The 55,832-nt window shown below is 31.2% G+C and carries 70 protein-coding genes and 1 tRNA gene (1 of these 71 only partly in view); 32 read left to right on the top strand and 39 right to left on the bottom strand.

All coding sequences use genetic code 11. The annotated features are described in order from the left end of the window. Positions 1-16 precede the first annotated feature (16 nt). A complete protein-coding gene (locus O5637_RS02170; RefSeq protein WP_269605721.1) occupies positions 17-253 on the bottom strand; it encodes a hypothetical protein in 237 nt (78 codons plus the stop codon). A gap of 160 nt (positions 254-413) precedes the next feature. Between O5637_RS02170 and O5637_RS02165 the strand changes: the two genes are divergently transcribed. From O5637_RS02165 to O5637_RS02155, 3 genes are all read left to right on the top strand, one after another. Next, on the top strand, positions 414-629 hold the full coding sequence (locus tag O5637_RS02165; protein ID WP_269605719.1) for a Nif11-like leader peptide family natural product precursor: 216 nt from the start codon (positions 414-416) through the stop codon (positions 627-629). A gap of 327 nt (positions 630-956) precedes the next feature. After that, entirely contained in the window at positions 957-1,289 is a 333-nt protein-coding gene (locus O5637_RS02160) for a hypothetical protein (protein ID WP_269605718.1), read from the top strand. 60 nt (positions 1,290-1,349) lie between these two features. Next, positions 1,350-1,523, top strand: coding sequence for a hypothetical protein (locus O5637_RS02155; RefSeq protein ID WP_269605716.1), 174 nt, complete (start codon positions 1,350-1,352; stop codon positions 1,521-1,523). A 24-nt stretch (positions 1,524-1,547) separates the two neighbouring features. On the opposite strand, the gene O5637_RS02150 is transcribed toward O5637_RS02155, so the two are convergent. Then, on the bottom strand, positions 1,548-2,288 hold the full coding sequence (locus O5637_RS02150) for an MBL fold metallo-hydrolase (protein ID WP_269605714.1): 741 nt from the start codon (positions 2,286-2,288) through the stop codon (positions 1,548-1,550). A 308-nt stretch (positions 2,289-2,596) separates the two neighbouring features. Between O5637_RS02150 and O5637_RS02145 the strand changes: the two genes are divergently transcribed. Both O5637_RS02145 and O5637_RS02140 read left to right on the top strand, forming a co-directional pair. Next, positions 2,597-3,316, top strand: a complete 720-nt coding sequence (locus tag O5637_RS02145; protein ID WP_269605713.1) for an SDR family NAD(P)-dependent oxidoreductase — start codon at positions 2,597-2,599, stop codon at positions 3,314-3,316. 104 nt (positions 3,317-3,420) lie between these two features. Then, positions 3,421-4,113: a peptidase E gene (locus O5637_RS02140; protein ID WP_269605711.1), complete on the top strand. Its 693-nt coding sequence runs from the start codon at positions 3,421-3,423 to the stop codon at positions 4,111-4,113. 67 nt (positions 4,114-4,180) lie between these two features. Here O5637_RS02140 and O5637_RS02135 read toward each other — a convergent pair whose 3' ends face one another. Then, positions 4,181-4,417 carry a hypothetical protein gene (locus tag O5637_RS02135; protein ID WP_269605709.1) on the bottom strand — a complete coding sequence of 79 codons (237 nt, stop codon included), beginning with the start codon at positions 4,415-4,417 and terminating at the stop codon, positions 4,181-4,183. Between the two features lie 180 nt (positions 4,418-4,597). Here O5637_RS02135 and O5637_RS02130 point away from each other — a divergent pair, with 180 nt between their 5' ends. Together O5637_RS02130 and O5637_RS02125 are read left to right on the top strand one after the other, a co-directional pair. Next, positions 4,598-5,812: a fatty acid desaturase gene (locus O5637_RS02130; RefSeq protein WP_269605707.1), complete on the top strand. Its 1,215-nt coding sequence runs from the start codon at positions 4,598-4,600 to the stop codon at positions 5,810-5,812. Between the two features lie 106 nt (positions 5,813-5,918). Beyond that, the gene (locus O5637_RS02125) at positions 5,919-6,101 is read left to right on the top strand and encodes a Nif11 family protein (RefSeq protein ID WP_269605705.1); all 183 of its coding nucleotides are present in this window, start codon (positions 5,919-5,921) and stop codon (positions 6,099-6,101) included. A gap of 22 nt (positions 6,102-6,123) precedes the next feature. Here the strand turns inward: O5637_RS02125 and O5637_RS02120 are convergent, their stop codons facing one another. From O5637_RS02120 to O5637_RS02110, 3 genes are all read right to left on the bottom strand, one after another. Further along, complete coding sequence (locus tag O5637_RS02120; protein WP_269605703.1) at positions 6,124-6,327, bottom strand: hypothetical protein; 204 nt, start codon at positions 6,325-6,327, stop codon at positions 6,124-6,126. A 195-nt stretch (positions 6,328-6,522) separates the two neighbouring features. Beyond that, a complete protein-coding gene (locus tag O5637_RS02115; protein ID WP_269605702.1) occupies positions 6,523-6,681 on the bottom strand; it encodes a hypothetical protein in 159 nt (52 codons plus the stop codon). Between the two features lie 98 nt (positions 6,682-6,779). Continuing rightward, complete coding sequence (locus O5637_RS02110) at positions 6,780-6,950, bottom strand: hypothetical protein (protein WP_269605700.1); 171 nt, start codon at positions 6,948-6,950, stop codon at positions 6,780-6,782. A gap of 284 nt (positions 6,951-7,234) precedes the next feature. Between O5637_RS02110 and O5637_RS02105 the strand changes: the two genes are divergently transcribed. Together O5637_RS02105 and O5637_RS02100 are read left to right on the top strand one after the other, a co-directional pair. Then, complete coding sequence (locus tag O5637_RS02105) at positions 7,235-7,471, top strand: hypothetical protein (RefSeq protein ID WP_269605698.1); 237 nt, start codon at positions 7,235-7,237, stop codon at positions 7,469-7,471. Positions 7,472-7,492: 21 nt separating this feature from the next. Continuing rightward, a complete protein-coding gene (locus O5637_RS02100; RefSeq protein WP_269605697.1) occupies positions 7,493-7,663 on the top strand; it encodes a hypothetical protein in 171 nt (56 codons plus the stop codon). A gap of 26 nt (positions 7,664-7,689) precedes the next feature. On the opposite strand, the gene O5637_RS02095 is transcribed toward O5637_RS02100, so the two are convergent. Next, entirely contained in the window at positions 7,690-8,730 is a 1,041-nt protein-coding gene (locus O5637_RS02095) for an NmrA/HSCARG family protein (RefSeq protein WP_269605695.1), read from the bottom strand. Positions 8,731-8,954: 224 nt separating this feature from the next. Here O5637_RS02095 and O5637_RS02090 point away from each other — a divergent pair, with 224 nt between their 5' ends. Continuing rightward, positions 8,955-9,155, top strand: a complete 201-nt coding sequence (locus O5637_RS02090; RefSeq protein WP_269605693.1) for a hypothetical protein — start codon at positions 8,955-8,957, stop codon at positions 9,153-9,155. Positions 9,156-9,175: 20 nt separating this feature from the next. On the opposite strand, the gene O5637_RS02085 is transcribed toward O5637_RS02090, so the two are convergent. Then, positions 9,176-9,577 (bottom strand): hypothetical protein, encoded by a 402-nt coding sequence (locus O5637_RS02085; RefSeq protein ID WP_269605691.1) that lies wholly within the window; start codon positions 9,575-9,577, stop codon positions 9,176-9,178. Between the two features lie 243 nt (positions 9,578-9,820). Here O5637_RS02085 and O5637_RS02080 point away from each other — a divergent pair, with 243 nt between their 5' ends. Further along, the gene (locus tag O5637_RS02080; protein WP_269605689.1) at positions 9,821-10,042 is read left to right on the top strand and encodes a hypothetical protein; all 222 of its coding nucleotides are present in this window, start codon (positions 9,821-9,823) and stop codon (positions 10,040-10,042) included. 291 nt (positions 10,043-10,333) lie between these two features. Further along, positions 10,334-10,483 (top strand): hypothetical protein, encoded by a 150-nt coding sequence (locus O5637_RS02075; protein WP_011823748.1) that lies wholly within the window; start codon positions 10,334-10,336, stop codon positions 10,481-10,483. Positions 10,484-10,549: 66 nt separating this feature from the next. Here O5637_RS02075 and O5637_RS02070 read toward each other — a convergent pair whose 3' ends face one another. The 5 genes from O5637_RS02070 to O5637_RS02050 all read right to left on the bottom strand — a co-directional run bounded on the left by O5637_RS02070 (position 10,550) and on the right by O5637_RS02050 (position 14,213). After that, positions 10,550-11,161, bottom strand: a complete 612-nt coding sequence (locus O5637_RS02070; protein ID WP_269605686.1) for a uridine kinase family protein — start codon at positions 11,159-11,161, stop codon at positions 10,550-10,552. A gap of 300 nt (positions 11,162-11,461) precedes the next feature. Beyond that, positions 11,462-11,689 carry a DUF2862 domain-containing protein gene (locus O5637_RS02065; RefSeq protein WP_269605683.1) on the bottom strand — a complete coding sequence of 76 codons (228 nt, stop codon included), beginning with the start codon at positions 11,687-11,689 and terminating at the stop codon, positions 11,462-11,464. Positions 11,690-11,729: 40 nt separating this feature from the next. Beyond that, the gene (locus O5637_RS02060) at positions 11,730-12,020 is read right to left on the bottom strand and encodes a DUF1330 domain-containing protein (protein WP_269605681.1); all 291 of its coding nucleotides are present in this window, start codon (positions 12,018-12,020) and stop codon (positions 11,730-11,732) included. Between the two features lie 175 nt (positions 12,021-12,195). Further along, the gene (locus tag O5637_RS02055; RefSeq protein ID WP_269605679.1) at positions 12,196-12,432 is read right to left on the bottom strand and encodes a DUF6447 family protein; all 237 of its coding nucleotides are present in this window, start codon (positions 12,430-12,432) and stop codon (positions 12,196-12,198) included. 44 nt (positions 12,433-12,476) lie between these two features. Beyond that, on the bottom strand, positions 12,477-14,213 hold the full coding sequence (locus O5637_RS02050; protein ID WP_269605678.1) for an ABC transporter ATP-binding protein: 1,737 nt from the start codon (positions 14,211-14,213) through the stop codon (positions 12,477-12,479). 37 nt (positions 14,214-14,250) lie between these two features. Here O5637_RS02050 and O5637_RS02045 point away from each other — a divergent pair, with 37 nt between their 5' ends. Genes O5637_RS02045 through folP form a run of 3 tightly spaced genes read left to right on the top strand, consistent with a single transcriptional unit; the run spans position 14,251 to position 16,039 of the window. Continuing rightward, positions 14,251-14,469, top strand: a complete 219-nt coding sequence (locus O5637_RS02045) for an RNA-binding S4 domain-containing protein (protein WP_269605676.1) — start codon at positions 14,251-14,253, stop codon at positions 14,467-14,469. A 9-nt stretch (positions 14,470-14,478) separates the two neighbouring features. Beyond that, positions 14,479-15,219 carry a triose-phosphate isomerase gene (gene tpiA / locus O5637_RS02040; protein ID WP_269605674.1) on the top strand — a complete coding sequence of 247 codons (741 nt, stop codon included), beginning with the start codon at positions 14,479-14,481 and terminating at the stop codon, positions 15,217-15,219. Further along, positions 15,197-16,039 (top strand): dihydropteroate synthase, encoded by an 843-nt coding sequence (gene folP, locus O5637_RS02035; RefSeq protein ID WP_420063723.1) that lies wholly within the window; start codon positions 15,197-15,199, stop codon positions 16,037-16,039. Before tpiA ends, folP begins: the two co-directional genes overlap by 23 nt. Positions 16,040-16,046: 7 nt before the next feature. Here folP and O5637_RS02030 read toward each other — a convergent pair whose 3' ends face one another. Continuing rightward, complete coding sequence (locus O5637_RS02030) at positions 16,047-20,060, bottom strand: magnesium chelatase subunit H (RefSeq protein WP_269605672.1); 4,014 nt, start codon at positions 20,058-20,060, stop codon at positions 16,047-16,049. 113 nt (positions 20,061-20,173) lie between these two features. Here O5637_RS02030 and dapB point away from each other — a divergent pair, with 113 nt between their 5' ends. Genes dapB through O5637_RS02010 form a run of 4 tightly spaced genes read left to right on the top strand, consistent with a single transcriptional unit; the run spans position 20,174 to position 23,053 of the window. Further along, on the top strand, positions 20,174-21,022 hold the full coding sequence (gene dapB, locus O5637_RS02025) for a 4-hydroxy-tetrahydrodipicolinate reductase (protein ID WP_269605670.1): 849 nt from the start codon (positions 20,174-20,176) through the stop codon (positions 21,020-21,022). 12 nt (positions 21,023-21,034) lie between these two features. After that, the gene (locus tag O5637_RS02020; protein ID WP_269605668.1) at positions 21,035-21,676 is read left to right on the top strand and encodes a hypothetical protein; all 642 of its coding nucleotides are present in this window, start codon (positions 21,035-21,037) and stop codon (positions 21,674-21,676) included. Between the two features lie 38 nt (positions 21,677-21,714). Further along, positions 21,715-22,827 (top strand): FAD-dependent monooxygenase, encoded by a 1,113-nt coding sequence (locus O5637_RS02015; RefSeq protein ID WP_269605666.1) that lies wholly within the window; start codon positions 21,715-21,717, stop codon positions 22,825-22,827. A gap of 16 nt (positions 22,828-22,843) precedes the next feature. Beyond that, complete coding sequence (locus tag O5637_RS02010) at positions 22,844-23,053, top strand: DUF2949 domain-containing protein (protein ID WP_269605665.1); 210 nt, start codon at positions 22,844-22,846, stop codon at positions 23,051-23,053. Here O5637_RS02010 and O5637_RS02005 read toward each other — a convergent pair. Further along, positions 23,050-23,568 carry an adenine phosphoribosyltransferase gene (locus tag O5637_RS02005; protein ID WP_269605663.1) on the bottom strand — a complete coding sequence of 173 codons (519 nt, stop codon included), beginning with the start codon at positions 23,566-23,568 and terminating at the stop codon, positions 23,050-23,052. The two genes, O5637_RS02010 and O5637_RS02005, sit on opposite strands and share 4 nt — an antisense overlap. Positions 23,569-23,649: 81 nt before the next feature. Here O5637_RS02005 and O5637_RS02000 point away from each other — a divergent pair, with 81 nt between their 5' ends. The 4 genes from O5637_RS02000 (at position 23,650) to O5637_RS01985 (ending at position 26,056) form a co-directional block, all read left to right on the top strand. Further along, entirely contained in the window at positions 23,650-24,246 is a 597-nt protein-coding gene (locus tag O5637_RS02000; RefSeq protein ID WP_269605660.1) for a DUF3038 domain-containing protein, read from the top strand. Between the two features lie 9 nt (positions 24,247-24,255). After that, positions 24,256-24,849 (top strand): DUF4335 domain-containing protein, encoded by a 594-nt coding sequence (locus O5637_RS01995; RefSeq protein WP_269605658.1) that lies wholly within the window; start codon positions 24,256-24,258, stop codon positions 24,847-24,849. 195 nt (positions 24,850-25,044) lie between these two features. After that, the gene (locus tag O5637_RS01990; RefSeq protein WP_269605655.1) at positions 25,045-25,695 is read left to right on the top strand and encodes an SAM-dependent methyltransferase; all 651 of its coding nucleotides are present in this window, start codon (positions 25,045-25,047) and stop codon (positions 25,693-25,695) included. Between the two features lie 52 nt (positions 25,696-25,747). Next, on the top strand, positions 25,748-26,056 hold the full coding sequence (locus tag O5637_RS01985; RefSeq protein ID WP_269605654.1) for a TlpA family protein disulfide reductase: 309 nt from the start codon (positions 25,748-25,750) through the stop codon (positions 26,054-26,056). A 7-nt stretch (positions 26,057-26,063) separates the two neighbouring features. Here the strand turns inward: O5637_RS01985 and O5637_RS01980 are convergent, their stop codons facing one another. From O5637_RS01980 to O5637_RS01970, 3 genes are all read right to left on the bottom strand, one after another. Then, positions 26,064-26,246 carry a hypothetical protein gene (locus tag O5637_RS01980; RefSeq protein ID WP_269605652.1) on the bottom strand — a complete coding sequence of 61 codons (183 nt, stop codon included), beginning with the start codon at positions 26,244-26,246 and terminating at the stop codon, positions 26,064-26,066. Positions 26,247-26,332: 86 nt separating this feature from the next. Next, positions 26,333-29,839 (bottom strand): transcription-repair coupling factor, encoded by a 3,507-nt coding sequence (gene mfd / locus O5637_RS01975; protein WP_269605651.1) that lies wholly within the window; start codon positions 29,837-29,839, stop codon positions 26,333-26,335. A gap of 72 nt (positions 29,840-29,911) precedes the next feature. Beyond that, a complete protein-coding gene (locus tag O5637_RS01970; protein WP_269605649.1) occupies positions 29,912-30,562 on the bottom strand; it encodes a hypothetical protein in 651 nt (216 codons plus the stop codon). Positions 30,563-30,647: 85 nt separating this feature from the next. Between O5637_RS01970 and O5637_RS01965 the strand changes: the two genes are divergently transcribed. After that, a complete protein-coding gene (locus O5637_RS01965) occupies positions 30,648-31,367 on the top strand; it encodes a TerC family protein (RefSeq protein ID WP_269605647.1) in 720 nt (239 codons plus the stop codon). Here the strand turns inward: O5637_RS01965 and fmt are convergent. The 9 genes from fmt to O5637_RS01920 form a co-directional block, all read right to left on the bottom strand. Beyond that, positions 31,364-32,374 carry a methionyl-tRNA formyltransferase gene (gene fmt / locus O5637_RS01960; RefSeq protein WP_269605645.1) on the bottom strand — a complete coding sequence of 337 codons (1,011 nt, stop codon included), beginning with the start codon at positions 32,372-32,374 and terminating at the stop codon, positions 31,364-31,366. The two genes, O5637_RS01965 and fmt, sit on opposite strands and share 4 nt — an antisense overlap. After that, complete coding sequence (locus O5637_RS01955) at positions 32,371-33,759, bottom strand: TldD/PmbA family protein (protein ID WP_269605643.1); 1,389 nt, start codon at positions 33,757-33,759, stop codon at positions 32,371-32,373. The genes fmt and O5637_RS01955 overlap by 4 nt, the downstream gene beginning before the upstream one ends. A gap of 1 nt (position 33,760) precedes the next feature. Beyond that, on the bottom strand, positions 33,761-35,167 hold the full coding sequence (locus tag O5637_RS01950; RefSeq protein ID WP_269606880.1) for a TldD/PmbA family protein: 1,407 nt from the start codon (positions 35,165-35,167) through the stop codon (positions 33,761-33,763). A 174-nt stretch (positions 35,168-35,341) separates the two neighbouring features. After that, the gene (locus tag O5637_RS01945; RefSeq protein ID WP_269605641.1) at positions 35,342-35,875 is read right to left on the bottom strand and encodes a DUF2996 domain-containing protein; all 534 of its coding nucleotides are present in this window, start codon (positions 35,873-35,875) and stop codon (positions 35,342-35,344) included. A 73-nt stretch (positions 35,876-35,948) separates the two neighbouring features. Next, complete coding sequence (locus tag O5637_RS01940) at positions 35,949-36,491, bottom strand: hypothetical protein (protein WP_269605639.1); 543 nt, start codon at positions 36,489-36,491, stop codon at positions 35,949-35,951. After that, positions 36,488-37,096 (bottom strand): flavin prenyltransferase UbiX, encoded by a 609-nt coding sequence (locus tag O5637_RS01935; RefSeq protein ID WP_269605637.1) that lies wholly within the window; start codon positions 37,094-37,096, stop codon positions 36,488-36,490. Before O5637_RS01935 ends, O5637_RS01940 begins: the two co-directional genes overlap by 4 nt. Positions 37,097-37,102: 6 nt before the next feature. Next, a complete protein-coding gene (locus tag O5637_RS01930; RefSeq protein WP_269605636.1) occupies positions 37,103-39,394 on the bottom strand; it encodes an RNB domain-containing ribonuclease in 2,292 nt (763 codons plus the stop codon). An 82-nt stretch (positions 39,395-39,476) separates the two neighbouring features. Then, complete coding sequence (locus O5637_RS01925; RefSeq protein WP_269605635.1) at positions 39,477-39,773, bottom strand: TMEM165/GDT1 family protein; 297 nt, start codon at positions 39,771-39,773, stop codon at positions 39,477-39,479. A gap of 16 nt (positions 39,774-39,789) precedes the next feature. Continuing rightward, positions 39,790-40,137: a TMEM165/GDT1 family protein gene (locus O5637_RS01920; protein WP_269605633.1), complete on the bottom strand. Its 348-nt coding sequence runs from the start codon at positions 40,135-40,137 to the stop codon at positions 39,790-39,792. A 189-nt stretch (positions 40,138-40,326) separates the two neighbouring features. Here O5637_RS01920 and psb30 point away from each other — a divergent pair, with 189 nt between their 5' ends. Next, entirely contained in the window at positions 40,327-40,461 is a 135-nt protein-coding gene (gene psb30 / locus O5637_RS10790) for a photosystem II reaction center protein Ycf12/Psb30 (RefSeq protein WP_420063722.1), read from the top strand. Between the two features lie 3 nt (positions 40,462-40,464). On the opposite strand, the gene recJ is transcribed toward psb30, so the two are convergent. After that, a complete protein-coding gene (gene recJ / locus O5637_RS01915) occupies positions 40,465-42,354 on the bottom strand; it encodes a single-stranded-DNA-specific exonuclease RecJ (RefSeq protein WP_269605631.1) in 1,890 nt (629 codons plus the stop codon). A gap of 61 nt (positions 42,355-42,415) precedes the next feature. On the opposite strand from recJ, the gene O5637_RS01910 reads away from it, so the two are divergent. Together O5637_RS01910 and O5637_RS10770 are read left to right on the top strand one after the other, a co-directional pair. After that, positions 42,416-43,162: an HAD-IA family hydrolase gene (locus O5637_RS01910; RefSeq protein ID WP_269605629.1), complete on the top strand. Its 747-nt coding sequence runs from the start codon at positions 42,416-42,418 to the stop codon at positions 43,160-43,162. A 3-nt stretch (positions 43,163-43,165) separates the two neighbouring features. Continuing rightward, positions 43,166-43,486 (top strand): DUF565 domain-containing protein, encoded by a 321-nt coding sequence (locus O5637_RS10770; RefSeq protein ID WP_332299752.1) that lies wholly within the window; start codon positions 43,166-43,168, stop codon positions 43,484-43,486. Between the two features lie 6 nt (positions 43,487-43,492). Here the strand turns inward: O5637_RS10770 and rpmF are convergent, their stop codons facing one another. Then, positions 43,493-43,669, bottom strand: a complete 177-nt coding sequence (rpmF, locus tag O5637_RS01900) for a 50S ribosomal protein L32 (RefSeq protein ID WP_269605628.1) — start codon at positions 43,667-43,669, stop codon at positions 43,493-43,495. Positions 43,670-43,842: 173 nt separating this feature from the next. Between rpmF and ftsH the strand changes: the two genes are divergently transcribed. After that, the gene (ftsH, locus tag O5637_RS01895) at positions 43,843-45,567 is read left to right on the top strand and encodes an ATP-dependent zinc metalloprotease FtsH (protein WP_269605626.1); all 1,725 of its coding nucleotides are present in this window, start codon (positions 43,843-43,845) and stop codon (positions 45,565-45,567) included. A 24-nt stretch (positions 45,568-45,591) separates the two neighbouring features. Here ftsH and O5637_RS01890 read toward each other — a convergent pair whose 3' ends face one another. Then, a complete protein-coding gene (locus O5637_RS01890) occupies positions 45,592-46,188 on the bottom strand; it encodes a peroxiredoxin (protein ID WP_269605624.1) in 597 nt (198 codons plus the stop codon). Between the two features lie 124 nt (positions 46,189-46,312). Here O5637_RS01890 and O5637_RS01885 point away from each other — a divergent pair, with 124 nt between their 5' ends. Next, positions 46,313-46,723: a hypothetical protein gene (locus O5637_RS01885; protein ID WP_269605622.1), complete on the top strand. Its 411-nt coding sequence runs from the start codon at positions 46,313-46,315 to the stop codon at positions 46,721-46,723. A 122-nt stretch (positions 46,724-46,845) separates the two neighbouring features. Here the strand turns inward: O5637_RS01885 and O5637_RS01880 are convergent. The 3 genes from O5637_RS01880 to O5637_RS01870 form a co-directional block, all read right to left on the bottom strand. Next, positions 46,846-46,919: transfer RNA gene (locus tag O5637_RS01880), tRNA-Met, on the bottom strand. A gap of 1,482 nt (positions 46,920-48,401) precedes the next feature. Continuing rightward, complete coding sequence (locus O5637_RS01875; RefSeq protein ID WP_269605621.1) at positions 48,402-48,542, bottom strand: hypothetical protein; 141 nt, start codon at positions 48,540-48,542, stop codon at positions 48,402-48,404. A 15-nt stretch (positions 48,543-48,557) separates the two neighbouring features. Then, complete coding sequence (locus tag O5637_RS01870) at positions 48,558-48,806, bottom strand: hypothetical protein (RefSeq protein WP_269605619.1); 249 nt, start codon at positions 48,804-48,806, stop codon at positions 48,558-48,560. A 739-nt stretch (positions 48,807-49,545) separates the two neighbouring features. Here O5637_RS01870 and O5637_RS01865 point away from each other — a divergent pair. Further along, the gene (locus tag O5637_RS01865; protein ID WP_269605617.1) at positions 49,546-49,701 is read left to right on the top strand and encodes a hypothetical protein; all 156 of its coding nucleotides are present in this window, start codon (positions 49,546-49,548) and stop codon (positions 49,699-49,701) included. A gap of 1,136 nt (positions 49,702-50,837) precedes the next feature. On the opposite strand, the gene O5637_RS01860 is transcribed toward O5637_RS01865, so the two are convergent. Next, on the bottom strand, positions 50,838-51,053 hold the full coding sequence (locus tag O5637_RS01860) for a hypothetical protein (RefSeq protein WP_269605615.1): 216 nt from the start codon (positions 51,051-51,053) through the stop codon (positions 50,838-50,840). Between the two features lie 526 nt (positions 51,054-51,579). Beyond that, on the bottom strand, positions 51,580-51,759 hold the full coding sequence (locus O5637_RS01855; protein WP_269605613.1) for a hypothetical protein: 180 nt from the start codon (positions 51,757-51,759) through the stop codon (positions 51,580-51,582). Between the two features lie 184 nt (positions 51,760-51,943). Here O5637_RS01855 and O5637_RS01850 point away from each other — a divergent pair, with 184 nt between their 5' ends. Continuing rightward, the gene (locus O5637_RS01850) at positions 51,944-52,138 is read left to right on the top strand and encodes a hypothetical protein (RefSeq protein ID WP_269605612.1); all 195 of its coding nucleotides are present in this window, start codon (positions 51,944-51,946) and stop codon (positions 52,136-52,138) included. Positions 52,139-52,144: 6 nt separating this feature from the next. Here the strand turns inward: O5637_RS01850 and O5637_RS01845 are convergent, their stop codons facing one another. Next, positions 52,145-52,639, bottom strand: coding sequence for a tRNA (cytidine(34)-2'-O)-methyltransferase (locus O5637_RS01845; RefSeq protein WP_269605610.1), 495 nt, complete (start codon positions 52,637-52,639; stop codon positions 52,145-52,147). Further along, positions 52,636-53,193: a bifunctional adenosylcobinamide kinase/adenosylcobinamide-phosphate guanylyltransferase gene (locus tag O5637_RS01840; protein WP_269605609.1), complete on the bottom strand. Its 558-nt coding sequence runs from the start codon at positions 53,191-53,193 to the stop codon at positions 52,636-52,638. Before O5637_RS01840 ends, O5637_RS01845 begins: the two co-directional genes overlap by 4 nt. A 135-nt stretch (positions 53,194-53,328) precedes the next feature. Here O5637_RS01840 and O5637_RS01835 point away from each other — a divergent pair, with 135 nt between their 5' ends. After that, on the top strand, positions 53,329-53,946 hold the full coding sequence (locus tag O5637_RS01835) for a cofactor assembly of complex C subunit B (RefSeq protein ID WP_269605607.1): 618 nt from the start codon (positions 53,329-53,331) through the stop codon (positions 53,944-53,946). Here the strand turns inward: O5637_RS01835 and lptC are convergent. Together lptC and metG are read right to left on the bottom strand one after the other, a co-directional pair. Beyond that, on the bottom strand, positions 53,932-54,591 hold the full coding sequence (gene lptC, locus O5637_RS01830; RefSeq protein ID WP_269605605.1) for an LPS export ABC transporter periplasmic protein LptC: 660 nt from the start codon (positions 54,589-54,591) through the stop codon (positions 53,932-53,934). The two genes, O5637_RS01835 and lptC, sit on opposite strands and share 15 nt — an antisense overlap. After that, on the bottom strand, positions 54,591-55,832 hold the 3' portion of the coding sequence (metG, locus tag O5637_RS01825) for a methionine--tRNA ligase (protein WP_420063721.1). The gene runs 309 nt beyond the window's last position; the window shows 1,242 of its 1,551 coding nt (coding positions 310-1,551); the start codon falls outside the window, past its right edge — the gene reads right to left on this strand; its stop codon occupies positions 54,591-54,593. The genes lptC and metG overlap by 1 nt, the downstream gene beginning before the upstream one ends.

The raw sequence follows: 55,832 nt of genomic DNA, 5'->3' as shown, positions 1-55,832 counted from the left end.
TTTAAATTTAAAAGGATTAATTAAAGTTTTTTTGAGCGCACTCGTAACCTGATTCTCTAATATCTTTATTTTCATCAATAATTGCTTTGAGAGCACAATCGCAATAGTTTGTTATTGAGATTTTCGATATAGACTTAGTTGCAGGATTGCTTAAAGCACTTGAAACGCAGTCATTCATTTGGCTTTCAGGGTATGAATAAGCTATTCCTGAGTAACTAAGAATTATAATAGATATAATTAAGATTGCCTTCATTGTAGGTACAGGAACTTATTAACTATACATTTTATTTTCATTTATTGATTAATTACCGAGTTAAATATTTATATTTTGTTGTTATTTCATTAATATTTAATTAAATAGGTCTTTCATAATCTAAAGTAATTTTTCAAATTAATGTATTTGCTTTTCTTAAATGTCACTAGATCACTTAAGAAGATTTTTAAATGAAATGCAGAAAGATGACACTTTAAAAGATGAAGTTCTTTCTTCCTCAACGGCAGATGACGTTGCCTTGATTGCCTTACGGTTGGGGTTTGAATTCTCAGGCGATGAATTGCTTCGATTTTCAGGTAAAAAAGTTGGAAGAGTTACTGTACAAAAGAATGATGTACCAGGAGAATATAATTAAAAAGTCTATTTTCTTCTTCTTAGCTCATTAACTATTCTATCCCACTTTTTACCGGCATTAAGATAGTAGTTTCTCTTTCGCCTGTTGATTAAATAAATAAATATTGACATAGTTAATATAAATATAATAAAAATTATAGAATTAAAATTCACTTTAGTTAAATATTCGTTCAATATTATTATATAGATATCTATATAATGTGTCAGTTATAAATTGATCACACATAACTAAGAGTAGACTCTATGTGATCCTGCTCAATTTAATAATGATATTTTCCCATTTTCTTTCCTTTTCAACTAAGATAGATTGTAACTCTTAAAAAAATTTATGGATATTACATTAATAGCTATAGCTATTTTTATCTTGGTTGCAATAGTATTTCTTGGATTATATTTGTTTAAAAGTATTAATAAAAAATCTTTTACAGCAGAAGACGGGTCTGTTTTTGATAACGAATCTGATTTAGATGTTTATCAGAAGCTATATGAGAAGACAAAACCATTATTTAGCAGTGATGATGAGAAAGGATCTTCTCAGTCAATACTAGGATTTGAGAAATCATTCTTAAATAAACTATCATCAGGAGGTTTTCCAGATTTAAAAACACTTGTAAAATATCGTAAGCAATTCAAGTCATTATCAGATTTAATTAATACTTAGTTTGATTTTGGTCTTTTAACGTATTGGTATACTAATATTAAATGAAATTGTTTAAGTAAAATGGGTAAAGCAGAATATTCAGAAGAACAACTATCTGAGATGAGGGAAGATGCTTTTGTTAATATCAAAGAAGCATGTATGAGACTTCAAGAAAGAACTAAGTGTGGTAACGAAGTCGTCATTAAAATGCTAAACGAAGTATCTCACTTTTATATTAATCAAGAAAAGAAATAATATATATAGACGACTTATCATTATTTAGATTTTTTCGAATTTATATTCTTTTAATGGTTCAGGATTAATAAAATTAGTACTACTATCTTTCAATAAGCTCATATCTTCAACTGAACCATCAACTTTGATTAAATTATTTATTAATCCTGTAAAAGTAATATCTCCCCCTGTTGTACTTGCTAAAATTGTTGTTGGATTAAATAGCTTTATTAATTGAGGTAGTACAGTTTTTCCTTTAATAAATTTTCCTGCGAGTGGTAATGAAAAATCTATTACTGGGGTTATTACTAAATCTATATTTCTATGTTTAATTGTCTTATCAAGAAAACCATGTGGCTCGATATAAATTGAATCTATATCTGATTCAATAATGTATCCATTTTCAACATTTGGTACTGACGCACCTGATGAAGCTTGAATATTTATATTGTTCTTTTTATAGGTTTCACCAGGTTTCAGTATGTTTATTTTGGTAAAACCAAGTTTACCAACAACATTGCTAGCTGCTTGTGAAGCTATTACTGGAATACTTTTATTTATTTTCTCTAGTGTTGGAGGATGGGCATGATCAGGTTGGCCTTGAGTTAGTAATAAAAAATTAATCCCTCTGGGGATCTCAATTTCTTTACCTAACTCCCCCTTTATTAGCCAATCTCCAGGAGGGAAAGTCAAATCGCCATTTAACCAAGGGTCAATCAAAATTCTTGTTTTATCCAATTCAATAAGCCAACCATTTGCTCCGTAGTAAGTTGCTTTTATAGTCATGCTTTTTTCTTCCAATATAACTGTCGATTTTTTATATGGTGGATTACTCTAATGATTTGCTTTTTTTACGATATCAAAATATGACTAATATTATTAATAATATAATCAAAATCAGAATTATTAGAAGTGCAAATCTCTTAATATATGTTTGAAATTCATACAACCAGTCATTTTCCATGATATAAGTATATTTTTTTTATTATATACTTTCAATTATTATATTAGATAATTAGTTTAGATAAATGTAGTGATTGGACCTCTCGCTTATGAAATGATTTCTCTAGTATTGAGTTTAGTCTCTTAATATCATGACAATTCGAGATTGGGATGGAATAGCTCTAATTATTGGTGCTGGTGATATTGGTAAATGTATGTCAGATTATTTGACAACTGTATCACCAAAGTTGGATGTTTTTGTCTGTGGGAGAAATCTAAAAAGTCAAAATGCGATATATTTAGACTTAGAGAATGATCATTCATTTATTTCTTTTGAAAACCAAATTTCACTATTTAAGAAGCCACTTCGTCTAGTCATAAATACAAGTGGTTTTCTTCACTCAAGTCATTTAAAACCTGAAAAGAGACTTTCACATATAAATCGGTCTAATATTATCAAGAATTTTTCTATTAATGCTTTTGCCCCCATTTTGATAGCTAAAAGTATAGAAAAATTTATCAGACCAGAAGTTCCATTCTCCTATGCAAGTTTAAGTGCCAGGGTAGGTAGTATTGGTGATAATAGGCTTGGTGGTTGGTATTCATATAGGGCTTCTAAAGCTGCTCAGAACCAATTTTTAAAAACTCTCAGTATTGAATGGCGTCGAAAATTCCCTTTATCAATTGTATCTATCTTGCATCCAGGGACTTGTGACACGAAATTATCAAAACCTTTTCAATCTAGTGTTCCTAAAAATAAACTCTTTACTCCCGCTGAATCAACAGAATACTTAATTAATATTATCTCTTCACAAAAAACATCTGATTCCGGTAATTTTTTAGCATGGGATCGCACAGTTATTCCATGGTAAGTTTTTATTTTAATTAACTAAAATCTATCTCTTCAAGAATTTAGATAGATTTTTTCTTTTATGTATTTATTCGTTGTACTATATGAAAAGAATATATTTAACCCTTGAAAAAACATATTATCGCAATAGGCGGTGGTGGCTTTGGTAGAAAGAATTCATCTCAGTTAATAGAAGAATATTTGCTTAATATTTCAGGTAAGACTAACCCAAAAATTTGCTTCTTACCAACAGCAACTGGCGATAATGATAGCTATATAGTACGTTTTTATTCTATTTTTACTCGCCTGAAGTGCATTCCTAGTCATATTGAATTTTTTAAAAGAACTATCGATTTAGAGAATCATATTATGGAACAAGATATTGTATTTGTTGGTGGTGGAAATACAAAGAGCATGCTTTCGATTTGGAATGATTGGGGGATGAGTCAATTACTTAAAAATGCTTACAATAAAGGTGTAATCATGAGCGGTGTTAGTGCAGGTGCAATTTGTTGGTTTACAAGTGGTATTACTGACTCATGGGATAACGAATTAAGGATATTACCTTGTTTAAATTTTATTAGTGGGACTTGTTGTCCTCATTATGATGAGGAACCTTCACGTATTCCTTACGTAAAAAAAATACTACTTGAAAAAAAAGTAACTAATTGCATTTCTATTGAAGGCGGTTCTGCCATTCACTTTATTGACGGTAAACCATTTAAAAATGTAAGTTTCAAAAACAATAAAAACACTTATAATGTATTTCTGGATAATAATGGTATTGTTGAGAAACCTTTTGAGAAAATTCAATTATAGATTATTTTGTAATCATTTACATTTGCTTCTATCTTTATGAAAGCTATTAAAATTAAAAAGTTTATATTTATTTTATAGTACTAGGAATGTATTTATTCTTATTATCATATTCAGAGATGGGACTAAGTTTGCCACTTGTACTTATATTACTTATATTTGGTGGTTTCTTTCTTATTAGCTTTTTAATAACAAGTCCAAACATGGATACAAAAGGTTTATTAAGAGTTTTATATTCTAAACCCGTTAGGAAGGCTGACGGATCGGTTGAATATCCAGAAAGCAGGAATAAATAAATTGTAAACATATAAGTATACTTTATCACTTTTAAAGCGAATTTCCATTAAAAACTTTATTTAATATTTTGACTTTAATTAGATTTTATAGTTAATTCAGGAGCTATTTTTGTGAAAGTTAGAAATTCCTATAGCCTCATAGCACTCTTGAATAGTAACGTCGTATGTGAACCTTAATCGTGTTATGAAAATTGGAAAAAAGTCTGCTTACTAATTTCGATAGAGTCAATAACGTAAATAACAATAGGACTTTTCTTCCTTCAGGTTTAAATGGGAAAGCTTTAAACATTTCAATGGATGATATCCCCTCTAGAAAAGAAGTTAGAGAAGCGATCCCTAAGCACTGTTTTACTCGCCAAACGAAAAGATCCCTTTTTTATCTCTCCAGGACAGTAATAATTCAGATTTTTGTTGTTTTGCTAGGTCTCTCTATTCCTCTTACCAAAGGCATGATTCCAATTTGGATTTTATATGCATTACTCTCTGGTACAACTTCTATGGGACTTTGGGTTTTAGCTCATGAATGTGGACATGGAGCATTTTCAGATAATCGTAAATTAGAAACCCTTGTCGGGTATTGTCTTCATTCTTTTTTACTTGTTCCATACTTTTCTTGGCAAAGGTCGCATGCTGTACATCATGCTTTTACCAATCACATTACGGATGGAGAAACCCATGTTCCAGTTGTGATCTCTGGTGATGGTCATTCTGAAAAAAAAGGCGGTGAAAAGGAAATGGAGTCTTCTATATTCTTTGGGAAGATTTTGTATGGCTTTAATCAACTATTCCTTCACTTGATTGTTGGATGGCCTGCTTATTTACTTCTTGGTAAAACAGGTGGACCTCGTTATGGGACCAGTAATCATTTCTGGCCTGCAGCCCCCTTCTCGAAAAAACTATGGCCATCCGTATGGGCAAAAAAGGTATGGATATCAGACTGGGGAATTGCTTTTATGTTGTTTTTATTAACCTTTTGGTCTTTTCTCTTTGGGGTAAATTCTATGATTAGTCTCTATTTAGGTCCTCTAATTGTTGTTAACATTTGGCTAGTTATATATACATGGCTTCATCATACAGATACTGATGTCCCTCATCTTGGTGCTACCCAATTTTCCTATATGAGAGGGGCATTCTTATCTATCGATAGACCTTATGGAAAAATATTAGATTTTCTTCATCACTCAATTGGTTCTACTCACGCTATTCATCATATAGAACCGACAGTACCTCACTATCATGCAAGACTTGCTACGAGAATATTAAAAAATAAATTCCCTAAAGTATATCTATACAATCCCACTCCAATCCACAAGTCTCTATGGCACATAGCTACAAATTGTGTTGCAGTAAAGAAAGATTATGCGATTGATAGATATGTTTGGAAACAACCCAACCACTCACAATAATAAATATAATCATTTCTAAATAACTATTAAATGATCTTTATCTGGTTCTTCACTAATTTAAATTTCTAATATAAATCGATTCTATATTTTAATATTTTAATTTAAAATGTCTAAACAAGATTTTGAAAAGTTCCTATTTAAAATTGATCAATTAAATCAATTGGTTGAATTAATTAATAATTCGCCTGAAAAGTATAAATTATTTATTAATTGTAAATCACATGAAGATGTAGTCCAACTTGCAAAGCAATGGGGATATGAAATTGGAAAGAGGTGGGGGGAGTCCTAGTACATACTAAATAAAGTAAAAGTTACTGTCCTCCTCCATTACAGCTCCAAACCTTAGAGGGCATTCCCTGTGTATTCTTGCCGTCGATGCGAAATGTTTTCGTGATGCATTCATTTTGCGAGTCAGCCCATGCTGAAATCGGTTCTAACTCTGTTGATATCTCCTTAACGGATTTCGATACGGAAATAATTGAGAATGAAGTGAATACGAGAGATAAAGTACTCAAGCCTGCACAAATGAGGTATTTGTTATTGTCGAATAATTCCTTTAGCATCTCTAGAAATGTTTGTTTATTTTCAACATTACTTATGATTTAGAGATTGATCTGACTAAGTTATCCTTTGAAAATATTAGCAAATTAATCAAGTTTAATCTTCAATAACTTAATTTGTATTGTATCCTTTCTCCTTTAATTAGGGATTTATTTCTTTTTTTCAAACAAGTCAAGGATCTTTTTTAATCTATCTGTATTTTCAAAGTTAGGACTTGCAGTAAGGAAAATTACTAAAACTATCATTAGTAACCCTATACTAGTTACACCTAATAATAGTTGCTGGAATGGATCTAAGGATTCAAGCATTTAAATTTGGATTCAACTAAATTAAATAGTCTATTTATAATAATTGAACAAAAGGCTTTATAACGCTATGGAAACTATATGTTTTAGTTCTTAGATAATTATTTTTTCTCTTTAGTTTCTTTCGGCCATCTTGCCTTTAAATTAAGAGGGTTTTTGAAATTTATTTCTACAGGTTTTCCTTGAGCTACTGAGATCAAAGCTTTAAACGCCCAGCCACCAAAAATTAATAGTACTGAGATTAAAAATATATAACTTATGTTTGTAATCATAAATCTTATAATAATTATAAAATATATTATTATGTTATTTGATGGTTTTTTCTATATATACAAATAGTGAATTATTTTCTTAAATTTTAATAAATTCTACTATCTTTTATTTTTTTTGCGTGTTTGTCTAATTCTATAGGTTCTCTCAGTTAGCATGCAGCATATCGATGCCTATTGGTCTAGTCATAAATACTTATCATATTCTTTTTTTTTTCTCTGATTGTGTTTATTCTACCATTTTCTTATTATTTTTTTAACTTTTATTGATTTTTATCCGATTTGGTATGAATATAAAAAAGGTATTAAATTTTTTAATGAGCAACAGTACTTATTTATATTCCTTTTTTATATTTTTTGGCATTTTTTCTCTGATTTACATTTATTTCAATTTTAGATCTGGCAAAAATAAAATAAATAATAAAATCGTTTTAAAGAACTTATTAGAAAGTTTAGATATAGATTTGCCTGATGAATTGAAAGCTTTAGATAGTTCATCTACTGATCCTCAAAAATTTTCATAGTCTTTAATTAGATTTGATCTAATGTCTAAGTTTAGTTTTGATGATACGGAAACCTCAGGAATTTGGTGGTCTACTAATGTTTCTATTAGAGATCTATGTATAGAGCTTAAGGAAGATACCTGCTGCGATGACAGTGAAATAGTTGAACTCCTCAGATCTATAGCAAAATCAATTGATGTTAATGGTTTATAAGTTTATAGATACAGAATTTATAAACTCTATTGCTTATCCCATTGCAGTTTCCATTGTGAACCTTTCCATTGCCTTGCCGATGAATTTCGAGTCTTATTCTCATTTTCAAGTTTCGCTTTTAACCAGTCTCTAAGAGATGTAGGAACAATATCTAATTCTTTCTGAATCATTTTCAGTTTAACCATATCGGCACCATATCCTGATCTTTCAATCCAATCTGCCATTACTCCTATGTCGTATTCCAAGAGCTTAATTGCTGCTCTCGGTATCATTAAATAATTGGTTTGAATCCCTTCTGAAGAAACTATTCTTTGGAGAGTCATCGCCATTTCTAACCCTGTCAGCTCTTCACCGGCAATATTTATAGATTGATTCTTATATTTCTCTGGTTTTGATAAAACGCCCCTTACCCATTTACCTATATCCTCTACCGCTATGGTTTGCCACTTAAAATTTTTCCCAACTATTCCAGGGAATATATTCTTCGAAATACTGTAGCCGGGTAATTTATTTTCGAAGTTTTCAAAGTAACTCACTGGCCTTAATATTGTAGTAATTCTTTTAAGTTCTAATCTTTCGATATATTCCTCTATATCCCATTTACTCGTAAAATGTCCTGGAGCCAGGTCATTTTTTAGTGGATCTTTTCCTTTGCTTATTGAGCTAAATATAAAATGATTTAACTTCCCTTTTTCGTATGCAATTTTAACTTGATTTATCAGGTTAAAACCTTGTTCCAATTCATACGACCTAACAATACTTCCTCTAAATAATTTCCAACCTTTTGTAGGAGTTGTATTACCAAAAATCACTTCTACACCATCAAAAGCTCTTTTGAGGCTTTCAGGATCCATTAAATCTCCTTTAACTAGTTCAACATTCTTTAGTTTTTCAAGCCCAAAAGCTTTTGAGCTGTTTAAATTTCTTGTGATTGCACGTATTTGATATTTATTTGTTTTGCTTAGTTCTTTAACTACTCCTATACCTTGTCTGCTTGTAGCCATTGTGACTGCTATGACAGTCTTCTTGCTTACAGTTGACTCGACATCTTCTCCTTGTAGAAGCACAATTCAAAAACTTATTTGTAAAGGAATTTAAAGCATAAGTGAATTTTTGTAAAGTTATTATGCATTGCGGGGCGAAAGTAATAGGTGATTTAATGAGAAAATAGGTTTTTGCTAATCACGAAGATGTCATGCCCTCTAGTTGAGCTTTCGTAAAGGAATGTTTTATTTGCTTTTATAGATTACAAATATTGGCTATGTATTTATAAGTACTAAGTTTCGTCATTATGGCAAATGAAGTTCTTGCAGAAATTGTTCGACAAAACATTATCTTTGATGTTGTCGACGGAATTCCTCCATCAGAAGATGAATCCGATGAAATTAGATCCTTCCGCTCCCAGATAGAGTCTGACAATTTGATGCTTGAATATTCAGCCGAAGAGTTAGGTTTTAATAATGTGTTGTTTGAGTACCTTAGTCAGGGATAACATTCTTCTAAATTGGTTATTTAATCTAGTCCTTGGAATAATTCTTTGTGTACTGCAAATGTATGGTATAAACATGTCCCATTCTCTGGAGATAATCGTTCTCCGTCTTTATCCCAAGCCAACGAACAGACTAAATCACCATCCCATTTGACTTTATGCTCATTTATTTCCTTGGACCATTTTCTGACTTTATTAAAGTGATTGGGCATATGTTTACCTATCTTTCTGCAAATTTCGCATAGCACAGATAATATTGGTGGCTTCGATTCTAATTGCAGTTCTTTTGTAAGTGACGGCTGTGTAAATACGCCAACATATCTAATGTGATCAATAATCTTCTGTTCTTTGTTATTTAAACTGGCTTTTATACATGCTTCTTCAAATTCTTTGACGGGTGTAATTGGACGTAAGTTAGAAATCACTTCGATACTTTAAATTTATCTTTTAATATATTATATTAACAAATTTTTCTTCTTTTTTTATAATATTCTTGAAGGTATTAAACCATAAAAATATATTTATTCACTTTTAACCCATATTTTTTGAACCAACCAATCTGTTCGACAAACAGCAGATTGCTCAACTTTCATGAATTTGAGATTCACCGAGATATCTTCATGATTCTCTTTCTAAACCCAGTCATAGCTTACTTAAGCTATACCTAAATGTTACAAATTAAAATATCAATGGTCATATTCCCTGATGACTGGTATTTATATTGGGTCTTACTAAAGAACATGCTTCCTTTAACCTTCGCTGGACTACTAAGTACACCAGCTCCTACTGCACCAATCATAGGTATCGCGTTTATGGCCCTATTCGGAATTATGGCTGTCGTAGTTGGCCCTAATTACGATGGTTTTAATGACCCAAATACATCTAAATAATTAGTTTATCTAATCAATCAGGTGGGTTGACATGTTTTTTCATGTTTACCCACTTTTTTTTTTTTTTTTTTAATAATCAAATGCAAACGAATTGATTCTATCTAGATAAATTTTAAATCTTATGTGTACGATTACTAAATAACAATGTAATTAATATTTTATAGCATTTAAACAATAGCTTCTTATCTGTGTATCAAATTTTCTATTTGACAGTTTTTGATTTAAAACAAGTTACTAATTAATTAATTTATTCCTTTTTCTGCTATTTATAACTAGCTTTATTTAACTTTTATGGGCAATTTGTTATTTGCTGGCCTAACTAGTACTCCAGCGCCAACAGCAGTTTTGGTTGGAGTTGCATCAATTGCATTATTTGCAATTGTTGGATTAATGGTTGGTCCTGACTACGATGGTATGAACGCTCCAGAGGTGAAAAAGTAGAGAGTACTAATTTTTTTTTTTTTTTTTTTCATAGAATAACTAAGAGAATTAAATTTTTAATTTGTCTTAGTTATTTTTTATATTTTTTAAATTAATAATTAATCTATTGTATGAATCTTTTTTCAATAGATTTACTTCCATTACATTATAATTGTTAACATAGTATTTAATATTTTTATAGAATAAATTCCATGACTGTTTAAATTTGTTTTTAACTTCTATATTGTTTCTTCCTCTTTCTCTCTTATCTCTTTTAAGTCTTCTTTGAAAACAGATGTCTTTTCTCCCGTCACATAAAATATTTATAGTATCTTGATAGTTTAAATCTAACCTATGTGCAAATATTCCTTCTATTATTAAGAATTGATTGTCATTATTATAGTTGATTGATTTTATTGATTTTGTTGATTTTTTCAATATAAAATTATAATTGTAAAATGTTATAAATCTATCTTCATTTTGTATTGATCTAAGTGTTTTATTTAATTCGTCTTTCTTTATACTAAATGGCCTATCATAAATATCATATATAAAGTTTGATAATATTTGGATTAATATATTATCTCTATAATATGAATCAGTTTTTATTACTATTGAATTATAAAATATTTTAGATAGCTTATTACTTAAATATGACTTTCCGGAGCCAGATGGGCCTGTAATTATTATAGTTTTCATTATTTACTTTATTACTTGTATAAATATAATAAAATTCTAAATTATTCTTAATAAGAAGTATTAGGTTATTTTATTGTAATTAAGCTCTTCAGTAGTCCAGTTTCTATTATTAAATCTGTTTTCAATAAATCGTAGAACTAGTATTATTGCAGGAATATGCATAAGTCCACCAAGTACAACGGTGATTTGGTTGTAAGGCATAATCTTTTCATTTGGTTTGTTTCAATATAGGTTATTAATCATTTGTTTTCTTAATATGTATCTTTTAGTCATATAAGTAATATTCAATTATAGGTATAATTACATTATTTCTGATAATTCCTTTTCGAAAAACCAATTTATTTCTCCATTAGTAAGTTTCACTACTAGTCCAAATTGATTTCCATCTACCATTTTATAACCAACTAATTCGACAACAGGATCCTTTCTTATTTTCTCAAGAATATTTTGTGGTAGTCGATCTTTTACTTCATTAATTTCAACTCTTAAACTTTGTCCCTTTTGAAGAGTTGAGGAGTCTCTTATCATTTTTAATTTACCTATTTATAATTCCATAATCATAATTCAGTTATCCAATTATTGATAGGGATAATTGATTCTCAATTCCGCTATATTTTATATATTCTTGAAATTCTGATGAATTAAATGCCTTTTGAGCAGCAGCTTTAGATTCAAATTCAACTATTACCCCTAATTGACCACCATCCCATTCGTTTAAATCTGAATTTTGATTCACATCTTTAGCAATAATTGTTCCACCTACTGATCTAAGCCATGGAACCACGGTTTTAACGTATTCAATAAATTGAGCTGTGCTTTCAATTTTGGCCTGTTTGAGCCAATACCCTTTTGTTCCCATCTCTTTATATTTTCTTTAGATTCTCTCATGCCGTGGTCGACAAATGACAGATAATGGGAAATAATTAATGTTTATAATTTAATAAGTATTTGTACTATCCTATATAACTTATGTTGTAAGATTTTTTTAATTTTAATTATTCATCAACTTAAATATATTTTTATATTAAATTTAACTATTGCTTATTATTTATAGGATTTATTGTTTCAAGTTTTGCCTTTAACTGCGAAGCAAGATGTTGACGACCGACTGCTAGTACTTTCAGGGTGTCTTCATGCATCCTTAATTGTGCATCTGCAACTTGCATACCTTTCACGAGTTCCTGTACTTCTTTTGGACAGTTTTTAAGATCATATTTTTTATCTTCAAATGTTAGAATAGCTTCCATTTCATTTGATTTGCTATTTGACATTCAATTAATATTAATTTCTATATAATATAGCATTAATTACATTCTTAAAAGCTTTTAATAAATTGTTTATCGCAAAACTCTTTATATCTTCCCTGCCTATTAATTAATTCTTTATGATTACCTACTTCGCATATTCTTCCTTTCTCAATAACTGCTATTTTATCTGCCTTTTGTATTGTTGATAATCTATGAGCGATTACTAAGACTGTTCTACTATGCATAGCTTGTTTAAGACCTTTTTGAACGGATTCTTCAGCTTCCGCATCCAAAGCGCTAGTAGCTTCATCTAGTAATAAAATTGTTGGATCTCCTACTAGAGCTCTTGCTATTGATATTCTTTGCAGTTGACCTCCTGAAAGATTGGTACCTCTTTCTTCTATAAAAGTTTCGTAGCCATCGGGGAATTGTTCAATAAAATCGTGAGCATTTGCAATTTTTGCAGCATTTACAATGTTTTGTCTGGTCGTGGACCTTCCAAATCTTATCGCTTCAGCAATGGTCCCTGAAAATATAAATGTTTTTTGGGGAACTATGCCTATTAATCTTCGTAAATAGTTGGTATTTACTTTGTTTAAATTGTACTCATCAATAAATATTGATCCTTTATTAGGTTCTATGAATTTTAATATTAATGAAAAGATCGTACTTTTACCTGCACCCGACGGACCTACTAGGGCAGTGATTTTACCACTATCTATCTCTAAACTTATATCCTCTATTACTTCATTATCCTGGCTATACGAAAAAAATACATTCTTAAATGTAATCTTCCCATCTAGTTTATTGGGTATCAAACCTCTATTAGATGTCGATATTTCATGTGGATTGACTGTTATTTCATTTAATCTTCTAAGTGATGCTTGTCCCTGCTTTAATTCGTTGTAGTTTGTAGTTATATGGCTTATTGGATCTATTAACATTATTAGTGCCGTAAAATAACTTCCAAATTCTTCGGTAGACATACCCCCAGTTTGTATTCTAAATGTTCCAATCGAGAGGATACTCAAAATGCCTATTACTTCTATTAAGCCAACTATTGGATGTTGAAGGGCTACAAGCTTAAGCATATTAAATTTGGCTTCTTTATGTAATTCAACTTGTTTATCAAAATCATTTTGCAACCACTCTTCTACTGCAAATGCTTTAACCATTGGTAGTCCTTGAATTGCCTCTGAAAGCAAACCTGCTAAAGAGCTAATTTTATTTTGACTTTTTTCGGATGCTTTTAATACTCTTCCTCCAAAATTACTAACTAATAATGCAATTAACGGAGCTAATATGATTGTTGCAAGTGATAAATTCCAGTCAATAAATATCATGTAACCAAATACGGCTAATAATTGAAATATGGATGGTGTCGTATCTTGAATAGATTTATAAATAACTTCTCCAACTCGATCAACATCCTCTGTTAGTCTGTATGCAATATCTCCAGATGAAAGTTTTTCTATGAATAGTATATTACTTTTTTGAAGTTTTCTAAATAGTGTTGTCCGAAGATCTTGGCTTATTGATAGTGCGGGCTTTGCTAGGAGACTATCTTGTAGATATTGTGCCGTTTTTTGAATTATAAAAATAATTAGTGCTTGTAAAATTACAGTTAAAACTAGTTTTGTATTTCCTTGACCAATACCAGGTATTAACTTTCCTGATAGCCATGCGAGTATTGGCCAGCAAATTACATATACAAACATGCTTATTCCACCCAGCAGCAAAATTGGCAAATGTCCCTTGAGTCTCTCTATCAGGTAAATGAAATTTATTTTGTTTTTTTGTTTCATTCCATCAAACTATCAATGTTTAATTTAAGGCAATTAAATGAAATTAGATCAATTTCTGAAATTTATTGGGATCGTTCAGACTGGAGGAGAAGCTAAAATGATTATTAAATCAGGAAAAATATCAGTTAATGGCATAGTTGAAAACAGAAGAGGAAGAAAATTAATTGATGGTGATCAAATTATTTTTGCAAATGAAACATACATTGTTCCAAATTCTGATCCTCTAGGCCGTAAGTTGGCAAGAAGCGAAAAATGAGGAGCCAGCGTGCGTAAACCCGTCATTGCAGGGAATTGGAAAATGAACATGACTTGTACTGAGGCGATTGAGTACATGCGTGTATTAATCCCATTATTGAAAGATATACCAAAAAAAGATAGGGAGATTGTTATTGCACCCCCATTTACAGCCCTGTACCCTCTCTCTGAGTTCATTAAGGATAAAAGCGAATATCTTTCTTTATCTAGCCAAAATGTTCATTGGGAGGATAGTGGAGCCTATACAGCCGAGGTTTCTCCTCTCATGCTTAACGAGCTCTCTGTTAAATGTGCAATTGTTGGACATAGTGAGCCACGAAAGTATTTCAGTGAAAGTGATGAACAAATAAATAAGAGAGCCCAATCGGCCCAAGATCATCAATTAATTCCAATTGTTTGTGTTGGAGAAACTATTGAACAAAGAGAGCTGGGTGAAGCAGAAAGGGTTATCAGAAGACAAGTTGATCAGGGTCTTGAAGGCATTGATGTTAAAAGGCTCATAGTCGCTTATGAACCAATTTGGGCAATAGGAACTGGCAAAACATGTGAAGCAAATGAGGCGAATAGGATTTGCGGATTGATTCGTAAATGGACTGGTTACGAAGATGTAATTATTCAATATGGTGGATCAGTTAAATCAAATAATATTGATGAAATCATGTCTATGTCAGATATTGATGGTGTATTAGTCGGTGGAGCCTCTTTAGATCCTACAAATTTTGCGAGAATTGCAAATTACGAAACAATATAATAAATATCTACCAGAACATTGGGAAAGAGAAACCCATTTAATGGCAATAGTAAATATCACTAAAGATTCATTTAGTGATGGTGGACTTTATATTGACTTACCGTCTGCAATTAAACATGCATCATTATGTATTAAACAAGGAGCACACATTCTAGATATTGGGGCACAGAGCACACGACCAGGTGCATCTGAGGTTGGAGCCGAAATTGAGATTAAAAGATTGCTTCCTTTAATAAAAGAATTAAAATTATTACATCCCGAGATACCAATTTCTGTAGACACTTATCATCATTCTGTCGCAGAAAAAGTAATAAATACTGGTGCCGATTGGATTAACGATGTTAGTGGTGGTCGTCATGATCCCGAGATCTTTAGTGTTATTGCAGATAAAGATTGTCCTTATATTTTGACTCATAGTCGTGGAAATAGTAAGACAATGGATTCTTTGGCTACATATTCAAACGTTGTTAATAATGTGAAAGATGAATTATTAAATCAAATCGATTTAGCAATATTGAAAGGTATAAATAATGAACAAATAATTATTGATCCTGGATTGGGATTTGGAAAGAATGTTAATCAAAACTTAACCTTGCTTAAAAAAATAGATGAATTTGTTTCTATGAATTATCCAGTATTAATAGGCGCTTCTAGAAAAAGATTTATCGGGTCAGTTCTTAATGAACCGGACCCTAATAAAAGAATATTTGGTACCTCTGCAGTGGCTTCACGTTGCGTTATTGCTGGAGTTGATATTTTAAGAGTTCATGATATTAAACAAATTTCTCAGGTTATAAGAATGACAAAGTCTATTATTTAATATATAACTAATCTTCTGTATTAACTCCTTCAATTCTATCTTCTACTTCTTGGTAAAGTTCTTTTAATTGTTCAATATTCTCATCAGATGTTTCCCAATATCCTCTCCCATTAACTTCCAAAAGTGTACCGACTATTCTTCTAAAACTATGAGGATTCAATTCCATTAATCTCTTCCTCATCTCTGGATCATTTATAAAGGTTTCATTTGACTCTTCATATACGAAATTATCAACTTGGCCACTAGTTGCACTCCATCCTAATGTGTAATTAAGTCTATTTGATACCTCTCTTACTCCCTCATATCCAGACTTGAGCATTCCTTCGTACCATTTTGGATTAAGTAATTTTGTTCTAGAATCTAATCTAATAGTTTCACTTAAAGATCTGACCTGTGCGTTGGCTGTAGTTGTGTCTGCTATGTAACTGCTGGGAGCTTTACCATCATCTCTAAGATTTTTAATTAAATTTGTTGGATCTGAATCAAAATAGTGACTTACATCTGTTAGTGATATTTCTGAAGAATCAAGGTTTTGGAAGGTAACGTCAGCTGTTTTCATAACAGATTCAAATACATCCCTGTTCTGATTCATTTCTCCTGGATTATCAGCGTTAAAAGCATATGTCTTCCTTGAAAGGTACATTTCTTGTAACTCATTTTCTTCTTCCCATGTTGAATTCTCTACTGCTAAATTGACATTCGAGCTATAACTGCCACTTGCGTTTGAGAAAACTCTGCTAGCAGATTCCCTGATGCTTTTCCCTTCCTTTTCTGCCTGTTCAAGGGCATGTTTTCTTACGAAATTCTGATCGATTGGCTCATCTGCCTCAGCAGCCATTTTTACTGCTTGATCAATCAATGCCATTTGGTTTATAAATAAATCTCTAAATACACCAGAACAGTTCACTACTACATCAATTCTTGGTCTTCCTAATTCCTGAAGAGATAGGAGCTCTAATTTATTGACCCTTCCAACAGAGTCTGGCTTGGGTTTTACACCTACGAACCATAGGATTTGAGCAAGTGATTCTCCATAGGTTTTAATGTTGTCAGTACCCCAAAGTACGCAAGCAATAGTTTCCGGCCATGTACCTTGTTCCTCTTTTTGTCTTTCAATAAGTTTGTCAACCACACCTTTTGCTGAAGCCACAGCCGCTACTGTTGGTATCGATTGGGGATCTAAGGCATGAATATTTTTACCACTTGGTAATACTCCAGGATTCCTTATGGGATCTCCACCTGGGCCAGGAATAACATAATCACCATCTAGAGCTTTTAACAAGCTTTCCATTTCTTTATCTGCACATATTTGCTCTAAACAAAATCTTAAATAGTCAAACAATTTATCAAGTGAATTTGCATTTACATTTTCAAAACCAGCTTTCTTCGCTGATGCTTGCCATGGTGATGGGATTGAGAAACCAATTCCTCTTAAGAATTCAACAATTAGGGTCCAAATATTCTTCTTCATATTTACTCTCCCATCTCTTCCTGTAAGAGACTTAACCATTGAACCAACGGCATCTCTTGCTGTTTCTGTAATTAGTTTATTAAGTTCAACATCTTCTAATATTCCCTTGTTATTGCCTTCATATACTTCCTCAATTGTTTTCCCTTTTGATTCAGCTAATAAACCTGGTAAAGATCTAATTCCATCATCTTCTCTTTCTATAGATGCGATACTTACTAATGTTGCAATAGCTTCTTCAGCAGTCGCTGGTTTTCCAATAGTGTGCAAGCCGCAAGGTAGTAATCGACTTTCTATTTCCATTAATTGTTTATAAACATTTCCTACTACCAAATCTCTTGCATCTATGTCTAATTCGGAGGCATCTTTTTCAGGTAGTTTTACATCTTCATCAAGATTACATTTTTTTGATGTTTCAACTATGGCGTTAACAATTTGAATTCCTCTTCCACTTTCTCGTAACTGTTGATAGGAACCAACTAATTCTCCAAGTTCTTTTAGACCTTTATATAGTCCAGCATTTTCAGCAGGGGGGGTTAAATAACTAATTGTTGATGCATAGCCTCTTCTCTTTGCGATAGTTGCTTCTGAAGGATTATTTGCTGCGTAGTAATAAAGATTAGGCAGACCTCCAATTAATGAATCGGGATAACAAGTCTCACTCATACCCATTTGTTTCCCAGGCATGAATTCAAGTGATCCGTGGGTGCCAAAATGTAGAACTGCGTCTGCCTTCCAAACTTTTTCTAAATAAGTGTAATAAGCTGCAAAACCATGATGAGGACTAGCACTCCTGGAATAAAGCAATCTCATAGGATCGCCTTCATATCCAAAAGTTGGTTGTACTCCAACAAATACATTGCCAAATTCTTTCCCATATATAAGAAGATTTTGTCCGTCACTATTTAAATTTCCCGGTGGCTTTCCCCAGTTTTCTTCTAACCTTTCAGAATAAGGAGTCAATTTTTCATATTCTTTTACGCTCATTCGATGAGCTATTGATAGTTCAGGAGAACCTTGTAAAGCTTCAGGATCATTTATTAATGTCTCCATCAATTCTTTTGGATTCCTAGGCATATCTTTTATGTCATAACCTTTCTGCTTCATTTCTTCTAAAACTCTATAAATTGAGCCAAACACATCTAAGTATGCAGCTGTTCCAACATTTCCTTTATCAGGTGGAAAACTAAAGACGGTAATTGCTAATTTCTTCTGGTCTCTTTTTTTTATTCTTAGTGATGACCATCTAATAGCTCTTTCAGCTATTGCGTCTACTCTGTCTTGAAGTGTATGAGCTTTGCCAGTGGCATCATCACGACCAGATAATACTATTGGCTCAATAGCTCCATCTAATTCAGGAATTGCAATCTGAAGCGCAACTTGAACGGGATGAAGACCTAGATCACTTCCTTCCCATTCTTGTGTTGTTTGAAAAACTAGTGGAAGAGCAACCATATAAGGTCGATTGAGTTTTTTTAATGCATCTATTGCTTTTGGGTGATCTTGCCTTGCAGGACCTCCTACAAGTGCAAAACCAGTAAGTGATACAACTCCGTCTACAATTGGCTTGTCTGGGTTGATTGGATCGTAATAAAATTCATTGACTGGCTTAGAAAAATCTAAACCACCACAAAAAATAGGTATAACTGTTGCGCCCCTATATTCAAGTTCTTGAATTACGGCAACGTAGTGAGCATCATCTCCAGTAACAATATGACTTCTTTGAAGTACAAGACCAATTACTGGGCCTTCTTTGGTCTTATTTGATAGGTCATCTCTAGATGCAGTCCAATTTAGATATTCTTTTTTATCCTCAAACATATTTGGTGCTAGAGGATGCCATATTCCTAAATCTGGGAATACTTCAGGCTCTGCAACTTCTATTTTTTCTTCTTCAATGTTTAGTTCTGCAAATACATATTTGCGCCCAAGCATTAGTAGGAAATTTTTCAGATTATCTGGAGTCCCTCCTAACCAATATTGAAAACTAAGCATAAAACTGCGAGCATCTTGAGCCTTGTCAACCGGTAGATACTTAAGAATTGAGGGAAGAGTATTTAGAAGCTTCAACATTGAATCTTGAAAGCCAGCACCACCTGATTCTTTCCTCTTCTTCATGAAATCACCAATGATGCTTTTACTTTGACCTAACTGGGCCATAGAAAAAGTACCCAATTTGTTCAATCGCATCACTTCGGGCATTGATGGAAATACAACCGCAGCTTTAAGATTTTCCTTATGAGGTTCAACTGCTTCAACAACTTTTTGTGCTAAATCTTCAATAAAAATCAGTGAAGCTACGAATAGATCAGCTTTTTCTATATCTTTTTTAAAGCTTTCATAATTGGCATTGTCTCTTAGTTCTTCAATTAAATATCCATTAAGTTCAATTCCAATGGGACCATTTTGAGAATTTAATGAATTAGCAGCTTGTGTAAGAGCATTTTGATATTGAGGCTCAAGAACCACATAAACGGCCTTCATCACTGCTTTATGCTTGTGATTCTCGACAGGTGAAACTCTGCGATTGGCTGAGCGAACCTGTGTAAACATCTTTTCTTCTATCGGAATTCGACCAAGCCTAGTGTTCAGTGGCCCTTTAGTGTGTTATTTAGTAAATGCGTGTTACAAGGGATGTCAAATATGATTGTAAAAAAAGAAATTCAATGAGTTCTGCCAATCAATCAATACCAGTTTTAGTTGCAGGAGCCCTAGGCCGAATGGGATCTGAGGTTATTAAAGCAATTAATTCATCCAAAGATTATCAACTTGTTGGTGCAATTGATAATCAGAAGGAAAAAGAAGGTCAAGATATCGGGTCATTAATAGGCATAGGACCTCTTAATGTATTTATTTCAAGTGATTTCGAAGGTTCTTTGTGTGCGGCAAGTCAGAACGTTCCTAAGGATGGATCAACTAATGGACCTGTACTAGTTGATTTCACTCATCCCAAGGTTGCTTATAAACACACTCGTACTTCTATTGCTTATGGAGTTCATCCTGTAATTGGCACTACTGGAATAACAACTGATCAATTAGAAGATCTCTCTAAATTTGCAGAAAAAGCTTCTCTTGGTTCGGCTATTATTCCAAATTTTTCAGTTGGTATGGTTTTGCTCCAGCAAGCCGCCGCATCAGCGGCTCGTTTTTATGAGTTCGCTGAATTGACAGAAATGCATCACAACAAAAAAGCTGATGCACCAAGTGGAACGTGTATTAAAACAGCTGAATTGATAGAGGAGCAACGCTCAGCTTTTAATAAGCCTTTAGTAACTGAAGAAGAATCTATAGAGGGTTCTCGAGGTGGATCTCGTCCTAGCGGCCTTAGACTTCATTCTGTAAGATTACCTGGACTGGTTGCTCATCAACAAGTCATGTTTGGATCCAATGGGGAGACTTATGAGTTAGTTCATAACACTATTGACCGTTCTGCTTACATGCCAGGTGTACTATTAGTTGTTAAAAGAATCAGATCGTTCAATAAATTAGTTTATGGATTAGAGGAAATCTTATAGTTATTCATACAAATGTTAATTCCGATCAAGTCAAATGAGATAAATAGGTTAATACCCTCTGTAGCAACTGGTATGCAGTTTAATTCTGCGTTAGGCAATCCGCAGAAGATTTTTCAACGGATTATGATCTCAGCCATTGGGGGTGTAATTACGTTGTTAATTAGTCAAAGCCAAGTGACAAGTCAGTTTTATTCTTTATGGTTGGTATTAGGTGTGGTATTTCTTTTATATATCTTATGGGGACCAATACTTGAAGCTAGCAGAAAAAATTCTCAATTTAAAAGATTCACTTTCTCAGCATTAGTTGATGGTTGTATATCTGATGTTTATATAGAAGACAGGATAGAAAATCAACAGGAACAAGCTAATAAAGATGGTCGTTTAGAGGTATTAGAGAAAAAAAGGACATGGGTAGTTTTGGATATAGAAGATGAAGACGGCTTTATTGGCAATATAAGTTTTCCACTACAAAATAAGTTCAAGATACTTACAAAAGGAATGAGAATTAACTGTGTAGTTTTTAGTAATAGAAGGGATTTTGAAACTATTCAGGAGATAAGTGATGCCTGGTGTCCAGAAATAAATTTATGGTTAGGTTCCTATCCATTGCTTCTTCGTCCTGCCTTCGAAGAATTTGTTAATATGAGAATTTAAAGCTAAATATCTTATAATAAAATGATATAATAGTTAGTATGAATATAGCAATTATTGGTTCAGGATTAACTGGATCATTGGCAGCAATATCATTAGCAAAGACTGGCTGTACAGTTGATCTTTATGAAAGATTATCTAACGAAGAACTTATAAATAGAGATAGAACATATGCTATAACTCATTCATCAAGAAAGATATTAGAAAATATCGGTATATGGTCTGATTTAGTGTCAAACTTAATCCCATTTCAATATCTAAATGTTATAGATTCTGAATTAAATAAAACAGTTCAGTTTCTTGTTAAAGATTTAAATAATTCTCAACAAAAATATCTAGCTATAGGATGGATTGCAGAACATAGGAAGATAATGTTATCAATATTAGAATTTATAACTGATATTAATAATATTAATAAAATTCCTACATCTGTTATACCGAATACCAACAACTATGATCTAATTGTTGTAGCTGATGGTTCAAATTCACTCACAAAAAAGAAGCTTAAAACACCTTCATTTAATTTTAAGTATGACCAAATTTGTATAACCGCTAAGGTACTATTAAGAGGAGTTAAATCTAACGAAGCATTTGAAATATTGAATTCTGAGGGCCCATTTGCTGTTTTACCTCTAGGTGGCGATTTGTTTCAAATTGTATGCAGTCAGTCTGTAATCAAAGGTACTTATAATATGAACTTATCCAAGTCATTATTTTTAGATTATTTATCAACAATACTTCCATCTGGTATTGAGCCAGATACTATTGTAGATGAACCAAATTCGTTTCCAATAAAGTTTGTATTTAACTATTCATTTTTTTCAGGTAAATATATTTATTTAGGTGAAACTGCTCATAAATTTCATCCTGTAGGAGGGCAAGGGCTCAACCTATGCTGGAGAGATGTTGATTGCCTGGCAAATATAATATCCAAGCCATTTTTTAAACATAATTTTACTTTTATTCCTCTTCTTTATTCATTTTCTAGATTTTTTGATGTTCTAACAATTTCTGTTTTGACAGATAGTTTAGTAAGATATTCAAGAAGTGATTTTAATGTTTTTGTGTTACCAAGAAGATTTATATTCTATATTTTAAAAAAATCATCTGTTATCAGAAGAGTTATTATAAACGTTTTGACTAATGGAGTATAGATTTTATTAACTATAAATGATAAATACAAGTAATGCTATTAATCCACCTTCACATGAACTCTGCACTTTTATCATTGAAAATCTTGGAATAAGTAAGAATGCAGTACAATTAGGAGTCAAAAGATCAATTTTGGAAAATTCACCTCTACCAATTGTTATGTGGAGTTATGGTCTGATTACACTTTCGCAACTAAAGATAATAATTCTATGGTTAAAAGATAATTAATACTTTATAAGACTTTCTATTAATAATTCAGAATCTAATTTTATTCTCCCGTGAAGTTCAGTAAGCTCCACAAGAAATATATATCCAATTAATTTACCTCCAGCTTCTCTTATCAACTTGCCTGCTGCACATGCAGTGCCACCTGTCGCAAGCAAATCATCAATTACTATAATTTTACTATCTTTTTCAATTGAATCCTGCTGGATCTCTAATCTGTCTTCACCATACTCAAGCTTATAATTTGTACCTATTACTTTTCCTGGCAATTTATTGGGTTTTCTAATAGGAATGAAACCAACCTCAAGCTTAAAAGCTAAGGCTGTTGCAGGAATAAATCCTCTAGATTCTATACCAGCTATATAATCGGGTTTTATGGTTGATACAAGCTTTTGTAGAGGAAGCATTAATTCATTCCATATCTTGGGCTCTTTATATATTGGGTTTATGTCTTTAAAGGAGATTCCTTCTTTTGGAAAATCACTTATTTCATTTATATATTTTTTAAAGTTTTCCATTCTTTACAAATATTAGTGTGCGGTTTTATAAAACTAACAATAAAGCTAGCTAATCTTCCAACTCCTGTCATTATTTAATGTATGAATAAATCCAATTTAATCTCTAAGCAAAATGAATACCTCAATAATGTCTCAAAATATCAAGAAACTAGTTCTGAAAAAAAATTTATAAATTGTGTAGTAGCTAACGATAGCAATAGGAAACTTGATTTTTTGATTTTAGTTATTGAGACTCTTCAAATTAATGCATCTGATTCCTTATTATTCAAGGCCAAGGATATTGGATTGTCAGCTGAATTCTATAATAGAGTTGAATTTTGGAAAATTAGATGTTCAAACCCATTGAGAAATACTCATACATTTACATCTCTTTCTTCAGATCAGATTGATTCACTTGTTTACCTTATTTCTGCGATGGCAGAAAATCTCTATCCACTCATTAGGCAACTACTTTCATCAAAAGAATCTAAGTCGCTAAATCAAGAAAGATGGTCTTTATTTACTACTCGTCTAAAGTCACTTATAAGTGAGAGGATGAATAATCAACGTAGTTATATAGTTTCTTTATTAAGGGATGATAACAATAATTTTTTTAGAGAGTTACTAGTCATACTTTCACTATCCTGTGGAGAAGGTGGAGCTAATCGATTAAAAGCGTCTTTATATCATCAATTATAGTGATTAAAAATGATTAACTTATCCTATAGATTTGACCAAGACTCTTCTTCTCTAGAACTTGCAGGGATGCCAGATGTTTCAAACGGAGACGCCGACGAAACTATCGGTATCTTGTCTTCATGGACACTGAAAATCATTGGTTCAACTCAATTAGAAGGAGAGAAAGAACATCTAGATAATTTGATGCAAGCAATACTTCAATATTCAAGATCATATATCTCTGGAATTCGTAAAACATTTATATCTAAGAAAGAAATTGTTTCAATATCACCTTTCGGTAACTGTCATAAATTATTACTCAATAGCACAAAGAAAGGTGTTAAGCCTTTAGAAATTATTTTAGATGATTCTGAATTGTCTGACTTAACAAGATGCTTAGATTTATTGAGATTTGATCCTAGATTAAATATCAAATGGGATATTAATGAAGATAAACCCTTCAATAAGAAATATATGCTAGCTAATTCACCCTCATATAAAAAGAATTTACACTTCATTTACTCTATTGCCATATTCATATTTAGTAGTTCTTTATTAATAATTATTCCTACTAATTATAATTATGAGTTAAGAGAAACAACCAATACATCTAGACCCTTGTGAATCAAACCCGCTAGAACTTAATATATTAATCAAATCCTATAATTTTTTATAAAATAAAATTTAATTAGTTTTTATACAAATAATTACTGAACATGTAGTTAATAACCTTTAATTTACTTATCATCCACATCTCTTTTTTGTTTTTCACAGATATATAAAGATTGTTCTAATATTATATAAAGAAATTTTATTTAAATGAAACTGACAATTACTGATAGAGAAAAGATAGATATCGCTGATGATCAAATTTTTTATCAACAGCCTAGATATGTTCATCATCTGAGCGATTCATTTAGAAACCGACTTACAAACTTATATTCAGAGTATCTACTCACTCATCACGTTATTCTAGATTTAATGAGTAGTTGGGTAAGTCATCTGCCATCTAAAATTAAATATAAAAAAGTTATTGGGCATGGAATGAATGAAGCTGAATTAAGTTCAAATAAAATACTAGATAAATACTGGGTTCAGAATCTAAATAAGACACAAAATATGCCAATTGAAGATTCATACATTGATGTTGGCTTAATTGTTGCTGGATGGCAATATCTTCAATATCCTGAGAAAGTTTCATTAGAATTATCAAGAATTATCAAATCTGATTCATTATTGATAATATCTTTCACTAATCGAGCATTCTGGACCAAAGCTCCAAACATCTGGACATATTCGTCAGAGGAAAAAAGAATTGATTACATAAAAAGTGTTCTTACTTCTAATGGATGGAGGATTGAAAAAATATTAAATGAAAAGACCCATGATAAAAAGCTTTTTGGTATTTATTACACAGAGAGTGATCCTTTCTTTTCAGTTATTGCAAGAAACAATAAGTCTAATTACTGAACTGGTTTTTATTAATAGTTATATTTAGTATTAGTTTGAATAGATTTTTGACATGTCTTGTTCTTTAATTAAATTTAGTTCTGATGATTGTGGAACTTGTCACAGGATGAGCTTTTTTGACTCTAAAGTCGCGAATGAATTAGGCATTGATTTTATTAGCGTAAAACTTCAAGATACAGTCGTGTATAGAAAATATAGACCCATACTATTAAAACAGTACCCATCAAAGGAGGGTATGGGCTGGCCGACTTATCTATTAGTTAATGAGCCAGAGGGTGAATTTGAAATTATTGGTGAGCTTAAAGGAGGAATTGCAAAGGGTGATTTTAGAGAAAGACTTGCAAATCTAATATCTAGCTGATCTTTTATTAATTCACCGGTTGCATTAAGCCACCACCTCCAGAATCAGAATCATCGTCATCGTTGCCTGTGTCTACGGTCAAAAGTGTATAAACCCCTAAAGCCAAAAGACTTATCATTCCACTAAACAGGCTTAGACCATATTGGTTTGAACTGATTTCTATTACTTCACCCAAGGTAAAATTACTCAAATTTTTGAGACTATAGCAATCTTTTACTTTAAAAGAGTTTTGTTCACCCAATTGAAAGATTGACCTGCATATAGTTCTGAATTGATTTATCGAGTATTTATTTGAGAATTCATTAATTTTAGCCATTCAGTGAGTTGATCTAGCAATTTATCGCTATCCAAAATACCAAGACCACGAATTGTCACGGTCGAGCTACGATCTCCTTTTTTATAGATAAATCTTCCGTGAAGATGGGTTGCCAAACCTTTTCTTAGTAACTTAAAGGCTGGCTCATCCATCATTGTTTCAAGCTCAATATTTGGTTTAGACAACTTAATTCTAGAGAAGCCACACTTCTTAGCGACTATTTTTAATTTCATTACTTCTATTAATGATTCAACTGCTTTTGGTAATGTTCCATATCTATCAACCAAATTGCTAGCGAATTGGACTAAGGCATCATTGTTTTCACATTGTGTAGCTAATCTATAAGCATTTATTTTTTCATCTGGATCAGTTATCCAATCTCCAGGTATAAAAGCTGTAACAGGTAAATCAATTTGTGTATCTTCAACAGAAGGAATATCTTGACCTTGTATTTCAGCGATAGTTTCCTGCAATAATTCCATATACAAATCAAATCCTATTGTTTCCATTTGTCCGCTTTGTTCAATACCTAAAATATTTCCAACTCCTCTAATTTCCATATCCCTCATCGCTAACTGATATCCACTACCCAAATCACTAAATTCTTTTATGGCTTTTAACCGTTTTCTTGACATCTCATTTAATTTCTCTTCGCTTGGGTAAAACAACCAAGCGTGTGCTTGTACTCCACTTCGGCCTACTCTGCCTCTCAATTGGTAAAGCTGTGATAATCCAAACTTGTGAGAATCTTCAATTAAAATTGTATTTACTCTAGGAATATCTAATCCACTTTCGACAATAGTTGTACAAAGCAACATATCTGCTTCTCCAGCATTAAATGCAAGCATTGCATTTTCTAACTCCCCTTCATTCATTTGCCCATGAGCTATCAATAACTTCACATTTGGAACCATTATTTTTAATTTATTTGCTACTTCTTCTATCCCTTTTATTCGTGGAACAATATAAAATATTTGGCCACCCCTATCAATCTCCTGAGAAATTGCGCTTCTTATTATTTCATTATCTAGCGGTGATAAATGAGTTTTAATTGGTCTACGTAATGGTGGTGGTGTTGTTATTAAACTCATTTCACGAACACCAGAAAGACTCATATAGAGTGTTCGAGGAATTGGGGTTGCAGAGAGAGTTAATACATCTACACTTTTTTTTAACTCTTTTATTTTTTCCTTTTGATTAACTCCAAAACGTTGTTCTTCATCTATAACTAGTAGTCCCAAGTCCTTATAAGTTAATTGTTTATTCAAGAGCTGATGTGTACCAACAACAGCATCAATTTGTCCATCTTTAAGTCCACTTAATATTTGTTTTCTTTCGTTAGGGGTTTTAAATCTGTTTAGTAATGATACTTTAATAGGATAAGGTGCAAATCGATCAGAAATCGTTCTCCAGTGTTGTTGAGATAACACTGTTGTTGGTGCTAACAACGCTATTTGTTTCCCTGAAGTAATAGCCTTAAATATTGCTCTTATTGCAACCTCTGTTTTTCCAAATCCAACATCACCACAAACGAGTCTATCCATAGGCTTTTCACATTCCATATCAGATTTCACCTGGATAGTGGCTTTTGCCTGATCAGGAGTTAATGGGTATGGAAATGAGTCTTCTAATTCACTTTGCCATGGTCCATCAATTGGAAACTTGAACCCTTTTTCTCTACTTCTTTCTGCATATAACTTAATCAAATCAAGAGCAACCTTTTTAACTGATTTTTTTGCCTTTTCCTTTATTTTGTTCCAATTAGCACCGCCTAGTTTACTTATTTTGGGAGTCTTTGAATTTGAATTTCTATATCTCCCTAAACTACCAAGTTGATCAGCCGCAACACTTAATTTTCCATCCATATATTTTATTACTAAATAATCTCTCGAATCACCATTAATGTTTAATTTTTGAATATTTTGGAATAAGCCTATGCCATGATTTCTGTGAACCACGTAATCACCAGGTTTCATTTTATTGGGATCTATCTTTTTACTTTCTGATTGCTTCCTTCTTCTTACATAACCAGTACTAGAAATATTATGTTGTCCAAAAAATTCCTTGTCAGTTAGTAAAGCTATTTTCCATGCTGGAAGGTAAAACCCTTCAATTTCTCCCTCATTATTATTTTTAATAGCGACCGGTATGTTGTCAGCTATAATGCTTTTAATGCCATATAAATCTTTATTATTTGGTATAAACTTGGAGATACACTCATGTTCTTCTAATAGAGAGACTGCACGACTGGGTTGTGCTGATATAATCCATATTGAATATTTATCTTTTATATAATCTTTTAATGATAAACTAATCTTACCATATTGATTAGGGAGCCAATTATGTACTTTGCTGGAAATATTAAATACATTATCCTTGTCTGTAGTATCTTCTAAATCTGTTATGTCTAGCCCTTTATAAGTATTAACTGTATCATAAATATCATTAATATTAGTATGCAGATTAGGTTTAAATAAATTTTTTGCTGTTACTGAACAGCTTTTACTCCCTATTAGATCAGTATAACTTTCATCAACAATGTTATACCAAGCATGCCCATGGGATAAACCTTGCATCCTTTCATCTACTACAATAAATGTACTATCATCTAGGTAATTTAATAATGATGAAGGCTTATCAAATGCTACCCCTAAATATTTTTTAGCAGATTCTAATACATTTGAATTTATCAACTCAGAGTACTGATCCTGTGATAACAGACTCGATATATCCTTGTCTTGAATTGATAAAAGTTTATTAATAATTAAAGGATCATAACCTTTTGGAGTAATACATACATTATCAATTGTTTCTAACGATCTTTGCGATATTGGATCAAATTCTTTAATCTTATCTAGCATATCACCAAACAACTCTAATCTAATTGGTAGTTCACTACTAACAGGATAAATATCAACTATATCTCCCCGTCTCGTCCATGTACCTTCTTGATCAACATTGTTAGATTTTTTATATCCACTTTCACTCAATTTGAGTGATAAATCTCTTAGGTTTATTTCAGCACCAACCTTTAATTTAATGCATTTTGATTTAAGATATTCAATTGGAGGGAGATGGGGTTGTAATGCTCTTTCCGTTGCAATAATTGCGATATTCTCATCATCTTTTAATTCCAATATATCACTAAGTACTTGTAACTGACCCCATACAATTTCTGTGGTTATCTGTATTGAGTCATATGGAGAGACTTCAGTTGTAGGATATAAACATGTCTTGGTCCATCCACAATCTTTTACCAGTGGATACCACCTGGTCGCTTCTTCTAATGTGGGTACAATTACTAATAATATATTGGATTCTTTCTTAGCAAGTGAAGTTGTGATTAGTGCTTTAGCTGTACGAGAAGCTCCTGTTAATATTAATCTTTCTTCTCTATTTGTACGTCCAATTAACTCATTTGTTAACTGGTGATTTTCTAAATAATTTGCAACAGACTCTAAAGTCACTATTCTTGTCGACTATTTTATTGTGATTACAATAACATTTTATTTGTCTATTGAGAAGACATAGTAAGTTAGTTATTGATTTCGAATTGATTTTATTTTTTCAATAAATGAAATTAATTGTTCTTCATTAAGTTCCTTTCTCGTTGAAACATTAAACTCTCTTTGTAAATATTCTCTTCCCTGTAAGTTGTCCCATGATAAATCTCTAAGTATACTGTCAGATTCTTCAATTAATTTATTAATATTTATATTTACTTTATTAGTTGAATGTAAAATGTCTGTCTTTTTTAACAAACTTAGATAGTTTACTATATCACTGTATTTAGTAATTTTGTTTCGATTATTATAACCCAAGTTTTTTTCAAGAAAAATGTTTTCATCATCTCTTGACCATTTTAACCTTTGTATTTCTAAATCTATAGCAGTTAAAATATTACTCCAATCAGTTGGCTCTTTATAAATATTTTCCATCTTATTACTCTTAGGTAACTCAACTTTCAATGGGGTTTTTACATCATCTTCTTTATCAGTTTTTATGATTTCCTCATTATTTATTTCTCCGTTTATCCTTTTATTTAGTCTTGAAATAGCTTTGTCTTCAGCCACTTCAACTGTTCCCCCTTCAGCAAGTGCACTACCTAGATTTTTATCATTATTCCATCCAGTTACTTTAACAACGACTTTATTCTCGGATATGTGGCAAAGTTTAGATTCAATTCGCATAACCCTTCTGAATTGACACTATTTAGAATAGTAAGAGTTAAAATATATCAAACAGGCTGTGAAATAGCTATTTTTTCCTAATTTAATGGATTCAGCATCTCTCAGATCCTTAACCCCTTTACTTGATGGTATCGACAGATGGGTTGAACTAGCACCACTCTTGCCAATCATTGTCTCTTTGGAGCTAGTATTGTCAGCTGATAATGCTGTAGCTTTAGCGTCCATAACTAAGAATCTAAATGATATTCAGCTTCAAAAAAAAGCACTAAATATAGGTATATTCATTGCATTAATACTGAGAATACTCGTAATTCTTACGGCGCAATTCATACTTAACTTTTGGCCAGTAAAATTAATTGGTGGTATTTATTTGATATCTCTGTCAATCTCAAAGTTTATCTCCATAAATACTAATAAATCTAATGATAATAAACATATTAATAACAATTCAGAAAGTTCAATATTTAAGATTATTGTTCTATTGTCAATAACCGATCTAGCTTTTTCTATTGACAGTATTACAGCAGCTGTTGCAATAAGTGATCAATTTCTTTTAGTTATTACCGGTGCAATTATTGGGGTAATAGCATTACGATTCACTTCTGGATTATTCATTAAATGGCTTGAGATATACATTAACTTAGAAAAGGCTGGTTATATAGCAGTTGGTATTATTGGAATAAAGTTAATTCTCGAATTGCTATTCAATTTATTAGTCATACCAGAATATTTATTCTTCTTTCTAATGGTATGCCTATTTCTATGGGGCTTTTCAAGTAAAGAGAATACAACTGATAATTTTTAGTTACCTAATATTTTACTAACACTTAGATCAGATTGAATTGATAAAGTATAACTATTAGTAGCCTTTTTCCCTTCTAACTGGGCATAATTAATCTGAATTGGAAAATCATTCGTCATTATTATTACGCCATCTTCTTTATTTATCATAATTACTTCTCCTCCTTTACTTTTTTCTATTGATTCGTTATCTATTTGTTTACTTTCAATTAATTTCTCTTTATTTTCTAAAGTACTAGCTTCTAAAATCTTTATTCTTTTACCATTATAAATAGTATACGCATTTGGATATAATCCCTGTATTTTTTTTATTATTTTTCTAGCATTTTGATTCCAATCTATTAAATAATCTTCTTTTTTTATTTGTCTAGCATAACTAGGTTTACCTTTTAGCTTAGTTTGATCAATAGCTTTTAAATATTCCAGTCTCGATGATTTACTCAAACCTTTCGTTAATTCGATTTTATTAAGTGAATTTACTAATAGTTTTGATGAAATATTTGACAGTCTAGTACTTAAAATCTCTAGATTATCTGAATCATTAATGACCGTAATCTCTCGGTTAATAACCGGACCTGTATCTAAACCTTCTTCCATTGACATAATACATATACCTGTCTGTACATCATCATTTATAATGCTCCACTGAATAGGAGCTGCTCCTCTCCAAACCGGTAATAGCGAAGCATGACTATTCCAGCATCCAAGTTTCGGCTGATCTAATATTTCTTTTGGAAGAATTTGACCAAAGGCTACAACAATAAAAACATCAGCATGCAAACATTTAAGTTTTTCCTTTGTAATTTGATCATTTCTTATTGAATGAGTAACGAAGGCAGGTATGCCAAGATCCATTGCAGCTTGTTTCACTGGTGAAGGTGACAAGCCTCTCCCTCGACCTCTCTTTCTATCTGGCTGTGTAACTACCGCAATTACTTGATGTCCAGAATTAACAATGTTTACTAGATTTTCCGCAGCATAAGTAGGCGTTCCCCAAAAAACTATCTTCACGCTTCACCAGTTATTGATATATTCTCCACCCAAACATGTGGACTGATCCCTTGATGCGTAACTATCTGTTCATTCTCTATTTTCACGATACTATTTAAGAGATTTAAAATATCTCCTGCAACTGTTGCAGCTTCAATAGATATTTTTTTACCATCATTAACGATCCAACCATCGAAAGGTAATGAGAAAGAACCTTGACTAGCTTTGACTCCAGAATGAATAGCAGATAGTTCATCTATTAGAATATATTCCTTGTGTGTATTTTTTATACTCAAACTTTCATCTTTATCAATTTCAGATTCACTTTTGCTTATAACCAGCCAATCAGGTGAAACGGACACCTTAGCTCCTAACCCTGCATGACCAGTAGGTTTAACTCCAAATTTTCTTGCAGTAGCTTCTGAGTGAAGTAAGTTAGATAATTTTCCTTTAGTAACCAATTTAATATTTTGCGTTGGAGTTCCTTCGCCATCAAAACTAAATGCACCTACATTTTCTGGGTGCAGACCTTCGTCACTTATATTTAAATTAGGAACTGATATTTGCTTACCAATTGAATCTTTGTTCATTAAACTAAGGCCATCAATAATTGAACGTGCATTAAACATTGAACTGAATGCACTTATTAATTGAAGAAAAGCCGCAGGTGTAAAACATATAAGATACTTATTTGTTTCAATAGATTTATAATTTAAATGACTAATTATCTTTTTAGATGTTTCATTTATACAAGAGTCTATATCAAGTTCATCTAAATTAGAATTTATTCTAATACAACCTGCACTTCTGGGCTTTTTGTTTTCTTCTTCAGCCTTTGCATACAAATAAATAGAGGATTGTGATAATTTCATGTGTCTATTAGCTCCCTCACTGTTTATATATATTCTTTCCATATATGTTTCATTCAATCCATTATATGGAATTGAATCTATTGATTGATGTGACTCAATTAATTGTTTTTCTGCATTTTTTAGAATAGTAAGTAATTCATCAATTGTATGAGGATTGGAGACTTTAGAATTTAGAGCTTCCAATTCTGCCCTGGCTAATGGAGAGAATTCTGGAGATTCATTTTCGTTGCCAAAAAGGCTGGCTTCAATAGCTCCTCTGAATGCTTTCTTAATTCCTTCGCTCGTCAAGTCAGAAGTGCTAGTAATACCTACCTGATTATTATCATTCCACACCCTTAAGGTCATTGAATTTCGTTGGGCACCTTTTAGCTGTTTTGCATTACCTTGTTGAACTTGAACAGAAATATCCCTACTAGTTGATGCTCCCATATCCCATTTTTTAATTGATGACTCTTTACTATATTCTTTTAAAATATTAATTAATAGATGTGGATCTAATTCACCTATTTTATATGTAGTAATTAAGTTAATCATTTTATCTACCTCCTACTGTTATTGAATCCACTTTTATATGAGGTTGACCTACAGTAACGTTTACACTTCCACTTACAGAACCACAAAAACCAGCTGCAAGATCTAGATCATTAGCACACATTGATATTCTAGGTAGTATTTCTTTTGCCTCGCCAATTAATGTTGCACCCTTAACTGGTTTATCAAGCTTTCCATTTTTTATCAAATAGCCTTCCTCAACTGAGAAATTAAATTGCCCAGTAGGACCAACACTTCCTCCACCCATTGATTTACAATAAAGGCCATTATCAACACTTGTTATTAATTCATTAGGAGAGAAATCGCCTTGTTGAATATATGTATTTCTCATACGACTTGCAGCAGCAAATGAAAAATTTTGTCTTCTACCGCTACCAGTTCGTGGATGTCCAGTCCTTAAAAAACCTGCTCTATCTGAAAGGAATTTTTTTAATATTCCATTTTCGATTAGTAAAGTATTTTGAGGTTCCATCCCTTCATCATCCATAGATAGTGAACCAAAAGCATGATTTGAAAGACCTTCATCTACTGCACTTACAGCCTTATGAGCAATCTGTTTGTTTATTGAGTCATGAAAAGGAGATGTTCCACGCTCCAATTGTGTGGTTTCAAGAAGATGACCACAAGCTTCATGGAATATGACTCCACCGAATTTATTGGCCAGTACAACAGGCATTTGACCTGCTTCTACATATCCCGCATAAAGCATTTTTTGTGCACTTTCATTTAAGTCACAAGTACTTTGCTCGATATCCCATTTTCTTAAATCGTCTGGGTTGCCGGAACTTCCATATCTTCTGGCAGATGTTGATCTGTTTTTATCCTTTTGAGCAATCACATTTATACCAACGGTTTGGTGAAGACGGATATCTCTAGCAAATACTCCATCAGAAGCAGCAACAAGAACTTCTTGCCAATTCCTTGAATAGCTAGCTCTCCTTACTTGTAAATTTTTATTTTTATCAGCGAGTGATTTGGTAGCAGTAAGAAGTTGGAAGGTTGATTCATCAAGATTTGGAGAATTAACTAACCATTCATTTTTTTTTGTACCAAAGTCTTTTAATTCAGTTAATCCTTCAAATCTAACGTTGTTTTTAGTTCCGACTGCTAGGCCCAACATACCTAAAGCCTGATTAAGAGCAAAGAGTAGTCCTTCATTGGATAAATCGTTTGTACTAACAAAACCGTCTTTTTTTCCAAGAAACACCCTGATACCAGCTCCAATTCCAAAAGATGGACTGACATTGGATATTTCCTCTTGCTCTGCTAATAAAGATATATTGTCTGATTTTTCAAGAAAGATTTCTATTAGGTCAGCTCCGGCAGATTTACCAAGTGACAATAAATCTTCAATTTGTGGCTTTAATGTGTCATCAAAAGTATGAAACAGTACTTTTTCAGTTTGTTTACTTAGTAATGAGTTTCTCAATTTGTTTTTTTTCTTATTATGGCATTTGACTGCCTGAACTGCGTATATAAATATTAAGAAGATATATTTATTGTTATTATTAAAAAAATAATAACAATAAAAAGATTTATTTAGTTAATAACTAAACAAATACAATTAATTAGCACCAATCCATTTCTGACCATTTAATCTTTGAAGTACCCTCGATATTAGTAAAGGTAATGTAGTCTTTTTCTCGTCAATCAGGAAGGATTCAACAATGCTTGGATCCGAATTTGATTCTGCTAATAGTATAGTTTTATCTGAAGTTATTATTTCACTGTTAAAGCAAAGCCAAAATTTTCTTTGTTCAGACATTTCACAAAATACCATCCAGCATTTACCTCCGACAACTGGCCTTTCACCTTCTATTAATTTAATTTCACTGACTAATGTTCCTTTATCTTCTATAGAGGTCTTTAGTCCAGGAATTAAATGTTTAATTATAAACTCATCAAAGGGTTTGTCTTCTAACTTAGGTGGTTTTGGAGGTTTGTTTGGTTTGATTTCAGATGACGTTTTTGGGTTATCTAAAATATTGGAAACTTTTTGGTTAACAACAGAAGTTTCTTGAATATTCAAATTATTAGATTCTGTCTTTTTTACTTCATTTCCGGAGTTCTTATCGTTTGTGGGGGGTTGATTTTCCATTTGTTCAGTTTAACAAATTCATTAAGATCGATGTTGGGATATTGTTGATTAAATATATTGTTAAAATTTCCGATTACCATCTTGAATAAGATTCATCACTCCAATCATCTGAACTTGAATTCATCTGGGTGCTAATTTCATTCTTATAAGGTTTTTCATAGTATGGCTCTTCAAATTCATTTAAGTTGACGTTGTTAACGCTATTATTTATAGAACTTGGATATTTTTTTTCTCTTCTCTCAATTACTCTAAAATTAGCTTTAATTGTAGGTAATGGATCTTTAAAATCTCTATGTATTAAAGTGTTTTCAGATGATAGTGTATCAAAGGTATCTGATATCTCATTACTCTCTTCATATTTGCTTTCACCTTTGTACCTTAGTGGTTTATTTGCGTTGCCGGCATATACTTTTGCAAGATTAGTTGTTATAAGGTATGAAATAATAAAGCCTGTTCCTATAGATATGGAAAGATATGTTCCTAATGTAAGTGATGGCGTATTCCATACAAGCAATCTTAATCTAGTATATTCCTTTTGATTACTAATACTTAGAAACGTTATCAATAATAAAGTTGATAGTAAAGGTATTGCTTTTATTAAAGTATTAAACTTCATTTGTTTGGACCATCCCATCTCTTAATGTAATCTAAATCTTCGCCAAGTGAATCAAACAATCTAACTACAATAAAATCAATAATGTCTTCAATATTTTGTGGGTTTGTATACCAAGCTGGAATCGGCGGAACTATTAATGCTCCAGCAATAGCTAAACGTTTTATGTTGTCTATATGAATTAAATTTAATGGTGTTTCCCTTGGAGATATTATTAAAGGCCTATTCTCCTTTAAGTGAACGTCGGCACATCTTTCTATTAAATCTGATGAAAAGCCGGAGGCTATCCTCCCCATTGTTCCCATTGAACAAGGGACAATTACCATACCTTTTGTCTTATGACTACCGCTTGCAATTGAAGCTGAATGATCGTTCCATCTAAAACAAGTTAGCTTTCCTGAATTAACGTCAAGTCTGTTTCTCCAAAAATCACATTGAGCTTTTGGTTCTACTGGAATATTAATATTACGTTCACTTTTCGCTACTTCATATGCACCCTTGCTAAGAATTAAATCAACATCTTGATTATTTTCTAACAAAACTTGTATTGAACGTTCACCTATTTGCATAGCTGAAGCGCCTGTCATAGCAATAACAATACTGTTCATTTGCTTTTAACTATAAGAATCAATATCAATTTTATTTATTGATTCTTTATCAGAATCTTTTACAAGCTCCAAATCAATTTGATTTTTTATAATATCTACCTTTAGAACCCTAACATTAACATTTTGAGCAAGTTGATAAGTCTTTTTATTCTTTCTTCCAACTAAAAGGTTCTGTCTAGATCTATATTCATACCAATCGTCACCTAAAGTGCTTACGTGTACTAATCCTTCAGCCGTTAAATCTTCTATCTCAGCAAAAAAACCATAACTTTGTACTCCAGTAATAACAGCGGTTACTTCTTTACCTATGATTTTCTGTGCTTCCCTACACTGAGCAATTGATATTATGTTATTTCTAAAGGATTTCGACTTTTTTCTTATTTCATTTAGATTTTGAACTAACCTTAAATTTGAATGCTTATCAATATTTTCCTTTATCTTAGATGAGAAGATATCCCAATCAACATCTCTCCAGCTATCTTTTTTACCCAAGTCTATAATTTCCTTACTTCGACTAGTAGATTTATTTTTACCATCAGCTAAAAGTGAAGTTAATATAAGCTGATTAAAAACATTCCAATAATTCAAATAAGGGCAACACCAAAAGGCCTCAATATTATTTGTTTTTATCTCTTTATTTTGATCATCATTATCTATATCAGAATTTGGCTTATAAAGTTTCAAATGAATCCCAGGAATTATATGCTTCATAAGTTTATGAAGTATTTTCTTTTCGGTACTTGACTCAAATGATTTTATTAACTCAATTATCGTTACGGTACCATCAGGATTTACTGTTATCTTTTTATCTAATGCCAATGCTGATTTAGACACCTCATTAATATATGATTGATCTATTTCTTCATGTTCCTTATATATAATTGGCAATTTATATCCAACTAAATGCTTGGCAAGTATATTATTAGAAAGTCTAATATAGATATCTAATATGGACTGAGGATCACCACTGTCATATGTTTTAGACCATCCATGAAAGTCCCTGCCAGGAAAAGTTATTTGTAATTCACTTAATCTGTCTATATTAGGGATGTACTCATCTAATTTAATAGATACATTATTGGTATTATTGATTAGTTTTGCTGAATGTAAAATCGTATAAATTACTTCAAGATTATCTTTGATAGCTTTAAGTACTACAGGAATGGACTTGGATGTTGGCTTTCTATTGTTAATTGCCTTAAGCTGTTTTGCTGTAATAAGTTTTACTGGTTTAACAATGCTAAGAACAAATTTCCAATCTATTATCTCACCTTCCCCATTAATATCTATAACCAGTGAAATTGCTTCTGATTCTTCATTAAGTTTAAATTTAGATGCTGAACTAAGCGAATCATTAAGGAAGTCCAGCCAATCATTTCCTAAACAAATAACCTCCCCCTTTTCTTTAAGATATTTATCTAGTTTGCTGCCTAAATTGATTCTTTCGGAAACTGAAGGAGAATGAAGCCATATTCTGTTACCACCTTCATAGGGTTGGGCATATAACGCAGGAAGGGATGGAGAGTTTTTAGATTCCCAACTATCTAATAATAAAGAAGGTTGACTTGTTAGGTCTTCTCTTCCTTTTAAAGGGATTTTCTTAGGGGCGATTTTAGGGACATCAAAAATTCTAGAAATATTATTCTTTGAAAGTAATAATTCAATATCACCATCTACACCAGCATTAATTGATAAATCTCTAATTATCGATCCTTTTGCTTTAAATTGAGCAATTGGAAATTTATTTATCTTTATTTCATAAATTAAATCTTTATCAGTAATCTTTTTTTTATAATCTTCACTATTTTCAAGATCAATAACAACTGGTATCCTGTCATCTAAAGGGTAAGCCTTTAATTCACCTGTTGATTGTTCAGATTCTACCTTTGCAAGCAAAATATTATTATATCTTTCTAATACACATTGAATTGAGCCTTCTGGTGCTCTTCTTTTAACTGCTTGCTTTGTGATTAAAACAATTACGGAATCACCATGCCAAGCATTATTTAAATTTGCTTCTCTAATATAAATATCTTCGCCTTGATCCTCTCTAACAACAAAGCAATAGCCTTTACTACTACATCGCACCCTACCTTGCAGAAAACATCTATCATTGTTGATTGTAAGTTTATCATCTTGATTACTTTGAACAATTCGTAGCTTTTTAAGGGCTTTAATAGCAATGTTCAAATTATCTCTATCTTGTTTTTTTGTGAGTTTTAAGGATTTCTCAAGTTTAGAAACTTCTAATCCTTTCTCTATATCAAGACTTTCTAGTATTTGTAAAACTGAGGTCATAATAGATGCGGAAAATTCATTTAATTTCTTTGGAAGTAAGTCTTCAAAAACAAAAGACTTTTAGTTTGATATTGATTTTAGTTTATAAGCTATCATTAGTAGTTTCTTTTTCGCTTTGAACTAAAAGGTTAATACCAATAATTAAGAATACTATTCCAGAAAGTAGTTTTAGTAAGAATGCAGGAATTAGGTTGGCAATAGACCCTCCTGCAAGTGCCCCTAAAAGCGTAGCTAATATAAGGGCTAATGACGAGCCAATAAAAACAGCTAAAGGTTTATTAGTAGTACTACTTAAAGTTATTGTTGTTAATTGAGTTTTGTCGCCCATTTCAGCAAGAAAAACAGTGACAAATGTTGTAAAAAGAAGCGTTAGAATCATTAAAAAAGATCAAGTTCTAATTTTGAAGAAAGTCAATAAAGCTTAGTGTTACTAGATATATTCCTAAACTTAACATAATTATTCCTGAAATTATAGTAAACCTTTTTCTGGGTAAGTTATTTGCTATCCATCTTCCTATTAAAACTCCGAGAAGGCTTGTTGAAATAAGTGCGAGAGCAGCTCCAATGAAAATAATTAGGGGTTTACCAGACTGAGCAGATAAAATTAATGTGGCAAGTTGTGTCTTGTCCCCTAACTCAGCCAAAAAAATAGTACTAAAAGATGTAATTAATATACTTAAAAAAGGAGTGTTATCAGCTATATCACTCACTTCTGGTTTAGAAATTTGTTTAGGTTTACCCATTAATTCCAATTCAGTGATGTTGCCTTCTATATGTTTATACAACAATCACATTTTATATATAAAAACGATAAATGATCAAGCAATCAACAGATTGTCTGTTCTGAGTCGATTTTATCCATAGTCAAAGAACAACACAAATAATCCATAAATAGCAATTAGTGAAGATATAACATCAAATTTTTTAAATTAATGGGTAGGAAAGCCTCTTGTTTAGTAGAATATAAAAAACTTTTAATCAACATGGGAAACCTATTGCCACTAGTAGCAGTCTTTCTTGCAGGACCTGCAATAATCGCTTTAATCTTCTATAGAAGAGGCGTATAAAGGCTAAGCCGCCTTTCCGAGAGCAACCTCTGCATAAGTAAGAATCTTTTTTGCAAATACTATTTGTTTTATATTTAGATCCTTGGAAGATATTGATGCATCTGAACTAATGCATTGACCTTTTACATTCGTGATTAATATATCTTTATTGTCATTTATTTGGCATTTATATAAATGATTGTGCATTTTTAAATCAATTATATCTTTATGCTTTTTTATATCTATAATATTTAATTGAAGTTTTTCTGTACCATGCCATCTATTAATTTCAATGTAAAATGCAATATCTATTAAATCATTATTATTTAATTCCATACTACCATTCCATTTAATTGCATCTATTGAGCAAGTGCCATCATTGAGGATCATTTTAAGATGATCACCTTTAAGCTTATATATATTTATGATTTTACATTTTCTCGTCCAGAAAATCGGCGCAGGATTCATCATCCCAAAGGGACCAATCAAACTTAATTGTTTATAAAAATCATAGTTAATATCAACAAAACTTAGGTATGCATCTGGTTTTATTGACTTATTTAGATCAATATTTTTAAATTCTCTATTTGCTATTTTATTTAGTTTTTCTCTAAGCATACTAATATTTTCTTCTTTTATTGAGAAACCTGCTGCTGCTGAATGCCCACCATGTGCTATAAGCAGATCACTACATTCATCTAACGCACGATTTACGTTTAATATATTATTTGATCTAATTGATCCTCTAAACATACCGTCATTAGTTTTTGCAATTATTGCTGTAGGTAAATTAAATTTATCAACGATTCTTGCGGCTACGATACCAATTATCCCAGGATGCCATTCTTTCTTTTTCAGAACCAAGAATTTGTTATTATCTTTGTATTCACTTAGCGCTATTTCAATAGCTTCTTGTTCAATTAAGGCTGTAATTCTTTTTCTTTCTCTATTGATTGCAAAACACTCTTTAGTAAGTTTATCTACATATTTATTCGATTCATTAGTTAAGAGATCAATTACAAGTAGTGGGTCTCCTATTCTACCAACAGCATTTATTAATGGAGCAATCTTGTAACCTATATCGTCCGAAGTTAATGCTATTTGATCGATTGATAGATTTTTAAGAATTGATTTAATACCTTTATTAGTTGTCGTGTTTATTTTAGGCAAAGACTCTTTAAGCCATTTTCTATTAGCTCCTTTAAGCGGGGCCATATCGGCAACAGTTCCAATACAAAATAATGCATTTGCAGCGGTTCTATTAATATCAAAATTTAATTTATTACATATATTTTTAGCAAGAAGGAATGCTATTCCTACTCCAGCTAAATATTTATAAGGTGAGTAAATAGGTGTAAGTTCAGGATGTATTAACGAAAAAATATCTAATTGCACATCAGGAATTTTGTGGTGATCAGTTATAATCAAGTCAATTCCAAGTTCATTTGATTTTTTTATTGCATCAAATGCTGAGATCCCATTATCTACGGTAATAATAAGTGTTGTCTTTTCATTATTTATTTCGTTTATCATATTAAGATTTAATCCATAACCTTCATCCTGTCGTGAAGGTATATATGGCTTAACTCTTGCTCCAAGTGTAGATAATAATTCAACTAAAAGTACTGTACTTGTTATACCATCTGCATCATAATCACCACATATAGCAATCTGTTCCTTTCTACTGCATGCTTCTATTATTCTTAGGGAAGCCTTGCTCAATTCATTGAAATGATGCTCCGGATTCGGTAATTCTGATGGTGATATATATTCATCAAATTCATTATTTAAATCTATCCCTCTTCTAATTAAGACTTTCTGTAATGTATAGTTTAAATTAATAATATCTAATTCATCATCATTTATAGGCTTTGGCAATATCCATCTTGTCAATTGATCATAATCTGTTTTCAAAAGCTTATCCTAGATTGATTCCTTGGCAATCAGAATTATATTTGTTTTATAGCGAAATAACATGCATAAGTTAAAAGCAGTTTTTTGGGATGTAGATGGAACTATAGCTGACACAGAATTGTGTGGGCATAGAGTTGCTTTTAATTTAGCTTTCAAAGATTTTAATTTGGATTGGCACTGGAATGAGAGCAAATATTTAGATCTTCTTAAGATATCAGGAGGCTATAACCGTATCATCCACTATCGAAATGAAATTCATAGTGAAATTACTGAGAGCCAATGTTCAGAAATTCAATCAAGAAAGCGTCTTCATTATATGGACTTAATTAAGTCTGGATGCATCAAAATAAGAGAGGGAGTTCTGAGGCTAATTAATGAACTATCTAGTTTTGATGTACAGCAATTTATAGTTACGACGAGTGGCAGAGATTCTTTGGACCCATTTTTGACTACTTCATTGAGTTCGCATTTAAAATATTTTTCAGAAATAATTACATATGAAGATGTTAGTAAACATAAGCCATTTCCTGATGCATATAAGCTTGCACTTCAATTAAGCAAAGAATTAGAAGTTAATTGTATAGCAATTGAAGATTCTATAATTGGTGTCGAAGCTGCTAAGGCTGCAAATCTTAATTGCCTTTTGACATTACCCCCCTGGTTCTGTTCAACTCAAAAAATTAGCAGAAAAGCAAATGCATGTGTAAATAGTCTTGGTAATAACGATGTTACATCTAAGCTTATTTATGGTAAGAAGTTAATTACCAATAATGTTGATTTTGAATATTTAACAACTATTATTAATTGACAAATGCAGAATACTAAATTCAGCAAACTTATATATACACTGGTTAGAACAGTAAATCCAATTATCTCTTACTCTTGGAGGGAAAGAAGTATTATTTTACTTTCTTTACTCACTGGTTTTTATCTTACTAATAGTTTACTTTCTTTTTTATTAGACAAATCTGTCAATACAATATATCTTGCTATTTTAATAGTAGTAATTATGGAATTATCCATACGATCTTTAATATTTTCTAAATCTTCGCTAATTATTATTTCTATAAATAATTTCCGAATTGGATCAACATATGCACTAATTCTTGAAGCATACAAACTTGGTTCATAAAAAACCTTAATCAGATTCTTCTTCTGTCTCATTCATTGGATAAACAAATCCCTGAGCTCTTCCTGTAAGAACTGATTTTCCAATTGATAAAGCCTTTTCAGCTGCTATGGCAGCTTTAGATTTCCATGTAGCATGCCTTTGATTTCTCTTCCCTTTTGAGGTTTTCTTCTTGGGTACAGCCATTTTTACTTAACATTGACAGACTTTATATTTTATAACGTCATGCACCAATTTAACAAAAAGCCGTTGAAGAAAAAATAAAATCTTGTCCATTTTTCTATATAACTTCGAGATGGCTAAGATTTTTACTATAGTTTATATATAAATTCTTTTGAGTTATTTGTTTTAATTATCAAATGAATAAAAGTTATAGTCAATTATTAACGGATATTGAAAGTGGTGAAATTATTTCTATTATCTTAATCCCAAATAGAAGAGAGGTGATAGTTGAATTTATTAATGGGCAGAAAAATTTAATTCCAATATTTTATAATGATCAGAAAATTCTTCGAATATCGGAAGAATATAATGTTCCACTTACAGTTAGAGATATCCGATCAGAACAACGATTAGCTAATTTAATTACTGGTTTTGGCCTAACCCTAATATTTGTTTTATCACTTTCATTTTTAATTAGAAGATCATCCAAGTTATTAAGCAATATGCGGGGTTTTGCTTCTCGCTCTTCTCAGGTAAATGAAGATGATATTAAAAAATATACTTTTGATGATGTGGCTGGATTAAATGAAGAATCTGATGAGTTAAATGAAATAGTAACCTTTTTAAAGAATCCACAGAAATTGATAGATCTTGGTGCAATAACTCCAAAGGGTGTTTTATTAGTGGGTCCCCCTGGAACCGGTAAGACATTATTAGCTCGTGCAATTGCAGGAGAAGCAGATGTGCCTTTCTTTTCTATCTCTGCGTCAGAATTTGTTGAAATGTTTGTTGGTGTTGGAGCTAGTCGTGTTCGGGATTTATTTAGGAGTGCAAAATCAAAATCTCCTTGCATAGTTTTTATCGATGAAATCGATTCGATCGGACGTCAAAGGGGCGCTGGAATAGGAGGTGGAAACGATGAGAGAGAACAAACATTGAATCAGCTCCTAACAGAAATGGATGGATTCGAAACTAATAATGGTGTGATTGTAATTGCTGCTACGAACAGGCCTGATGTCCTTGATCAGGCTTTAACAAGACCAGGGAGATTTGATCGTCGTATTTACATATCACTTCCTGATAGAAAAGCGAGACACAAAATTTTATCTGTGCATGCAAGATCAAAACCCCTAAGTGATTCTGTGAATCTTATGGATTGGGCAACGAAGACTCCTGGATTTTCTGGTGCAGATTTACAAAATTTACTTAATGAGGCAGCTATTTATACTGCTAGAAACAATAAACAGAGCATAAGCAACATTGAACTTGATAGCGCACTTGAGAAAGCAAGATTTGGCTTATTGTCTAAGCCCCTTTCTGATAGCACTAAAAAAAGGCAAATAGCTTATCAAATTATTGGTAAAAGCTTAGTTGCTTTATTGATTCCATCGCCAGAAAAATTAGAAAAAATTTCTTTGTTTAAGTCTCCAGGAGACATCTCTGGAATGACTTATTTTATGCCCGATGAGGAGACTATAGACAGTGGATTGTTAACCAGAAACTACATATATAGCAAAATTGTTATCTCGCTTGGTTCTAGAGCCGCCGAAATCATTGTATTTGGTTCTAAAGAAGTTACACAAGGCTCACAAAAGGATCTGGAAAATGTTTATTTTTGGGCTAATCAAATGGTTACTAAATTTGGTTTTTCAGATCTTGGTCCCATTGCATATGGATCAGAAAGAGAATCAATATTTCTTGGAAAGGATATTATGAAAAATAGAAAAGAATATTCTCAGAAGACAAGCAAGGAAATTGATATGCATATTATTTCAATAGCTAATAATGCTATTAATGATGCAATTAGACTTCTTTCAGATAAAGTTTCATTAATGGATACTCTTGTGGAGGAATTGATTGTTAATGAAACCCTTGAATCTGAATATATTGTAAGTTCCCTTAATTCTTTCCTATCTAATTAACTAAGTAAAAACTGTTTGTTACTTTTATAGAGCTGAAAAGTATTCTTTGCTGCCTTTAGGATCTTCTTTCATAGTTTTATCTCCAGGTGTCCAGCCAGCAGGACATACTTCATCCGGGTGAGATTCAACATACTGATATGCTTGTAATATTCTTAGAGTTTCATCAATATTTCTACCAACTGGAGCTTTGTTAATTGTTGAATGCATAATTATTCCTTTTGGATTGATTATAAATAAGCCTCTATCAGCTTCGCCATCATCATTTAAAACATTATAAGATTGAGAAATTTCACGCTTAAGATCAGATACGAGTGGATAGTTGATATCACCAATTCCACCTTCATTTCTAGGTGTCTGAATCCAAGCCAGATGAGTAAATTTGCTATCCACTGAAACACCTAAAACTTCTGTGTTTTTACTACTAAAATCGCTATATCTGTCACTGAAGGCAGTGATCTCAGTAGGACAAACAAATGTGAAGTCTAGTGGATAGAAAAATAAAACTACATACTTTCCTCGGTATTGAGAGAGCGTTATATCCTTAAATTCTTGATCAACGACTGCTGTAGCAGCAAAATCAGGAGCTTGCATTCCTACCCTTAGGCACTCATTTGTCGTCATGGAATTTGTTGCGTATTTTGATTGGTATGGAGGGTAAAGAACTTCCCTTTTTCCTTTTTATAATTTATCATGTAAAGTTCAAAGAAACTTACTCTTTCTATCTAATCGATCATAATCTATAAAAATGAATGATCCAATAAGTTGGGACCCATCGCTTGTAAAAAAATTTAGTACTTCTAATCATTATAAACTTTTAAATCAGTTAAGAAGTGAAGTTAAAAAGTATCCTTTAAATAATAAAAAAAAGGGATCAACCATTGAAAGCAATGATACTAATCTAGACAATAAAAACAAATCAAATATCACACATATACAAAATAGTGCATTCTCTAATAAATCAAATGTGATCAATGATGCCAATAGTAACAAATCAACAGTAAGTTTTAATAATGCCAAGAACTTTTCAATACACAACAAAATGAATAATAATATCAGTAGAAAAAATGATGGTTTTTTGCCAGAGCAAATTAAATCTAACGAGGATTCATCACCACCAACCTTCAAAGAAAGACTGAATCAAATAGATATGAAATAATATATATTTAAAATATTTAGTCTGCAGAACTAAAAATAGATAGTATTTAAGTATTGATCAATAAAGAAAAACAAGTAAATCAGCTACAATATTTCCATAGATTAGCTTTATCTTTATTCATATGTCAGTGGAGAGACTTGAACTCTCGACCTCAGCGTTATGAATGCTGTGCTCTAACCGGCTGAGCTACACTGACTGTTGATACCAGTATAAATAAAAGATTTAGCAATGCTAATACTAAGAAAATTTTTCTTGAATAAGAGCTTGCAAATCTGATAGTCAAAGGCATACGTCCAACATAATAATTCAGGATCGTCTTCTAAGGAAGAAATCTTTAGATCAAAATTTTTATTTATGGTATTTGAAAAATTCCAAATCAAAAAATCAGCTGTTTTAGAGGTGGTCCTTAATCAATATCTACTTAACGTGTAGCTGATGATAGCTGGGATACCGTAACCTCACTTATTAAACATCCAAAAACTTATATAAATTACATTATATTAAAAAATTAGACTTTAGTTAAAACGTTATTGTTGGAGGTAAATAAGCAAAAAAACTAAACTTGATATTAGTTTGTAAAGCAAATTGAAAGAGAATATTAAAGAAGTTCATTTTGTTTTAAAGCTGAAGTAAATATTGAATACAAGTAATAATAAACTTAAATGAGTAGTAATTACTTAAATGCATACCAGCCTTTGGTCGATTATCCAGATAAGATTTCGTATACTAAAATATCTAAAGTATCTTACCTTTTAAAATTAAAGGCTCAATGTAATTCAATATCGGATTTAGATAAAAAGCACAAAGCATGGGGACAAAAGAATCTTAATCAAAACTCTTAAACTATATAGATAGTATTAATAAATTAACAAGAACCTTTTTGTATGTTTTAAATATTCTTTTATATAAATTGAAATTTGAGCTTATAAACTTATCTTGTTATTAATATTAAAAGATATTGCTATCTATAGAGTGAAGATGCTTGGAACATAAAGAGGCTTCTCTAGCAGTAATCTTCGTCATCCTCAGTTTTTAAAGGTTTTGAAAGTTCTTCAATCCATACTTTGCTTTTTATCATCTTCATCTCATATGAATTGGTTTACATAAAAAATTATCAAGTTGAGTGATGTTGACCTTTGACAGAGAAAATTATTAGATAAGTCTTTACCTACTAGGACTAAGAAACTTATTTTTGTTAAGAGCATAAACCTCCAGTCTTTGCCAACTCGACTTTTATTTAGATTTTCATTTAATTTATTTCAATGATTGATTTTATAAGTACTTATCTAAATTCTGTTGTTTTTTCATGGGGAACCCAATTTGATATTTACAGCTTAAAAAATCCAAGCATATCTACACAATTATTATTTAAAGCTAATTCATTAAATTTTCCATTTCATATCCCTTACTCCATCCAGTGAATACAAATGTTCTTATTCTTACCGTATTTCTAATTCCACTTTGTGGCTAATTTAATCCATCTAAAAAATTAATATTTATTTGCTTTCTCTGTAAAGCTATAATTTACGAAAACCAAGCAGGGATAATATTTTAAATTTAATTAAATACGTTTTTAAAAATAAAAAACATTTATAGATTGATAAATTTTAAATCCTATATCGAAATTAATATGAAATAAATTATCGACCTTTAATAACAAACTGTTTATTTATAAAGGTTATGGTTCTTCGTCTTCATTACCCAGTTTAATTTCCACACCGACAAAAGATGCAAATAAAACAATAAATAGACCAATTATTGATTTCCAGAGACCAATATGAGTTGCTGGCTCTGGAGATTGAAAAAAATCTGGAATCATATGATAATAATACAACTATTTTTCTTCTTCCCAATCCTCCTCAGCTTTATCGAGAATATCTTCAACAGTATTGTCAAATGTTTCAGCTACTGACCTCAACATTTTTGAAATAGTCTCATCAGGGCAAGCAAGATCTTTTTGGATAGCTTCAGCGCAGTCCTTAATTTCTTCCCAGGCATCTACAAGGACTTGAGAATCTACTGGTTTCCATTCTTCTGTCATCATAAATCTCCCCTTTAAGGATAAGTTAATGAAATATCTCATGAACAACTTAATTTTAGCTTTTACTTCAAGTAAAACTATCTTGTTTTCTTGATTTACATGAATGGTGAAAGCTCAAATGCTAATTTCTTGCCTATGACAAATTCATCAGTAGAAATTAAGAACCTTCGCTCTTAAGCAAAGTGCCTAAGAACAAGACAGCTCAACTTCATCAAGCGCTAGCACAGATAGAATCAGCACTCTCAAGAAAGGAAAATCAAAAAGTTTCTTAGAAGTCTCAAAGTACATAGAAAATCATGTATCAAGAAGTTTCAAACTTTTAATTCTTATTTACGTATTTTGAAAAACACCTATAAATGAATATAGAGATTAGTTTTTTATCATGCTTTTACCTAAGCCCGTTAGACCTGTAGATTCTGAAAAGAAAGGAAAGGAAGATTAATAAATCAATTTATTTCTTAAAATTATTTTAAACATAATTAATCGTTTTTCTTCTTAATTCATTTAAGAACAATTTTTAATGACGTTAATTTGCTATTAATTTATTTAATAAAATATTACTATTAAGATTAAATATTTGTCAGATTAAGCCTTGATAAAATTTTTATAATTCACTCAATTCCTTAAATACCCCTTTAAATTATAACATTAACTACATAAATAGATTTTATCTATTGACATCAAGAAATTTTTCGGCAAATTTTAATATATCTTATTTGTATGATTTTAAATAGGTGATTCTCCTTTTGCCTATGAAAATCTATTTTTTTTCATTTTCTCTATGAAAACTGCGTCTAAGGAACTTCAAAAGCTTAGATCAATGGCTGAGACATCCTTAAATAAGAGCGCTGAACTTCAACAAGTACTGGCTCAAATTGAAGCTACTCTATCTAGAGCTGAATCTCAAAAAGTTAATGAAAAAATATGCAATATATAAAACCCTATTTTCTATCATAAATACTATGTTTATATTACTTCTACGCTATATGATGAACATGTATAGGAATCATGTATATGAAATCAATTCTCAAATTTAAACTTATTTTTTATAAAGTATAAATATTGGTTATATTTAACGAAACATATATTAAATAAAATTCTTATGTGTAAAAAATTTTAAGTAATACCAGCTTAATGAGTTATAAAATAGTGAAAAACAAGAGAAATTAAAATTCCGGTCCATATTCCCTTTAACCAGCTAAGTACTAACATTTGATAATTGCTTAAACGAAAATGATTTTGAATAGCTGATGCGGCTCTTTTATCTAAGCCCAATAAAGAATATGAGCGTTTGGTCTCATAATTAAATAATTTTCTAATCATTATTACTTTGTATACTCTAACTATTTTAGTTCATTATTTTCTATTGATAATTTATTTAATAAAAGCATAAACATTTAAAGTAACATTTGGTCTTCGAAATCGATTCTTAATTGGAATATGAATACAAATATAATTAACGCCTCCTTCAAAATCAAAATAATATATCAAATCATTTTCTATAAAACTTTCTCTTAGATAGACTATAAAAAATGTACACGTAGGCCATTCGGACAATTTATACAATGAACTATTGGCTTTCAAATTTATTGATTCAAATCCATTCTTTATGATGTAACACTATATTATTGACACCAAAAATGTAATGTAGGTTTTGGCTGTATAAATACAGAACTAAATTTGCCAATAAAGTTATATTACAAGAACAACTTAAAAACGAATTTGATTCTCTTGATAAGTAAACCAAAAAATAAATTAAGTTGAAATAAGCATTCTCACAAAAAATATTCAGATCTGATCTTATTCTTAGACTAAAAACTTGATTTTTAGAATATTTTTGTTAAGTTAAAAAAAGGGTACATATTTTATCTGTTCTCTTTACTCGCAAATCAGTTCAACAACAACAACAACAATTCATCTCAAACTGAAAAAGTTAATTAATTTAATCTTCTCTCTAGTATGATTTGCAAATGTCAGCACTGCTTAGAAATCAAAAGACAACTTGATAGGGCAGAAAAGAGGCAGTGTGATTTATTAAAAGAGAGGAATTCCAAATTAAATATAAGTTAGAAATTAGTTATCATATGGAATAACTGGTATTTTTATTCTCATATTATTATCGTCAAATGTAGATTTATTTTCTGGCACTATATTTTCCATATCAGAATTTTTCAATTTTGTTTGTTCTTTTCTTGCTTCAAGATTAACAAAAAAGAAATAGATGGCTATTAAAATCAAATAGGGCAAAAGATTTCTTACCTGATTTAAGATAGAAGATATCGAGCTCATTGTTAACCTAATTTATTATGTTATCTAATTACTATAGTTCGAAAAATATTTTATGCAAATAAAAATGTATCATCTTTATTATGTCAATATTAAAAATTTTCTGATTAGGATTTTATAATTTTTATATTTCTAGGACATCTTGAAAGATATTTATTCCTTTATAATTAAAAAATTTACTTGTTACATGAATACCGGGAACATCGAACTTTCTGATAAAGCTATAACAGAATAAAGTACTAATAATTCGTCGTCAAAAAATAATTCAAGCTTTAGTCTAATCCGGTAAAAGTTGATATAGATTCTCTTTATTCATACTCACATTATCACCTATTTTTTTTTCTATATAAGGAATATTTATAGTTTAAATAGGATGTGCTCCTTTTACACTTTTATTTTTTCGCAATATTTATTCTATTTATAATTATCTTTATTGCAGTAAAAAATTAAGATCTAGAGAATAGTACTAGAATAAAAAATCAACGCACTAAATATTGTGATTTACATCTACGCGGATGAGTGATTAAGTTCAACTAATTTTTTTGATATAAAGGATATCATAATTTTTTTCATTACTCTCAATAGCATTTAACCACTCTTTAAATTCACTCTCTAGTGCCAACTTGTTTTGACCTTCTAGTTTTGAGAGTTGATGAAGTGCAGAATTTATACTCACCTCACAACTACTGATTAAGCTTGATTTTGACATCTTAAACATTTAGTTGATTAAATTTTATTTCTTCGATAAACAACTGTGAATTAGTAAATCCCGTAATATGATAATTTATTTACTTTGTTTTACTGACGAAGTAAAACGAACCTCAGAATTATGTAATAAATGAAACTGAATTCTTCTTTTTCATGATTTAAAATAAAAAATATGCAATTAATCAATGTCTTCAAGACAATCTGGTGCTATACAAGCAGTTGAGGTAATGCTTAATGTATCTCTTAAACGTCTCAATAATTTGAAAGGTGAGAACAGGGAAGCACTATATGATGAATATAAAGAATGGATAGAGGTAGATGATAATAAAATAATTAATGAAGGAGTTTTATATTGTAACTATCTTGGATCAAAAGAATAAGCTATTTCATAATAAATTCAATTGTAAGCATGCTGAATAACAAACTATCCCACATGCAACGGATAAATTCAAACTTCTAACTCCGCCAACTTTTAATTCATTCTCACCACCAGGCATAGGTATACCTGCAACTAATTCACATTTTTTCATTATGTTATCGGGTAACCCTGTATCCTCTCTTCCGAATAACAGTATATCTGTATCTCTATAAATAATATTTGAGATCGAATTACTACTTTTTTTTGTAAGAGCAATAATTCTTGAGCTTGTAAAAGATTTTACATATTGATCAAATGATTCAAATAAATGTACATCTACGTCTTGCCAGTAATCTAATCCAGCTCTTTTTAAATATTTATCTTCAAAGCTAAAGCCAGTAGGTTTGATAATATCCAACGACATATCAAACGCTAAGCACGATCTACCTATCGTTCCAGTATTCTGTGGAATTCTTGGTTCAAATAATGCGACACGAGGTCTTGGACCATTTGAAGAGTTCATGGTATGAGATCACCAATTTTATCTAAATCAATTGCAGTCCCATTAACCGCAAGCCACCTTTTATTTGATTGGCGACTTATCAATGAGCTTAGGTTGCAATGACGTTCACGAAATAAATGACCAATTGGTGTTGCTGGAACAATTCCCCAGCCAAGCTCCTCAGAAACAACAACAATGCATAAAATATCTTGTGAGAGGCAATTAAGAAATTTGATTTGGAAATTATTCCATTGATCGTCATCTTCTATTAGGTACTGCTCCACTAATCCACCTAATGAGTCGATTAATATTGACTCATTTCTTTTGATCGATTCAATTGCTTTGCAGATGTCTTTTGGATGCTCAATGAGAGTCCAAATGTCAGGCCTTCTTTTCCTGTGAAGGTCCACTCTTTTTAGCCAATCTGGATCATTTGGTCTTGGTTTTGATGTGGCTATGTAAGTGACAGGATCTTGCTCCGTTATTAAAAGTTCAGCTAATTTACTTTTTCCACTTCTTGTTGGTCCAGTAATTGATATGAGTCCTTTATAATTTTTGGGTATTGGTGTGATCATATTCTGAGGTATTGGATAAATCTATTAATAGTGTTTATTTATATATTATATCGAGTTATTTTAAAGATTAAAAGTAGGCATTGATATGTATAATAAAAAATCAAAATATTTATTTAAACTTGATTGAATAGATAAATGTATAAAATATCTAGCTTAGTTATAATATTTGGATCGTTTTTATTAATTTTATCAATTATAAATATTGCAACTGCAACTCAAGTTAATCCAACAATAGTAAGAGCAGAAACAATATCAGGAATTGCGTCAATAGCTTTAATAACTATAGGTTATATTTGGACTGAAATTAAACCTAAACAACCTGCTAAAGCAATATTAGATGGAAAGGAGGGGTTTGAACTTAGTAATGATTTAACATACGATCAAAAAAATGAATTAGCGTGGGGAAGTCAGCAAATACTTACTGCAACAGCAGCTAGTACAATATTAATATTTTGGGATAATAAAGTAATACTTAGAAGAGGCTTGATTTCTGAAAAAATATTTGAGCCTGGAGAAATATGTAAAAGATCAATTGAACAAAACCGATTAATCTCGTTGGTTAATACTGAATTATTTCCAGGGAGAGATGAGTTTGATGGCGTGTTAAATAATTTACCTGCAGTTATAGTTTATCCTCTTAAAAATAGAGGCCTTACAATAGTTGGGGGTTGGTCAAAGAGATCTTTCACTAATTCTGATGAAAAATGGATATCAGGATGGTCTGATAAATTATACATATTACTCAGTAAGTAGAAAGTTAATAGTTGTTTCTACCTGTTTTTTATTAGATGTAAATTCTAAAGTATTATCTTTTTTATACCATTTTGAAAGGTCTGAATTAATTTTTACCTGATATTCCTCTAGACCTTCTGAATTATAGATATATCTATTGAATTCACTATTGTCTATTTCAAGTATGCTAGAGCCAATATTATAAAATCCATTAGTTGCTTTTATCTCGGTATTATCAAAATTTATTTTAACTGGATTATTAATATCAATAATAGAGGTATTTAAATCCCAATCAAATGAATTAGTACTAATGTCGTAATAAGGGATGTTAAGAAATAATAGATTTACACTATTATAAACTCTAATAGAATTATCTAAATTGTTGAGAGTAGCATTGCCGGATTTAACTTTAAAGTCTTGACCATTGTTATTAACTAATTCAATAGTGCTTTCAAAGATTTCAATATCATTATTTGAAGGATTAATTATGGCTTTTGGACTAGTAATTTTTATAGTTGTTTGATTATTAGGATTTTCCTGAAGTAATTCAAAATTATTAATATAGCTTTTATTATCTACCCCAGTAGCAGATTTATTAAAATTTTGACAGCCAAATAGGGGTAATATAGTAATTATCAGTAGGAAATAATATGTTAAATTATTCACTAGATAGAATTCTCATTAAATTCAATTTTATCCATTACAGGAAAAGGATCTTGCAGTCCATTTTCAGGATCTAGCAACCCCCAATGTAATGATTTTTGAAAATTGACTGTTGAAGAATCGATTTTTAATTGATTTAAAATTCTAGTACTTAAATTGGGAACAAAAGGATATAGCAATATTCCAATAATTCGGCAAGATTCAAGTACGGAATATATATCAAGAGCAACAATATGATTATTTGTTATATCTTTAATTAGCTTCCATGGTGCACGATCATTTAGGTAAAGATTTGCACTATTAGCAAGGTCTATAATTGCATTAGCAGAATTTTTAAAATTGCTATCTTTAAATGACTGCATATATTCATTTATTTTTATCTCTGATTGAACCTTAAGAGGACATGAAGGTAATAAAGAATTATCTATTGGAATTTTATCATTAAACCATTTTTTAGACATTGTAATTGTTCTGTTTAACAAATTACCAATGGTGTTACTTAAATCACTATTAACGATATCCACAAATCTTCTCATTTGAAAATCACCATCTTCACCAAATTCAATATCTCTCAAAAGATACCATCTCATTGCATCTATACCCCCATATTCCAAGAGTTCGATCGGATCAAGCACGTTACCTAATGATTTACCCATTTTTTGCCCTTCTCGTGTTAAAAACCCGTGCCCAAAAACACTTGCAGGTGGTTTCATGCCAGCAGAAAGTAACATTGCTGGCCAATAAACTGCATGAAATCTGAGTATATCCTTTCCAATTACATGTATATTTGCAGGCCAATTACATAACGATTCCTCGGTAAGTTCAGGAGAGTTTTGATCACGAAGAGATCCACTAATATAACCTAATAAAGCATCAAACCATACATAAAAAGTGTGATTATTATTTCCAGGAACATTTATACCCCATTTTAAGTTTACTCTAGAAATCGAGAAATCCCTTAACCCTTTTGAGACAAAATTGATAATTTCATTTTTTCTACTTATAGGAGAAATGAAACCATCAATTTGAATTAATTTTTCAATTTGCTCTTGATATTTTGATAATTTAAAAAATAGATTCTCTTCATCTCTCCATTCTAATTCCTTTTTATGAACAGAACATATTGGGCTTTTATCATCCTCGTCCACATCCTTATATTCCTCACAACCTACACAATACCAACCACTTTGCCTACCCATATAAACATCATCAGATTTCAACACTTTTGAATAAAATTGATGAAC

Origin of the sequence: Prochlorococcus marinus str. MIT 0917, assembly GCF_027359575.1 — a bacterium.
Lineage (GTDB): Bacteria > Cyanobacteriota > Cyanobacteriia > PCC-6307 > Cyanobiaceae > Prochlorococcus_B > Prochlorococcus_B marinus_D.
The sequence above is the reverse complement of the archived record's forward strand: the minus strand, read 5'-3'. Positions and strand labels throughout refer to the sequence as shown.

Excerpts from the sequence above, each read along its gene's own strand:
- O5637_RS02170 (WP_269605721.1), bottom strand. The coding sequence starts at position 253 with ATGAAGGCAATCTTAATTATATCTATTATAATTCTTAGTTACTCAGGA.
- O5637_RS02165 (WP_269605719.1), top strand. The coding sequence starts at position 414 with ATGTCACTAGATCACTTAAGAAGATTTTTAAATGAAATGCAGAAAGAT.
- O5637_RS02160 (WP_269605718.1), top strand. The coding sequence starts at position 957 with ATGGATATTACATTAATAGCTATAGCTATTTTTATCTTGGTTGCAATA.
- O5637_RS02155 (WP_269605716.1), top strand. The coding sequence starts at position 1,350 with ATGGGTAAAGCAGAATATTCAGAAGAACAACTATCTGAGATGAGGGAA.
- O5637_RS02150 (WP_269605714.1), bottom strand. The coding sequence starts at position 2,288 with ATGACTATAAAAGCAACTTACTACGGAGCAAATGGTTGGCTTATTGAA.
- O5637_RS02145 (WP_269605713.1), top strand. The coding sequence starts at position 2,597 with ATGACAATTCGAGATTGGGATGGAATAGCTCTAATTATTGGTGCTGGT.
- O5637_RS02135 (WP_269605709.1), bottom strand. The coding sequence starts at position 4,417 with ATGTTTACAATTTATTTATTCCTGCTTTCTGGATATTCAACCGATCCG.
- O5637_RS02125 (WP_269605705.1), top strand. The coding sequence starts at position 5,919 with ATGTCTAAACAAGATTTTGAAAAGTTCCTATTTAAAATTGATCAATTA.
- O5637_RS02115 (WP_269605702.1), bottom strand. The coding sequence starts at position 6,681 with ATGCTTGAATCCTTAGATCCATTCCAGCAACTATTATTAGGTGTAACT.
- O5637_RS02110 (WP_269605700.1), bottom strand. The coding sequence starts at position 6,950 with ATGATTACAAACATAAGTTATATATTTTTAATCTCAGTACTATTAATT.
- O5637_RS02105 (WP_269605698.1), top strand. The coding sequence starts at position 7,235 with ATGAATATAAAAAAGGTATTAAATTTTTTAATGAGCAACAGTACTTAT.
- O5637_RS02100 (WP_269605697.1), top strand. The coding sequence starts at position 7,493 with ATGTCTAAGTTTAGTTTTGATGATACGGAAACCTCAGGAATTTGGTGG.
- O5637_RS02090 (WP_269605693.1), top strand. The coding sequence starts at position 8,955 with ATGGCAAATGAAGTTCTTGCAGAAATTGTTCGACAAAACATTATCTTT.
- O5637_RS02080 (WP_269605689.1), top strand. The coding sequence starts at position 9,821 with ATGTTACAAATTAAAATATCAATGGTCATATTCCCTGATGACTGGTAT.
- O5637_RS02075 (WP_011823748.1), top strand. The coding sequence starts at position 10,334 with ATGGGCAATTTGTTATTTGCTGGCCTAACTAGTACTCCAGCGCCAACA.
- O5637_RS02070 (WP_269605686.1), bottom strand. The coding sequence starts at position 11,161 with ATGAAAACTATAATAATTACAGGCCCATCTGGCTCCGGAAAGTCATAT.
- O5637_RS02065 (WP_269605683.1), bottom strand. The coding sequence starts at position 11,689 with ATGATAAGAGACTCCTCAACTCTTCAAAAGGGACAAAGTTTAAGAGTT.
- O5637_RS02060 (WP_269605681.1), bottom strand. The coding sequence starts at position 12,020 with ATGGGAACAAAAGGGTATTGGCTCAAACAGGCCAAAATTGAAAGCACA.
- O5637_RS02055 (WP_269605679.1), bottom strand. The coding sequence starts at position 12,432 with ATGTCAAATAGCAAATCAAATGAAATGGAAGCTATTCTAACATTTGAA.
- O5637_RS02050 (WP_269605678.1), bottom strand. The coding sequence starts at position 14,213 with ATGAAACAAAAAAACAAAATAAATTTCATTTACCTGATAGAGAGACTC.
- O5637_RS02045 (WP_269605676.1), top strand. The coding sequence starts at position 14,251 with ATGAAATTAGATCAATTTCTGAAATTTATTGGGATCGTTCAGACTGGA.
- O5637_RS02030 (WP_269605672.1), bottom strand. The coding sequence starts at position 20,060 with ATGTTTACACAGGTTCGCTCAGCCAATCGCAGAGTTTCACCTGTCGAG.
- dapB (WP_269605670.1), top strand. The coding sequence starts at position 20,174 with ATGAGTTCTGCCAATCAATCAATACCAGTTTTAGTTGCAGGAGCCCTA.
- O5637_RS02020 (WP_269605668.1), top strand. The coding sequence starts at position 21,035 with ATGTTAATTCCGATCAAGTCAAATGAGATAAATAGGTTAATACCCTCT.
- O5637_RS02015 (WP_269605666.1), top strand. The coding sequence starts at position 21,715 with ATGAATATAGCAATTATTGGTTCAGGATTAACTGGATCATTGGCAGCA.
- O5637_RS02010 (WP_269605665.1), top strand. The coding sequence starts at position 22,844 with ATGATAAATACAAGTAATGCTATTAATCCACCTTCACATGAACTCTGC.
- O5637_RS02005 (WP_269605663.1), bottom strand. The coding sequence starts at position 23,568 with ATGGAAAACTTTAAAAAATATATAAATGAAATAAGTGATTTTCCAAAA.
- O5637_RS02000 (WP_269605660.1), top strand. The coding sequence starts at position 23,650 with ATGAATAAATCCAATTTAATCTCTAAGCAAAATGAATACCTCAATAAT.
- O5637_RS01995 (WP_269605658.1), top strand. The coding sequence starts at position 24,256 with ATGATTAACTTATCCTATAGATTTGACCAAGACTCTTCTTCTCTAGAA.
- O5637_RS01990 (WP_269605655.1), top strand. The coding sequence starts at position 25,045 with ATGAAACTGACAATTACTGATAGAGAAAAGATAGATATCGCTGATGAT.
- O5637_RS01985 (WP_269605654.1), top strand. The coding sequence starts at position 25,748 with ATGTCTTGTTCTTTAATTAAATTTAGTTCTGATGATTGTGGAACTTGT.
- O5637_RS01970 (WP_269605649.1), bottom strand. The coding sequence starts at position 30,562 with ATGCGAATTGAATCTAAACTTTGCCACATATCCGAGAATAAAGTCGTT.
- O5637_RS01965 (WP_269605647.1), top strand. The coding sequence starts at position 30,648 with ATGGATTCAGCATCTCTCAGATCCTTAACCCCTTTACTTGATGGTATC.
- O5637_RS01955 (WP_269605643.1), bottom strand. The coding sequence starts at position 33,759 with ATGATTAACTTAATTACTACATATAAAATAGGTGAATTAGATCCACAT.
- O5637_RS01945 (WP_269605641.1), bottom strand. The coding sequence starts at position 35,875 with ATGGAAAATCAACCCCCCACAAACGATAAGAACTCCGGAAATGAAGTA.
- O5637_RS01940 (WP_269605639.1), bottom strand. The coding sequence starts at position 36,491 with ATGAAGTTTAATACTTTAATAAAAGCAATACCTTTACTATCAACTTTA.
- O5637_RS01935 (WP_269605637.1), bottom strand. The coding sequence starts at position 37,096 with ATGAACAGTATTGTTATTGCTATGACAGGCGCTTCAGCTATGCAAATA.
- O5637_RS01930 (WP_269605636.1), bottom strand. The coding sequence starts at position 39,394 with ATGACCTCAGTTTTACAAATACTAGAAAGTCTTGATATAGAGAAAGGA.
- O5637_RS01925 (WP_269605635.1), bottom strand. The coding sequence starts at position 39,773 with ATGATTCTAACGCTTCTTTTTACAACATTTGTCACTGTTTTTCTTGCT.
- O5637_RS01920 (WP_269605633.1), bottom strand. The coding sequence starts at position 40,137 with ATGGGTAAACCTAAACAAATTTCTAAACCAGAAGTGAGTGATATAGCT.
- psb30 (WP_420063722.1), top strand. The coding sequence starts at position 40,327 with ATGGGTAGGAAAGCCTCTTGTTTAGTAGAATATAAAAAACTTTTAATC.
- O5637_RS01910 (WP_269605629.1), top strand. The coding sequence starts at position 42,416 with ATGCATAAGTTAAAAGCAGTTTTTTGGGATGTAGATGGAACTATAGCT.
- O5637_RS10770 (WP_332299752.1), top strand. The coding sequence starts at position 43,166 with ATGCAGAATACTAAATTCAGCAAACTTATATATACACTGGTTAGAACA.
- rpmF (WP_269605628.1), bottom strand. The coding sequence starts at position 43,669 with ATGGCTGTACCCAAGAAGAAAACCTCAAAAGGGAAGAGAAATCAAAGG.
- ftsH (WP_269605626.1), top strand. The coding sequence starts at position 43,843 with ATGAATAAAAGTTATAGTCAATTATTAACGGATATTGAAAGTGGTGAA.
- O5637_RS01890 (WP_269605624.1), bottom strand. The coding sequence starts at position 46,188 with ATGACGACAAATGAGTGCCTAAGGGTAGGAATGCAAGCTCCTGATTTT.
- O5637_RS01885 (WP_269605622.1), top strand. The coding sequence starts at position 46,313 with ATGAATGATCCAATAAGTTGGGACCCATCGCTTGTAAAAAAATTTAGT.
- O5637_RS01875 (WP_269605621.1), bottom strand. The coding sequence starts at position 48,542 with ATGATTCCAGATTTTTTTCAATCTCCAGAGCCAGCAACTCATATTGGT.
- O5637_RS01870 (WP_269605619.1), bottom strand. The coding sequence starts at position 48,806 with ATGAGATATTTCATTAACTTATCCTTAAAGGGGAGATTTATGATGACA.
- O5637_RS01865 (WP_269605617.1), top strand. The coding sequence starts at position 49,546 with ATGAAAACTGCGTCTAAGGAACTTCAAAAGCTTAGATCAATGGCTGAG.
- O5637_RS01860 (WP_269605615.1), bottom strand. The coding sequence starts at position 51,053 with ATGAGCTCGATATCTTCTATCTTAAATCAGGTAAGAAATCTTTTGCCC.
- O5637_RS01855 (WP_269605613.1), bottom strand. The coding sequence starts at position 51,759 with ATGTCAAAATCAAGCTTAATCAGTAGTTGTGAGGTGAGTATAAATTCT.
- O5637_RS01850 (WP_269605612.1), top strand. The coding sequence starts at position 51,944 with ATGTCTTCAAGACAATCTGGTGCTATACAAGCAGTTGAGGTAATGCTT.
- O5637_RS01845 (WP_269605610.1), bottom strand. The coding sequence starts at position 52,639 with ATGAACTCTTCAAATGGTCCAAGACCTCGTGTCGCATTATTTGAACCA.
- O5637_RS01840 (WP_269605609.1), bottom strand. The coding sequence starts at position 53,193 with ATGATCACACCAATACCCAAAAATTATAAAGGACTCATATCAATTACT.
- O5637_RS01835 (WP_269605607.1), top strand. The coding sequence starts at position 53,329 with ATGTATAAAATATCTAGCTTAGTTATAATATTTGGATCGTTTTTATTA.